This window comes from Paenibacillus sp. ALE3, from assembly GCF_054113405.1.
Window position 1 is genome coordinate 2256307 of sequence record NZ_CM134214.1, and the last position, 57671, is coordinate 2313977.

At 44.6% G+C, this 57671-nt stretch carries 51 protein-coding genes and 2 pseudogenes (2 of these 53 only partly in view); 40 read left to right on the forward strand and 13 right to left on the reverse strand.

The window, feature by feature from the left end; translation table 11 throughout:
• Both nikA and ACXHJ2_RS10160 read right to left on the reverse strand, forming a co-directional pair.
• On the reverse strand, nucleotides 1-383 hold the beginning of the coding sequence (nikA, locus tag ACXHJ2_RS10155; RefSeq protein ID WP_165080624.1) for a nickel ABC transporter substrate-binding protein. It extends 1153 nt beyond the left edge of the window; only the first 383 of its 1536 coding nucleotides appear in the window; it begins with the start codon at nucleotides 381-383; its stop codon lies beyond the left edge, outside the window.
• A gap of 203 nt (nucleotides 384-586) precedes the next feature.
• A complete protein-coding gene (locus ACXHJ2_RS10160) occupies nucleotides 587-2050 on the reverse strand; it encodes a DHA2 family efflux MFS transporter permease subunit (RefSeq protein WP_064964240.1) in 1464 nt (487 codons plus the stop codon).
• A gap of 137 nt (nucleotides 2051-2187) precedes the next feature.
• Here ACXHJ2_RS10160 and ACXHJ2_RS10165 point away from each other — a divergent pair, with 137 nt between their 5' ends.
• The 3 genes from ACXHJ2_RS10165 to ACXHJ2_RS10175 all read left to right on the forward strand — a co-directional run bounded on the left by ACXHJ2_RS10165 (nucleotide 2188) and on the right by ACXHJ2_RS10175 (nucleotide 3449).
• Nucleotides 2188-2757, forward strand: a complete 570-nt coding sequence (locus tag ACXHJ2_RS10165; protein WP_165080622.1) for a TetR/AcrR family transcriptional regulator — start codon at nucleotides 2188-2190, stop codon at nucleotides 2755-2757.
• Between the two features lie 196 nt (nucleotides 2758-2953).
• On the forward strand, nucleotides 2954-3205 hold the full coding sequence (locus ACXHJ2_RS10170; RefSeq protein WP_025364962.1) for a YolD-like family protein: 252 nt from the start codon (nucleotides 2954-2956) through the stop codon (nucleotides 3203-3205).
• A gap of 37 nt (nucleotides 3206-3242) precedes the next feature.
• Nucleotides 3243-3449, forward strand: a complete 207-nt coding sequence (locus ACXHJ2_RS10175; protein WP_013371344.1) for a hypothetical protein — start codon at nucleotides 3243-3245, stop codon at nucleotides 3447-3449.
• A gap of 126 nt (nucleotides 3450-3575) precedes the next feature.
• Here ACXHJ2_RS10175 and ACXHJ2_RS10180 read toward each other — a convergent pair whose 3' ends face one another.
• Nucleotides 3576-3905 carry a DUF3817 domain-containing protein gene (locus ACXHJ2_RS10180; protein ID WP_064964129.1) on the reverse strand — a complete coding sequence of 110 codons (330 nt, stop codon included), beginning with the start codon at nucleotides 3903-3905 and terminating at the stop codon, nucleotides 3576-3578.
• 414 nt (nucleotides 3906-4319) lie between these two features.
• On the opposite strand from ACXHJ2_RS10180, the gene ACXHJ2_RS10185 reads away from it, so the two are divergent.
• On the forward strand, nucleotides 4320-6359 hold the full coding sequence (locus ACXHJ2_RS10185; RefSeq protein ID WP_165080620.1) for a fibronectin type III domain-containing protein: 2040 nt from the start codon (nucleotides 4320-4322) through the stop codon (nucleotides 6357-6359).
• A 61-nt stretch (nucleotides 6360-6420) separates the two neighbouring features.
• Here the strand turns inward: ACXHJ2_RS10185 and ACXHJ2_RS10190 are convergent, their stop codons facing one another.
• From ACXHJ2_RS10190 to ACXHJ2_RS10210, 5 genes are read right to left on the reverse strand one after another with little or no spacing between them, the layout of a single operon-like run.
• Nucleotides 6421-7821 carry a HAMP domain-containing sensor histidine kinase gene (locus ACXHJ2_RS10190; RefSeq protein WP_165080618.1) on the reverse strand — a complete coding sequence of 467 codons (1401 nt, stop codon included), beginning with the start codon at nucleotides 7819-7821 and terminating at the stop codon, nucleotides 6421-6423.
• Nucleotides 7812-8471: a response regulator transcription factor gene (locus ACXHJ2_RS10195; protein WP_013371340.1), complete on the reverse strand. Its 660-nt coding sequence runs from the start codon at nucleotides 8469-8471 to the stop codon at nucleotides 7812-7814. Before ACXHJ2_RS10195 ends, ACXHJ2_RS10190 begins: the two co-directional genes overlap by 10 nt.
• 36 nt (nucleotides 8472-8507) lie before the next feature.
• Entirely contained in the window at nucleotides 8508-9266 is a 759-nt protein-coding gene (locus ACXHJ2_RS10200) for a lantibiotic immunity ABC transporter MutG family permease subunit (protein ID WP_165080616.1), read from the reverse strand.
• A gap of 1 nt (nucleotide 9267) precedes the next feature.
• On the reverse strand, nucleotides 9268-9999 hold the full coding sequence (locus ACXHJ2_RS10205) for a lantibiotic immunity ABC transporter MutE/EpiE family permease subunit (RefSeq protein WP_013371338.1): 732 nt from the start codon (nucleotides 9997-9999) through the stop codon (nucleotides 9268-9270).
• A 1-nt stretch (nucleotide 10000) separates the two neighbouring features.
• Complete coding sequence (locus ACXHJ2_RS10210; RefSeq protein ID WP_025678415.1) at nucleotides 10001-10708, reverse strand: lantibiotic protection ABC transporter ATP-binding protein; 708 nt, start codon at nucleotides 10706-10708, stop codon at nucleotides 10001-10003.
• 150 nt (nucleotides 10709-10858) lie between these two features.
• Here ACXHJ2_RS10210 and ACXHJ2_RS10215 point away from each other — a divergent pair, with 150 nt between their 5' ends.
• The gene (locus ACXHJ2_RS10215; protein ID WP_165080614.1) at nucleotides 10859-11986 is read left to right on the forward strand and encodes an NAD(P)/FAD-dependent oxidoreductase; all 1128 of its coding nucleotides are present in this window, start codon (nucleotides 10859-10861) and stop codon (nucleotides 11984-11986) included.
• Nucleotides 11987-12114: 128 nt separating this feature from the next.
• Here the strand turns inward: ACXHJ2_RS10215 and ACXHJ2_RS10220 are convergent.
• Nucleotides 12115-13277: pseudogene (locus ACXHJ2_RS10220) on the reverse strand (MFS transporter).
• Nucleotides 13278-13388: 111 nt separating this feature from the next.
• On the opposite strand from ACXHJ2_RS10220, the gene ACXHJ2_RS10225 reads away from it, so the two are divergent.
• On the forward strand, nucleotides 13389-13694 hold the full coding sequence (locus tag ACXHJ2_RS10225; protein WP_025678528.1) for an ArsR/SmtB family transcription factor: 306 nt from the start codon (nucleotides 13389-13391) through the stop codon (nucleotides 13692-13694).
• 110 nt (nucleotides 13695-13804) lie between these two features.
• On the opposite strand, the gene ACXHJ2_RS10230 is transcribed toward ACXHJ2_RS10225, so the two are convergent.
• A complete protein-coding gene (locus ACXHJ2_RS10230; protein ID WP_165080612.1) occupies nucleotides 13805-14671 on the reverse strand; it encodes a MurR/RpiR family transcriptional regulator in 867 nt (288 codons plus the stop codon).
• Between the two features lie 180 nt (nucleotides 14672-14851).
• Here ACXHJ2_RS10230 and ACXHJ2_RS10235 point away from each other — a divergent pair, with 180 nt between their 5' ends.
• Nucleotides 14852-15871, forward strand: a complete 1020-nt coding sequence (locus tag ACXHJ2_RS10235; protein ID WP_025678525.1) for a Gfo/Idh/MocA family oxidoreductase — start codon at nucleotides 14852-14854, stop codon at nucleotides 15869-15871.
• Between the two features lies 1 nt (nucleotide 15872).
• Nucleotides 15873-16868, forward strand: coding sequence for a Gfo/Idh/MocA family protein (locus ACXHJ2_RS10240; RefSeq protein WP_165080610.1), 996 nt, complete (start codon nucleotides 15873-15875; stop codon nucleotides 16866-16868).
• Between the two features lie 247 nt (nucleotides 16869-17115).
• On the opposite strand, the gene ACXHJ2_RS10245 is transcribed toward ACXHJ2_RS10240, so the two are convergent.
• Nucleotides 17116-17472: a hypothetical protein gene (locus ACXHJ2_RS10245; protein ID WP_014599796.1), complete on the reverse strand. Its 357-nt coding sequence runs from the start codon at nucleotides 17470-17472 to the stop codon at nucleotides 17116-17118.
• 63 nt (nucleotides 17473-17535) lie between these two features.
• A complete protein-coding gene (locus ACXHJ2_RS10250) occupies nucleotides 17536-17919 on the reverse strand; it encodes a hypothetical protein (protein WP_165080608.1) in 384 nt (127 codons plus the stop codon).
• 69 nt (nucleotides 17920-17988) lie between these two features.
• Between ACXHJ2_RS10250 and ACXHJ2_RS10255 the strand changes: the two genes are divergently transcribed.
• Nucleotides 17989-18282 (forward strand): SDR family oxidoreductase, encoded by a 294-nt coding sequence (locus tag ACXHJ2_RS10255; RefSeq protein ID WP_165080606.1) that lies wholly within the window; start codon nucleotides 17989-17991, stop codon nucleotides 18280-18282.
• A gap of 174 nt (nucleotides 18283-18456) precedes the next feature.
• On the opposite strand, the gene ACXHJ2_RS10260 is transcribed toward ACXHJ2_RS10255, so the two are convergent.
• Nucleotides 18457-20691, reverse strand: coding sequence for an alpha-galactosidase (locus tag ACXHJ2_RS10260; RefSeq protein ID WP_165080604.1), 2235 nt, complete (start codon nucleotides 20689-20691; stop codon nucleotides 18457-18459).
• Between the two features lie 500 nt (nucleotides 20692-21191).
• On the opposite strand from ACXHJ2_RS10260, the gene ACXHJ2_RS10265 reads away from it, so the two are divergent.
• From ACXHJ2_RS10265 to ACXHJ2_RS10415, 31 genes and pseudogenes are all read left to right on the forward strand, one after another.
• A complete protein-coding gene (locus tag ACXHJ2_RS10265; RefSeq protein ID WP_238791031.1) occupies nucleotides 21192-21344 on the forward strand; it encodes a hypothetical protein in 153 nt (50 codons plus the stop codon).
• The gene (locus tag ACXHJ2_RS10270; RefSeq protein WP_238791020.1) at nucleotides 21299-22042 is read left to right on the forward strand and encodes a GRP family sugar transporter; all 744 of its coding nucleotides are present in this window, start codon (nucleotides 21299-21301) and stop codon (nucleotides 22040-22042) included. The genes ACXHJ2_RS10265 and ACXHJ2_RS10270 overlap by 46 nt, the downstream gene beginning before the upstream one ends.
• A gap of 103 nt (nucleotides 22043-22145) precedes the next feature.
• Nucleotides 22146-23201, forward strand: a complete 1056-nt coding sequence (locus ACXHJ2_RS10275; RefSeq protein ID WP_014599791.1) for a LacI family DNA-binding transcriptional regulator — start codon at nucleotides 22146-22148, stop codon at nucleotides 23199-23201.
• Nucleotides 23202-23253: 52 nt separating this feature from the next.
• The gene (locus ACXHJ2_RS10280) at nucleotides 23254-24426 is read left to right on the forward strand and encodes a Gfo/Idh/MocA family protein (protein ID WP_165080602.1); all 1173 of its coding nucleotides are present in this window, start codon (nucleotides 23254-23256) and stop codon (nucleotides 24424-24426) included.
• A 36-nt stretch (nucleotides 24427-24462) separates the two neighbouring features.
• Nucleotides 24463-25191 (forward strand): ThuA domain-containing protein, encoded by a 729-nt coding sequence (locus ACXHJ2_RS10285; RefSeq protein WP_013371325.1) that lies wholly within the window; start codon nucleotides 24463-24465, stop codon nucleotides 25189-25191.
• Between the two features lie 75 nt (nucleotides 25192-25266).
• Nucleotides 25267-26373: a Gfo/Idh/MocA family protein gene (locus ACXHJ2_RS10290; protein WP_165080600.1), complete on the forward strand. Its 1107-nt coding sequence runs from the start codon at nucleotides 25267-25269 to the stop codon at nucleotides 26371-26373.
• 448 nt (nucleotides 26374-26821) lie between these two features.
• Nucleotides 26822-27193, forward strand: coding sequence for a hypothetical protein (locus ACXHJ2_RS10295; RefSeq protein ID WP_165080598.1), 372 nt, complete (start codon nucleotides 26822-26824; stop codon nucleotides 27191-27193).
• A 58-nt stretch (nucleotides 27194-27251) separates the two neighbouring features.
• Nucleotides 27252-28433, forward strand: coding sequence for a DUF4272 domain-containing protein (locus ACXHJ2_RS10300; protein WP_165080596.1), 1182 nt, complete (start codon nucleotides 27252-27254; stop codon nucleotides 28431-28433).
• Nucleotides 28434-28607: 174 nt separating this feature from the next.
• On the forward strand, nucleotides 28608-28847 hold the full coding sequence (locus ACXHJ2_RS10305; protein WP_342212798.1) for a hypothetical protein: 240 nt from the start codon (nucleotides 28608-28610) through the stop codon (nucleotides 28845-28847).
• A gap of 483 nt (nucleotides 28848-29330) precedes the next feature.
• Nucleotides 29331-31739, forward strand: a complete 2409-nt coding sequence (locus tag ACXHJ2_RS10310) for a cellulase family glycosylhydrolase (RefSeq protein WP_165080594.1) — start codon at nucleotides 29331-29333, stop codon at nucleotides 31737-31739.
• Nucleotides 31740-31889: 150 nt separating this feature from the next.
• A pseudogene (locus ACXHJ2_RS10315) lies at nucleotides 31890-32805 on the forward strand (IS3 family transposase).
• A 224-nt stretch (nucleotides 32806-33029) separates the two neighbouring features.
• Complete coding sequence (locus tag ACXHJ2_RS10320; protein ID WP_013371316.1) at nucleotides 33030-33479, forward strand: RrF2 family transcriptional regulator; 450 nt, start codon at nucleotides 33030-33032, stop codon at nucleotides 33477-33479.
• Between the two features lie 273 nt (nucleotides 33480-33752).
• On the forward strand, nucleotides 33753-34412 hold the full coding sequence (locus tag ACXHJ2_RS10325) for a nitroreductase family protein (RefSeq protein WP_013371315.1): 660 nt from the start codon (nucleotides 33753-33755) through the stop codon (nucleotides 34410-34412).
• 102 nt (nucleotides 34413-34514) lie between these two features.
• Entirely contained in the window at nucleotides 34515-34625 is a 111-nt protein-coding gene (locus ACXHJ2_RS10330; protein WP_014599788.1) for a DUF6254 family protein, read from the forward strand.
• 374 nt (nucleotides 34626-34999) lie between these two features.
• Nucleotides 35000-36529 carry a right-handed parallel beta-helix repeat-containing protein gene (locus ACXHJ2_RS10335; RefSeq protein ID WP_058830816.1) on the forward strand — a complete coding sequence of 510 codons (1530 nt, stop codon included), beginning with the start codon at nucleotides 35000-35002 and terminating at the stop codon, nucleotides 36527-36529.
• A 667-nt stretch (nucleotides 36530-37196) separates the two neighbouring features.
• Nucleotides 37197-38699 carry an alpha/beta hydrolase family protein gene (locus tag ACXHJ2_RS10340; RefSeq protein WP_165083972.1) on the forward strand — a complete coding sequence of 501 codons (1503 nt, stop codon included), beginning with the start codon at nucleotides 37197-37199 and terminating at the stop codon, nucleotides 38697-38699.
• 394 nt (nucleotides 38700-39093) lie between these two features.
• Nucleotides 39094-40806 carry a sensor histidine kinase gene (locus ACXHJ2_RS10345; RefSeq protein WP_165083970.1) on the forward strand — a complete coding sequence of 571 codons (1713 nt, stop codon included), beginning with the start codon at nucleotides 39094-39096 and terminating at the stop codon, nucleotides 40804-40806.
• Complete coding sequence (locus ACXHJ2_RS10350) at nucleotides 40803-42224, forward strand: response regulator transcription factor (protein ID WP_165083968.1); 1422 nt, start codon at nucleotides 40803-40805, stop codon at nucleotides 42222-42224. Before ACXHJ2_RS10345 ends, ACXHJ2_RS10350 begins: the two co-directional genes overlap by 4 nt.
• A 268-nt stretch (nucleotides 42225-42492) precedes the next feature.
• Nucleotides 42493-44229 (forward strand): type 2 periplasmic-binding domain-containing protein, encoded by a 1737-nt coding sequence (locus ACXHJ2_RS10355; RefSeq protein ID WP_165083967.1) that lies wholly within the window; start codon nucleotides 42493-42495, stop codon nucleotides 44227-44229.
• A 63-nt stretch (nucleotides 44230-44292) separates the two neighbouring features.
• Nucleotides 44293-45207, forward strand: a complete 915-nt coding sequence (locus ACXHJ2_RS10360) for an ABC transporter permease (protein WP_014599785.1) — start codon at nucleotides 44293-44295, stop codon at nucleotides 45205-45207.
• Nucleotides 45208-45220: 13 nt separating this feature from the next.
• Nucleotides 45221-46114 carry a carbohydrate ABC transporter permease gene (locus ACXHJ2_RS10365; protein ID WP_013371307.1) on the forward strand — a complete coding sequence of 298 codons (894 nt, stop codon included), beginning with the start codon at nucleotides 45221-45223 and terminating at the stop codon, nucleotides 46112-46114.
• A 223-nt stretch (nucleotides 46115-46337) separates the two neighbouring features.
• Nucleotides 46338-47090 carry an alpha/beta fold hydrolase gene (locus tag ACXHJ2_RS10370; RefSeq protein WP_165083965.1) on the forward strand — a complete coding sequence of 251 codons (753 nt, stop codon included), beginning with the start codon at nucleotides 46338-46340 and terminating at the stop codon, nucleotides 47088-47090.
• 600 nt (nucleotides 47091-47690) lie between these two features.
• Nucleotides 47691-50309 (forward strand): phosphoenolpyruvate synthase, encoded by a 2619-nt coding sequence (gene ppsA / locus ACXHJ2_RS10375; RefSeq protein WP_165083963.1) that lies wholly within the window; start codon nucleotides 47691-47693, stop codon nucleotides 50307-50309.
• A 164-nt stretch (nucleotides 50310-50473) separates the two neighbouring features.
• A complete protein-coding gene (locus tag ACXHJ2_RS10380) occupies nucleotides 50474-50707 on the forward strand; it encodes a hypothetical protein (RefSeq protein ID WP_013371305.1) in 234 nt (77 codons plus the stop codon).
• Between the two features lie 832 nt (nucleotides 50708-51539).
• On the forward strand, nucleotides 51540-52169 hold the full coding sequence (locus ACXHJ2_RS10385; protein WP_025675939.1) for a YkoP family protein: 630 nt from the start codon (nucleotides 51540-51542) through the stop codon (nucleotides 52167-52169).
• 142 nt (nucleotides 52170-52311) lie between these two features.
• Nucleotides 52312-52950, forward strand: coding sequence for a YqaA family protein (locus ACXHJ2_RS10390; RefSeq protein WP_238791135.1), 639 nt, complete (start codon nucleotides 52312-52314; stop codon nucleotides 52948-52950).
• Nucleotides 52928-53449, forward strand: coding sequence for a phosphatase PAP2 family protein (locus ACXHJ2_RS10395; protein ID WP_025675937.1), 522 nt, complete (start codon nucleotides 52928-52930; stop codon nucleotides 53447-53449). The genes ACXHJ2_RS10390 and ACXHJ2_RS10395 overlap by 23 nt, the downstream gene beginning before the upstream one ends.
• 24 nt (nucleotides 53450-53473) lie before the next feature.
• Entirely contained in the window at nucleotides 53474-54640 is a 1167-nt protein-coding gene (locus ACXHJ2_RS10400; RefSeq protein ID WP_165083961.1) for an MGDG synthase family glycosyltransferase, read from the forward strand.
• Nucleotides 54641-54670: 30 nt separating this feature from the next.
• Complete coding sequence (locus tag ACXHJ2_RS10405; RefSeq protein ID WP_013371300.1) at nucleotides 54671-55372, forward strand: polysaccharide deacetylase family protein; 702 nt, start codon at nucleotides 54671-54673, stop codon at nucleotides 55370-55372.
• Nucleotides 55373-55394: 22 nt separating this feature from the next.
• Nucleotides 55395-56528, forward strand: coding sequence for an MGDG synthase family glycosyltransferase (locus tag ACXHJ2_RS10410; RefSeq protein WP_165083959.1), 1134 nt, complete (start codon nucleotides 55395-55397; stop codon nucleotides 56526-56528).
• Between the two features lie 35 nt (nucleotides 56529-56563).
• Nucleotides 56564-57671: the 5' portion of an MFS transporter gene (locus tag ACXHJ2_RS10415; RefSeq protein ID WP_238791136.1), read on the forward strand. 80 nt of this gene lie beyond the right edge of the window; 1108 of the gene's 1188 nt are visible here — the first part of the coding sequence; the start codon lies at nucleotides 56564-56566; its stop codon lies off the right edge, out of view.

The following is a 57671-nucleotide window of genomic DNA, read 5'->3' on the forward strand; positions in this document are numbered from 1 at the left end:
TTGAGCTTTAGTGCTCTTTCCAAAGAGGCTTTGACAGCTGCGGCATCTACGGCTTTACCGCTATGGAATTTCACGCCTGGTCGGATGCTAAAGGTCCAGTGCTGCCCGTCCTTACTGTTCCATTTTTCTGCAAGCCAAGCTTCCAGCTTGAGATCCTTATTCACTTTGATCAGTGTTTCATTTACTCCAGCACGAACGGCTGTGTAATTGATATCTGCATGAGGATCAATAGAAGGGCTTTGCACGTTGAACAATAAGGTGACACTTTTATCTTGTGGTGCCGTAGAGGATGTGGATGAAGATGATGGAGATGTAGCACAGGCTGTCATCATCACCGCCATGACCGCAGGGATAAATAGTTTGAAATATGAACGTTTAAACAACAGGGAACCTCCTTAATAGTAATCGTAATTTTTACGCTTTACTCCGTGAGTCATATCGTAACCAAATGAGGAGGATTTGTAAATATGTAATTATATGAATACCTATCTAGATTCGTAAAAAAAGGCTGCTTAACCATAAATGAGATGGTTAGCAGCCTTTAGGTTTATTCAGGTATTACATTTGGAATGAAAATAATAATTAATTAGTGCATGGGTGCTTTAGCAGTGCCATGTTCAACATGAACTCTGCGGATGAAAAACGCAAGGATCAGACCGATCACGCTGATGACCATTGCAAAGAAAAATGAATTCTGAGATCCGATTACCATGGCATTAGCCATTTCATTTACGGATTGAGGCATGCTGGATTGGCTCAAATAGCTGTCCATGCCTTTGGAGAGAATACTTACCGCTACGGCAGTACCGATTGCACCAGCGACTTGCTGGAGCGTACTCATAATAGCCGTTCCATCTGGGTATAGATCCATAGGGAGCTGGTTTAGACCGTTAGTTTGGGCTGGCATCATAATCATAGAAATACCGATCATCAAGCAGCTATGCAGCACAATAATGAGTACGAGCGTGGATGTCGTTGTAATGCCGGACAGGAAAAACAACACAGCGGCCACGATCACAAGTCCTGGAATCACAAGCCATTTGGGACCGAATTTATCGAATAAGGAGCCCATAATAGGCGACAAGAGACCGTTGATAATCCCACCTGGCAGAAGCACCAAACCTGCTGTTAGAGCGGACAAGGCCAGCCCTTTTTGCAAAAAGAGTGGAAGAATCAGCATCGTAGAAAGGATCGTCATCATACATAAGAACACCATGATAACGCCGATCACAAACATTGGATATTTAAATACACGCAAATTCAGCATAGGTGCTTTCATTTTCAACTGTCGTACAGAGAACAGAATCAACGATATCACGCCGATGATCACAGGAAGCAAAACAACCAGGCTGGTCCAGCCTTCGCCACCTTCACCAGATTTACTGAAACCAAACACGACACCGCCGAAGCCAATGGAAGACAGGATAATAGATAAAAGATCAATCTTGGGCTTGGTCGGTTCTGAGACGTTCTGCATAAACAAAATACCGCAGATCAGCGATAGGACCAAGAAAGGAAGAGAGATCCAGAAGATCCAGTGCCAAGATAAATTCTGAAGTACCAGTCCTGCAATGGTAGGTCCTACCGCAGGTGCAAACATAATAACCAATCCGATGATTCCCATAGCCGCGCCTCTCTTTTCAGCTGGGAAGATAATTAAGATCGTGTTAAACATCAACGGCAATAACAGCGCTGTACCCATAGCCTGCAAAATGCGTGCGATCAATAACACTGAAAAGGTAGGGGCAAGCGCTGCAACGAGACAACCAGCTATTGAAAATAGCAACGATGTCACAAACAGCTGTCTTGTGGTAAAGGTTTGAAGCAGCAATCCCGATACAGGCACCAAAATACCAAGTGTCAGCAGATAAGCGGTAGTCAGCCATTGAGCTGTTGCAGTTGTAATATGCAAAATCTGCATCAAATCATTCAACGCAATGTTAAGTGCCGTTTCACTGAACATCCCAATAAAGCCACTAAGGAGCAGGGCAATCATAATAGGTAGCACCTTGAACGTTTTGGGTTCAGAGGGTGAGCTTGTTTGACTCATTGTACTCATGTTGTTTTTGTTCCTCCAATAAATTAATGGGTATTGAATTATAACGATCGGTCTATATATAATAAACATGCTATTATTTTTTTGTCAAAGTAAAAGTTTCAAATATTATATAATAAAGGATGCTGTATATGGCTGCTAAACCCGAATCATATGAGAATATCGTACAAACGGCGTCGAGGCTCTTTTTTTACCAGGGGTATCATGCTACCGGACTGAATCAGATTCTTGCGGAGAGTGGATCACCGAAGGGATCACTTTATTATTATTTTCCACATGGTAAAGAAGAGTTGGCTTTGGAGTGCATAAGAAGAGGGAATGAGTTTATTAAGCAAAAATTAAAACAGGCACTGAGTGGAAACGAAAATCCTGTAGTAGCCATTCAGGATTTTATTCGTCATACAGCTGAGGAGGCTGACCGTCTTGGCTTTGACAGCTTCATGCCGATTGGCTTCTGGGCTGCCGCGGAAACTTCCTGTATTAGTGAATCACTACGTCATGCCTGTGTGAATACGTTTACAGATTGGCAGCACATCTATATGGAACGCCTTCAGGAATCGGGCTTGGACGAGGAAAAGGCACACAGTCTGGCGGTACTGATCATCTCGATGCTCGAAGGGGCATTAATTTTAGCGGTTACACAACAGAGCAGTGCTCCTATTTATAATATCGTGGATTACATTCCACAGTTGGTCAAATGACTTAGTTGGTCGGTTTTCATGCGCCCCTAATGAGCTCTAACAAGCGACTTTAGAGAGTCGATGTTTTCATTTTTGAGAACTCGGCTTTTTGGTGCATCCTGGGACGTAATTTTACTCACATTACCAGCACCAAATGATGAAAAGTATGGTAAAATGGAATGAATTTGATTTTGCGCGAAAGGAAGAGTGATAGCAAGTGGCAAAAGCGAAGGTACCCAAACGGCCTACTCGGGATGAATTTGTACTGGAGGAAATCGGGAATCAGCTTGTAGAAGCACAACAAGAGCAATCCGAAGTTGTATTGACAGTATGGGGGCGCGAAGAAGCAACCCGCGGACAAATCGTTAAAATGGACCCGAGAACAGGCAAGGTTCATGTAGAGAGTAATGGAGAAACGGATAAAGTTCCTTTTATGGATATCATGAGTGTAAATTACCCGAGAGATTAGTTGTGATTACATAAATATAACAGAAAGGGATGAAAGAATGTCAAAGTTAGGCGTCTCCCTTACAATCGGTATTTTTATGATCATCTTTTCAATAATTTTCGGTTTTAAAGTATATATAGCTGTTTCTGCTGCTATGTTCGGACTTTTTGCTTATCTAGCTACAGTAGGATATCTCAAACGTAACAGCCAGGATGATCCGTCAAATGATGGCTATTATGAATTTTTGGAAAATGCCAGGAACTAATAATTATTATTTGTGAATAAAAAAACAACCGAGTGGTTTACAGCCATCGGTTGTTTTTTTATATTCTGCTGTATAAGTGGTAAGGAGAACACCGCATTGCTGCGTTGACCTAGGCCTGGTATGGGTTTATGTAGCTTTGATCGGGCTGGCATGACTGGCACGGGCTTCGGCTTTCTTAAGCACCTTACGATCGAAAATGAAGGGGCCGAACGGCAACAGCGAGGCAATTAAGGCTGCAAGCCCTTGCAGTAGCGTAATTTTACGCAAAATCAGCATGACAATAGTGGCAACCACATAAGCCACAAACAGTACCCCATGGATCATTCCCACCCAGCTTACCATTTGCGGCATTCCAGCTGCGTATTTAAGTGGCATGGCAATACACACAAGCAGCAGATAAGAAATCGCTTCAATATTACCAATGGCACCAAACGTCTTAAAAGCATTTTTGAACATAATACACCTCCTTTTTCTATTACTTAAAATTTAATATATCCTATAATGCAATGTTATTAAACGGTAGAAAGTTACGATATATCGAATATTTACAGCTAGCTTTTAATATTTCCTCTGAGACTAGGGTAACAAGGTTTGCTTTGTATGGCTTAGCGCAAGAAAAAAATGTCTAGTTAGCCAAGCTCGAAGGCTTTGTGTATATGGACATTTCGAGGTTAACATGTACCCAATTACTAAAGAATGCTAGTGTCAGGTCTAAACATTTGGTATGGAAATTCCGATAACAGTTAAATGAACGTCTGTACGTTATGGTATATATTTTAAAAGCTGGATTACAGCAGAAGGATTTGTGAGTTTACTTATTTATTTTGACAACATAAAATTTCAATACTGGTATCAAGGAGAGCATAAAACATGAATAAAAAACGTTTGCGTCAATGGATGGCTCCGTTCGCAACGGCTACGCTGATTTTGAATACGGGGTATGGCATTTTGGGACCCGATGCAGTGGCTAGCGCGTTGCCGACTGAAAGGCATAACTCAAATCTGACAGGTTTGAACATACCACAATCACATACCAAATTAGCGACCGTTCAAGGACGCCAAATACCGATCACTTCTAGCACGAAATTGACTACATTAACCGGTCAGAAGCCTAATATTAACCAAGTGATGAAATTAATGTCGACCCAATTGGTTACTGCGAATATTGCGCCAGCAGAGATAAGCAATCTGACAGCGATCCCTACAGAAACAACAAAAGTAAACTTGTCCTGGACTAATCCATCGGACATCAATTTTGACCACGTAAAAGTGGTTAATGTCACTAACGATGTATATGTTGATAACATTCGAAGTAACTCTTATATGATGAGTGGTTTACAGCCGAATACGACATATACCTTTCTCGTGAAAACGGTGAATAAGAGTGGCAACGAATCTCAAGGTAAGCCAATAACTGTAAAAACAGCCTCCACTGACGCCCCTATAGACAAGACACCCCCAGGAGAAGTGAGCGGGCTGACAGCAACGAATATAGGATATAATGGATTTACCATCAATTACATACTGCCTAAGGATGCTGACTTAAGCCAAGCGATTATTTATTTAAATGGTACAGAAATTCAGAAAACCACAGGCACGTCTTACACGTTTAATGTGTTAAATGCTGCTACTGCCTACAATGTAACGGTCAAAACGATAGACAAATCCGGAAACTTATCTCAAGGAGTTAGTATTCCGGTTACAACGTCTTCAGTCTCTACCGATATCGTGCCCGAGGTGACAGGTGCTTCAGTGACATCAGTTAATAACTATAGTGTTACTGTTTCTTGGACAAAACCTAGCGGAATTAGTACAGTCAGTCTATATAAGGATGGACAACTGGTAACTGATTCAACAGGATCATCCTATACATTTAACAATCTTTCGGCAAGCCAGACATACACGTTCACGATAAAATCCAAGCGGAGCACAGGTGCGTTATCCTCCGGTGTGAAGCTGACTGCCACAACGGACAGTACATCTTCCAATTCGTCAGAAGTGTCTAATCTTGAAGTCGATAGCAAAAGCGACACCTGGATCAAAATCACCTATGATATGCCGAGTCGAGCAGAGAGGGTAAAAATCTATGTTGATGGTGATTATAAGGGAAATACAACCTCAGAATCCTATAAAATAACGGATTTACGAGAAGGACGCTGGTATGAGATTAAAGTCATAACCGTAAATAGTAGTGGAAGGGAATCTAGTGGTGTAAAGATATCCGAACGCACAAATTCGGATGGTTACTATTCTTCGTCCTCTAGTTCATCGAACTATGAGAAAGCGAGAGATTTAATGCGGATTGCGGAGAACAGTCTAAATGCGTCCGACTGGCGTTCTGCCAGAGATGCGATAAGTGATCTGCCAACTGGTACACGTAAAAGCGATCTGCTAGATCGACTGGAGGCTATTCGCAATAGGGCATTAGGCACCAGTAGTTCATCGTCCGGGACGAGTTCAACTACAACGACTTCCGGCACTACGACGAGTTACACGAACAATGCGGTTGCTTCATATACAACATCGTTCACCCTGACACCAGGAGCTAAAACAGCTTATGTTGATGGTCGGGCTACAACGATAGCTCAGGCGCCAAAAATTATAAATGGGGTAACGATGGTCCCGTTACGCTTTATCAGTGAGCGGGTGGGTTACGATGTAAACTATGAAAAAGGGACTAAAAAGATCATTCTGAATCGTCCTACAGACGGCAAACAAATAGTACTTCAAGTCAAGAATTCCACCCTTGCTGTATATGAGTTAAACAACTCCCGAAATTATTCGACGAACATCACTGCTCCGGTTATTGTTAACGGCTATACGCTGGTTCCATTACGAGTCATCAGCGAGCTTTCGGGTTATCAGGTAAACTATAATAGTGTATCCAAACAAATTACGATTACCAAATAAATACTCTAACAAAAAGAGTTCTAAAGTAAAAAACTTTAGAACTCTTTTTGTTAGGAGTTTATCATGATGTCGATGATACACGGATTGGTATCTCAATGCTTACCTGTCCGCCGCCTGTCTGGGTGGAGTTGGTGATGAGCAGCTGTCCGCCATGTAGGTTCACAATGGATTTTGTTATATACAGACCCATGCCGTAATGTCCAGTTAATCTTCTGGACGAGTCGCCCATATAAAATTGCTCCGCTGCCTGTTTGAGGCCTTCAGGAGAGAAGCCTGGGCCTTCGTCTACGATGCTTAAACGAATACACTCTTCGGCAGACTCCGCAGTCAGCCGAATTTCGCTATATTCCGGCGCTTGCTCTACCGCATTAGAAGCAACATTCATGATGGCTCGCTCAAGCAGAACTGGGTCTACATACAACGTACTAGGGAGGTTGTATGTAGCAAATACGACAGATATTTTTCTGACAGCGGCCAGAGCCATTACCTGATCTTTTATCTTAGTTAGATAGAAGTCAGTATCTATCGTTTCCGCCTGCAGGGTGGCTACTGTTTCCGCTTTTGAAATTTCAATAAGAGTCTTAATATACTGCTCCATTTGCCTGGTGCTCTCCGCTATATAATCGGTATAGTTTTTTTGCTCCTCCGATTGATCGGTTTCGGACAGCAACTCTACGTTTCCGCGAACGATAGTGAGTGGTGTTTTGACATCGTGTGCCAGGGCGGATATTTGCTCACGACGGGATTTTTCGAGATTCCATTGTTTCTGAAGCGAAGTCTTTAACGTTTCTTTCATTTTATCCATAGAATGGAGCACCCGATCGATCTCCATCACACCACTGAGCTGAATTGAGAAGTCCAGGTCCTGTGCTTGAATTTGCTTTGTAGCCTGCTGCAATCCACTCATTTTGCGCGTCAGCTTTCGTCCGAAGGAGGAAGCGAGTAGGGCTCCTCCCCCCAGGAAGGCGATACAAAACACGGCAAAAAAGGACAATTCCGCGTTCGGCAGATATTGACGTAGAATAGGAAGTTCAAACTGTGCCGAGACAGAGTAGCGCATCACAGTAACTTCATTATTATGTGAAACTTTTACATAGTTATAGGGAAATTGATAGGCAGTATTGCTCTGCTGCGTAACACTCCAAGCGGCTTGAGCCTGCTTTTCAGAAAGATTTCCCTCAATGTGGCGGCCTTCCGAAGTGAATGACGCGTATCTATATAGTTTCTGCCGAGAATCCGGCTGTAGGGTCTTGCCAGCTTCAATGATTGCCTTATCCTCCCGTACCTGATTCTCAGCATAGTTCGCGGGAAGAATGGTTCCACAAGACATCAGGATATAGAAGATGAGGACCAGGAACAGCGCTAGCGCAATCGTCCCGATACAGAACATAACTAAATAACCCAGAAAAATGGTTCGCAGTTTGGTTGTTTTATGTGCTTGCTGTATTTTGGCTACTTCCATCGGTACCCGATCCCCCAAACTGTCTCCACTGGCGAAACCTCTACTTTGCCAAGCTTGGCTCGGATATTTTTGATATGCTCCACGATGGTGGCGGAGTCGCTGTCTCCATCAAAGCCGAAGACGGCTTCGTAAATCTGCTCTTTAGAGAACACTTGACCCCAGTTCAGAGCTAGAAACTTACATATCTCATATTCACTTTTGGTAAACGGGATTACAACATTTTGAACGGTGATTTCCTTACCCGATAGATTGAAATGAACTTCCCCGATGCAGAATACATTACGCCTTTCACGATTCTCTCGTCTGAGATGAGCGTTGATTCGAGCGCGCAGCTCTCCAGCCCCAAACGGCTTGACAATATAATCGTCGGCTCCTTCCCCAAGGCCCAACATTACATCGTTCTCCATGGATTTTGCTGTAAGGAACAGGATCGGACAGTCTACCTTGCTGCGAATTTCCCGACAGAGTGTGAATCCGTCCATGTTCGGCATCATCACGTCCAGCAGGATGAGGTCAAAGGCTCCAAGCTGCATGGTGAGAACCTGTGGGGAGGTGGAGACTACCGTGACAACATGGCCATCTTTCTGCAAAATATTTTGAAGTAGTGCCAAAACGGCGGGTTCATCATCAACGGCCAACAAGTTTGCCATGCTTTATTCACTTCCCTTGCTTTCTTTCTCTAATCTTTACTCGGATGAATTTTGTCCTTCCCAACGACAAATCCATAACCCTAATAATACCATGATGACTAAGGTCCCTACTACGCAATATTTGATTCCCAAATCAAGCTGTATAGTTTCAGGGATAGAATCTGCTGAGCTTACGCCGTATTGCACCCAGATCGTGATGAAGCGGGCAGCCCAAGCAGAGGGGATGAATATCCAATTATGATCACCCAGCCCAGTTAGAAGCAAAGCGGACAATAGACTCTCCATGATGCCCAGACCGATAGAAGCTCCTTTACCGAATCGCAAACTAACGAAAAAATGTAGAATATAAAGGAATAAACTCGACATAAACAGAATGCAGGCACCCAACACATAAAACTTCAAGCCATACGGGGACTCTTTCAACAGATATATATAGCCAGCTCCAAAGCCGCCTGAGGCAAGCAGCACACTACCAAATCCCAAGCACAGAAGCAGGCTAAGCTTGCTCAAAAAAGGTAACAGCTTCACCGGCGAGGTCAAGAGGTGTTGAAAATTTCCAGCGACTGACTCCTGCTCAACAGCAATGGAGCATACAATACCAATCATGGTAGGAAGAGTCACAGCCAGGACCTGCAAATAGCCGTCTATCTTCGAAATCGATGAGTATGGAGTGAAGGAATAATAGGCAAGAAAGATTGCTATGCCTAAGAGTGGCACAAGCAGCTGCACCAGCAATAAGGGCTGCCTTCTAAGTTTGAGCACATCAGATTTCAGATTGCGGAAGAAAGATATCATCTTACTTAGCCTCCCGTTTACGGAAAGACATGGCCGTCAGCACTGACAGAATCATGAATAGACATACTGTGATCAACAGGCCGGGAACAATTATGCCTCTATCCAAAAGTGGATCTCCTGAAGGAACGGAAAGCCCATTAGGCAGCACTTGAATGACGGCGCACATCAATCGCGCTGGAATAGCATAGGGTACCGCCCACCATACAGAAGACGTAGCGAACAAGACGGTGCAGGCTACGTTGCCCAGCATGTTGATGATTAGGGTGGCAAACATGCCTATTCGATCCGTTAGGAACAGGCAAAGTGGAACTTGCCACAAAAAGGTGATGAAGAGTAGCAGAGTTGCAGCGACGCTTTCTGCTAGTGTCACGGAAGTTGAGAATACGAATCCGCCAAGAGTTATCCCTATAAATAGGATAATAGAGGAAACCATTAAGAGCCTTACGCAAACCCCGATTTTACCGTACCATATCCGAGCCAAATCTACAGATATGCCAAGGACAGCACGGTATTTCAGCTTCTTGCCATCCTTTTGGATCACTCCTGAGCACATTAAGGTGAGGGCACCTGGTAGCAGCATGAAATACCACCAATTGTAGCTGGCGCTTTGGAGCATACGTCCCCCCATGAGCACGGTACACAGAGTAAGAGTAACGATGGGGGCAAGCCAGACCAACTTTTTCGTGAAGGTGCGCCTTAACTTTAGATGTTCAGCGGCTATGTATTGCTGCATCCTACTCACCTCCCTTTCGGTATTCCTGTGCAATCTGCATGAACAATGATTCCAGGTTTTGCCCTGGAGTGACCGCCTCTTGATAAGCTAATACGCCGCCGGCAATGATACCGACATGGTCAACGATTTGTTCGACTTCGGATAGGATATGACTAGAAAGAATTACAGTAATTCCTTGCTTCGGGAAGGAGCGAATTAGCTCACGTTGCTCCTGAATACCAATGGGGTCTAGTCCATTGGTTGGCTCATCTAAGATCAATAGCTTGGGATGATTGAGGAGAGCAATCGCAATGCCCAGCCGCTGTTTCATACCCATTGAGAACTGGCCGGAGCGCTTTTTCCCGGTATGGGTCAAATCAACAATGCTCAGCACTTCATCAATCCGCGAATCAGGTAGTCCAAGCAACGTTGTGCGAACCTTCAGGTTCTCTCTAGCTGTCAAATTCTCATAGAGTGGAGGAGCTTCGATCAGTGCGCCGATCTGAGCAAGATCTTTTCGGGACCAAGGTTTCCCTTGAAATAAAATTTCACCGGCTGTCGGGCGTAGCATACCGGTTAGCATTTTTAAGGTAGTTGATTTTCCTGCCCCATTTGGCCCGAGCAATCCATACACGGAATTCTCCTGAATAGACAACGCGACGTTGTTCACTGCCTGCTGTCGTCCAAAGGTTTTGCAGAGATTTTTAGTCTGTAAAATAATATTATCCATATCAGTTCATCCTTTTCATTCGTTCTGACAACTACTTTACAGATCAATTCTAAGAACTTTATAAGGATTGAAATATTAATGTTTCAAACTTTATGCATTCATGCAGTATTCGCTATAATGGATACAGTGATTTAGGAAAGGGATGTAATCATGAAGAAGGTTATCGTAATCGGGTCAGGAATTCTGGGGGCATCGACAGCATACCAGTTAGCAAAAATGGGCGCTGATGTCATTCTTGTAGACCGCAAAGATAAAGGACAGGCGACTGATGCAGCTGCTGGCATTATCTGTCCCTGGCTATCACAGCGACGCAATCAGGCTTGGTACCAGCTAGCCAAAGCGGGCGCACGTTTTTACCCCGAATTGATTGAAGAACTCAAAAGCGAGGGAGAAACAGAAACTGGCTATGCTCAAGTTGGGGCTCTCAGTATTCACGATGATTTGGAGAAAATCAAAAAAATGCAGGAACGGGCACACTTACGACATACAGATGCACCGGAAATCGGTGAAATTACGCAACTAAATGAAAAGGAAACCCATGAACAGTTTCCTTTATTAGAAGATCGATATCATTCTGTTCATATTAGCGGTGCCGCTCGTATAGATGGTCGTGCGCTACGTGACGCGTTGATCCGATCAGCCCAAAGAAATGGGGCAACCCTTATCCATGGGGATGCTGTGCTTCAATATAATTCCGACCATGTAACCGGAGTAACGGTCGATGGACATAGTTTTTCGTCTGACGTAGTCATTGTTTGTGCTGGTGCATGGGCCAATCAACTGATGCTGCCTTTGGGCATTCGCTTTAAAGTTAGTTTTCAAAAGGCACAAATCATGCATTTGCAGATCCCTGCCGGACAAGATACAGGCACCTGGCCTGTAATCATACCGCCTTCTGACCAGTATTTGTTGGCGTTTGATCAACAGAAGATCGTAATAGGTGCGACTCACGAAAATGAAATCGAAGGCTACGATACAAGAGTAACAGCAGGTGGAATGCAGGAAATCCTAAATAAAGGTTTAGAATTAGCACCTGGTTTGGCAAATAGCACTTTTCAGGAGGTAAGAGTCGGTTTCCGTCCTTTTACCCCCGGTTTTCTACCGGTGCTTGGAGCTGTGCCTGGCTGGAACGGCCTTATAGCTGCCAATGGGCTTGGAGCATCCGGGCTGACCATGGGTCCCTTTATTGGAAGCCAACTGGCAAAGTTAGCACTGGGGATGGCTTTGGATATCAACATCGATGAATATGATATTCGAAATGCTATTGATGAAGATTGATCCTTGAAGCTGGACAACAACAGTAGATATGCATAAGAAGCCGCCCTACTGGCGGCTTTTCTAATAATATAAGTTCTTTTCCTGGCCCAAAGATAGAGCTTATGTCGATTTTTTAAGGTTACTCGTTTCTATTTTAGTCTTAGACCTAGTAAAACCCCGCTACGTAGGAACAAGATTAGTGACACACCGAAACAAATCACAGAAAACAGGCTAACGGAAATAAAACCACCGCTGTGCGCGTATAGCATTCCTGCTGTGAAAGAGCCAACCATTGTTCCAAAATACATAGAAGAATTGGCAAGTGATGAAACTGTTCCGCGTGCTGTGGCAGATAAGGTTTGAAGCATACTCATCATAAGCGGGAAAATCATTCCAAGGATAAGGAAGATCAGAAAATATGTAATTTCGACATAGGTCACACTAGGTAAATAGGGCAGAAGCAAATAAAGCAGACTGATGAAAATTACGCCATAGATCAAAGAGTGCTTAGGCCCCACTTTGTTAACTAAGCTGCTCCCAAATAAGCTGCTGATCGTATTTCCTAAACCAAGGAATAATATCACCGTACCAATATTTGCAACATTGAGGCTGAATTTGTCGGACAGCCATGTGCCAATAAAAGAGAAGGCAGCAAAATTTCCGAGTTGGAACAGGAAGTAGGCCAGAAAAGCGACCTTAGGTGTTGACCCCTGCAGCAATGAACGGTATCTGTTCCTAATCGAGGGAGCCTTTTGCTTCTGTATAGAAGGAGGCAAGGCGGGCAAGAGAACAGCAGTCCAAATAACGATCAGGAAGGTGCAGCAACCAATCATAATAAAGGGGGTTTGCCACCCGGCGGTAGCGAGATAGCTGCCAATGGGCACGCCTAGCATTTGGGAAAAAGCTAATCCTGCGGTGACAACTCCCATGGCTTTTAACACTTTATGTGGTTGAACTAACTGAGGAATGGCTGCCCAAACTTGAGGTGAGGCAAAAGCGGCACTAATGCCAGCCAATAAGCGAAAAGCAAACATGGTCCAAAAATCAACGGCAAAGCCGCAAAGTAGAGTGAAGATACCAAAACCAAGTAAGCCGAACAGTAGTACTTTTTTTCGATTCCATGCATCTGACAACGGTCCTGCAATTAAGGCAAACAGAGCTACCCTAAAGCATAGGCTGAAACAATCCAGCCCGATTGTTCGATAGAAATGCCGAAGCTTTCACGAAGAATAGGTAGAAGAGGCGACACAATGAACGTATCTGTACCAATGAAAAACATGATCAAGAAAAACAAGGTGATAATTTTATTCAAAACGAAACCCTCCATTTGTTCTATAGTTCGAATATTCTCGAATAATAGAAATATAGCATTCCAATATGCTATAATGCAACTATAATTCTTTGTTAGGCAGGTGAACGGATCTTGAGAACGCTGTATCATCCCAACGTAATTGAAATTACTCTACCTACAGTTTTATATGCTCTAAGTGACCCCATTCGGCTTAATATCATCCAGATTTTAGCCGAAAAAGGGGAGCAATCCTGTAGCTCGATAGATATTTCAGCTCCAAAGTCAACCTTGTCTCATCATTTTAAGGTTCTTCGGGAATCAGGGGTCATTCATACGAGAATAGAGGGAACCCAACGCTTTATCTCTATCCGTTACGATGATTTGAATGAACGCTTTCCTAGCTTGCTGTCGGCCGTACTGATGGGCTTGAAGCAATAAAAGAAAAAGGTCTAGTTAGCATAAAACTAACTAGACCTTATTTGTCGAAGAACAACCATATATAATTATAAATTGCCGCTTATTTTGCAGTTAGAGAGAAGCTGATCCCTCTACACGTCATTCATCATGTCGTTGAGATGCGAATTCTCCAACGATTGTGTCAGGGTTTGCATATTTTTCAAGTAGTCGATTTTATAGATACAGGAGTAAATCACGTTTAATACATAGTCAAAGGCAATTTGCGACGAAAAAGTACCAATCTTGGCATGCTTTACTTCGTCATTAGGCACCTGGATACATATACTACTTCGTTTGGCCAACTCACTTTGATTGGTAGCTGTAATGGTGATAAAAGGGATATTCTCACGCGTAAAATGTCGTGCCGCTTTTAAAAAAATCGGTGACTTACCGTGGTAAGTTAAGAAAATAGCGCAATCTTCTGAAGTTAGATTAGCCGTATGGTAAGCCCATTCAGACAGCTCCGTGGCTATAACCACATACTTGTTGATTTTTACTAATTTATTCTGAAAACTTTTTGCTCGGATTTGTGAATCCCCTAACGCATATATAAAGATCCTATTTGCTTGATCCAGTAACTTGGCTGTTTGTGACAGTAAGTGATCATCCATGAATGTAAAGTTTTTTTCAATCGTTTCCTTCATTAATTCAGCAATTTCTTTCGCCACTTGAAGTGGGGTTTCATCAAACCCGAATGGATAGTTGGGGTCTACATTGGAAATATTCTGGGTATCTTGCTGGAATTCCCGAGCGAGTTTTATTATAAACTCCTTGAAGCCGGATAGCCCAAGTTTGTGAATTAATCGATTAATGGCGGAATGCGAAGTATACGTAGCTTTGGCAAGCTCCTGAATATTTAAGTGCAGGATCGATTCCTTGTGGACCAAAATGTAGGAAGCAATGCTTTTTTCGTTTGGTGTAAAGTTTTGCATTTCTGATAATTGCATCAGTATTTTCAACAGGTTCCCCCCGGTTCAATTGAAATAACGTTTGATAAAAGATACCCAATAAACATTTTGTTTAAAAACAAGCCGTCATGCTTACAAATATTCGGTTAAATGTACCGTTTTGATGGCAAATTATTTACGATCGACGTTCTTCTACTATAATAAATGAAAAAGAGCCTAGGGGGAATTAATATGCTTACCATCGGTTATATTGGGAATGGCAAAAGCACCAATCGGTATCATCTTCCTTTTTCATTGACCAGAGATCATTTGAAAGTAAAGACGATCTACGCCCGTAATCCAGATAAAGGGGAGTGGGAGAAAATCCCTGGCGTGCAGTATACAGATAATCTTGAATCTTTAATGAACGATAAGGAAATTCAGTTGATTGTTGTCTGTACACCTGTAGAATCCCACTACACTTATGCGAAAATGGCACTCGACCACGGAAAAAATGTACTTATTGAGAAACCCTTTATGTTAACGAAAGAAGAAGCAGTGTCCATCTTCCAATATGCCAAAGAGAAAAATCTGATTATACAGTGCTACCAAAACAGACGATACGATTCGGATTTTCTCACTACCAAGAAGGTCATTGAATCAGGAAAACTCGGTGATTTGTTGGAGGTGGAAATGCATTTTGATTATTACCGCCCTGAAACCCCCAACTCCACCTCTCATTTTTCCAAATATAACAGTTACCTCTATGGACATGGCGCTCATACCATTGACCAGGTTCTTTCCTATTTTGGGAAACCTGACACGATCCATTACGACGTGCGCCAATTGCTCGGTTCTGGAAGAATGAATGACTATTTTGATCTGGATTTTTATTATCCCTCACTCAAGGTATCCATTAAATCCAGCTTTTTTCGTTTAAAAGAGCGGCCGAGTTTTGTAGTATACGGCAAAAAAGGCGTTTTTATAAAACAGACAAAGGATCGTCAGGAGGAGCATCTTAAATTATACTATCTGCCTAAGGGACACGCCGATTTTGGCATCGACCAGCCTGAGCATTATGGCATTTTAACGTACCTGGATGATGATGGTCAGTACCATGAAGAAAAAGTGGTTTCTGAAAAAGGAGATTATGCCCGAGTGTATGACGATCTCTATCATTCGATCATACACGGCAAAGAAAAAGCGATTACAGATGAAGAAACCATAACTTCAATGGAAATACTTGAGAAGGGTATAGAGGAGTGTAACTAGAATGAAATTGGGAATTGTCGGAGCAGGAATGATCGTAGGGGATCTATTGAGCTTTATTCAGGAAATCCCGACGATCTTATTAAAGGCCATTTGTTCTAGACCTAGCCATGAGGAGAAATTACTAGCTTGGCAACATAGATATGGAATCTCTCAGATTTATACGGATTACAGCAAAATGCTGAGGAATAATGACGTAGATACTGTCTATATTGGTTTGCCTAATCATCTCCATTATTCATATGCCAAAGAAGCATTACTGAGTGGTAAACATGTCATATGTGAGAAGCCTTTTACATCCAATGTGCATGAATTTCTAGAGCTAAAAGAAATTGCTCAGCAAAGAAAACTGGGATTGGTGGAAGCTATTACGAATCAATATTTGAAAAATTATTTGTCCATAAAGGAGTATCTGCCTAAACTTGGCGAGATTAAAATAGTTGAATGCAACTATTCTCAATATTCATCCCGGTATGAGGCTTTTAAAGCGGGAGTAATCCAGCCTGCGTTTAATCCGGAAATGTCTGGCGGAGCCTTGATGGATATCAATTTATACAATATTCATTTTGTTGTTGGCCTCTTCGGGAGCCCTAAGAAGGTAGAATACCTGGCGAACATGGAACGTGGAATTGACACTTCAGGCATACTGCTGCTTGATTACGGCGATTTTAAGTGTGTTTGCATAGGTTCAAAAGACAGTACGGCACCCAATGCAGTGAACATTCAAGGCAATAAAGGCTATGTACACATGCCGAGTTCAGCTAATATATGCGATTATTTTGAATACACTCCTAATAAGGAAACGCCCATCCAGGTGGACCTGAAAGATCATTCGCATCGTATGTATGACGAATTCGTTGAATTCGAACGTATCATCCGAGAAAACGATTTGGAAAAAGTCTCGGATATGCTTGAACATAGCGAAAAGGTCATGAATGTCATTGAGAAGGCCAAACAGTCGGCCAATCTTGTGTTTGGTCCCGATAAACATAATCTTTAATGCTTGTACCTGAAATTGAAGAAGCAACTCGCTTGAGCTGCTTCTGACTCATGGATTTGAGAGTAGCAGATAGATACGTCTGCTACTCTTTTTTTGCCTAGATTCACAATTTCCGGTCCAAAAGCATGCCAATTTGCTCGGCCATCCTCTTCCCGAAGTTCATCTATTACTGGACAAGTACACTGGAGGGAAGGTAAAAGTGAGGGCTTAAACGTAAAAGGACCTGTTTTCGGGTGCCCTCAACCAACTATGATATTTTTCTCAAAATATTCGCACCAAATCCACTGCTTTGGTATGTTTTGACGAGATCACCAAGTCGTACAGAAAAGCCCAAGATACCGCTGCCCCTGTTCGTTCCACGGGGTACATCATACCATTGTCCGCTGACTTCCACCGCCCCGGTCGGATCATAAGTCACTTCCCCTTCCAACACATTGGTCCAATTATGACCACTGCCGTTGTCGCTTAATCCTGTCCACCAGATCCTATTGTTATTAAGGTGCCGAATGTAGTATATGCCTCCATCGTCGCCTTGCCAGGTTCCTGTCAAATCATACGCAGGTTGCCTCCAATGAGTTAGTGTAGGTACCTGATTGTAGTACATAGGTTGCACTCCTCTATTGAATTTATTATTCGTTACAGCATAAGTCCACAACAGCAGCTTGCTTTACCATCGTTGCCATGTAGTTGTGATAATTCCACCGGATACCTTGGTCAACTGGTCTTCACTACGGGTTAAGACCAAGGTACCGTTGTTCTTGTTCCTTCCACGCGGTACATCGGCCCAATTTCCTGAGATTACCACTCCCTCTGGTCCAATCTGACGAATTCCATGAAACACGTGTGTCCAGTTTTGCCCACTGCCGTTGTCGCTAAATCCTGCCCACCAGACATGGGGGTCATCATGCCGAATGTAGTACACGCTTCCATCGTTACCTCGCCAGATTCCCGTCATATCCGGTTCCTGCCGAGTCGCTTGTGCATTAACAAAAGACTCCCGATTGTGCATATGCCTGCAATGAGTTAGCGTAGGTACCAGATTGTAGTACACAAGTAGCACTCCTCTATTTTTTTTATTTGTTACAACATATGCCGACACAAAACAATTGAACCTAGGCAAATGCGATTTGAGATTAGAAATCTCAATGGTCTGATTCGAATAGTTAGGCGAGAGCAAATTGATGAATGGAGTATGATGATTGATATGAACAGCAGAGGGATTTTGTATGGAATTGCAGCTGATTTGCCTGCGATGCGGGAACACAAATCGGGACACATCATTAACTTGTCTTCTATTGCTGGACATAATGTCTACCCAGACAGTACTGTATATTGCGCGATTAGGCATGCAGTCAAGGCTGATGAGTATGAGATATACGGAGGAGTTGGAGAGAAGAACAGGCCTATGATCTAATTCTTCATAGCTGTGGAGATTGAATTGATGGGATACCTTTTTTTCAGAGAGTCGTACCAGGTAAAATCATCGAATTTATACGAAAATGATTTTACCCGGTATGACGTATTTAAGATCAATAGCACAATCATAGCGTTCTAACTAAAGTCTATCCCTTAATGAAACTTATATCAATCACGAGGAAGTCTCTTTAGTTAGAGTGAATAATTGAGATGAGAAATCATATTTCTCCGCAATATTAAAATCCTGGTCAGCCTTATAAGGCGGGGTGAGTATAAGTCCGATGTTCATTAACTCGCTACCTGTGAAACGTCGATCCAGTTCTTTCACGAAATATACTGCCATTTCGTCCAGTCCGATGAGCTTTAGCCGTGAATAAGCTGCATTGGGGCGTGAGAGTACCTGGTACCAGCCGACGAGAGCATGCTCACGTTCTGCATCAATGGTCATCCAAGCTGTCTCATTTTTTTCAAAGGGACTTAGCAGACGGTAAAACGTTCCCTGGGTAACTAATCGTTGCTGACGTTTATACAGTTGTATTTGCTTTTTGATTATATTGCACTCTTCCTCGGTCAAAGCCAATGGATCAAGTTCGTAACCGAATACACCGAAGTAGGCGACATTTGATCTGGTTTGCAGCGGTGCAGTTCTGCCTACCTGGTGGTTCGGAATGGTTGACACATGAGCACCCATGCTGCTAAGCGGATAGGCCATGGAAGTGCCATACTGAATCTTAAGACGTTCAATAGCTTCGCTATCGTCGCTCGTCCATGTTTGCGGAGCATAATAAAGCATCCCTGGATCAAATCGTCCTCCACCGGAAGCACAGGACTCAAACAAAACCTCAGGGTATTTGGTAATCAGTTTCTCATATAAAGCATACACGCCTAGGACGTAACGATGGAAAAACTCGCCCTGTCTTTCCTTGCCCAGAGATAATGAATAGGCTTCTGAAATGCAGCGATTCATATCCCATTTTACATATTCGATATGAGCAGAAGAGAGCACGTCATCCATTAACTTAAACAGGTAATCCACAACAGGCGGTTGGGAATAATCAAGAACATACTGATGTCGTCCATGCTTGCGTTTACGCCCGGGTGTTCCCACAACCCAATCCGGATGTTCCCTCATAATATGAGAGTCGGAGTTAACCATTTCCGGCTCAAACCAAAGACCGAATTTCATACCAAGCTCATTGATCTTCTTTGCCAAATTCGAGATTCCGTTCGGTAGCTTTTCACGATTTTCAAACCAGTCACCGAGTGAGGAGGTATCATTGTTTCTTTGACCGAACCAACCGTCATCCAAGACAAAGAGCTCAATCCCTAGTTCACTTGCTTTTTTAGCCATATCCACTATTTTCTTTTCGGTAAAATCAAAGTAGGTACCCTCCCAGTTATTGATCAATACAGGTCGTTCCCGTTCAGCCCAGCTACTACGAATTAAGTGTTTATTGTACAGGCGATGGAACGCCTGGCTCATGCCGTTCAAACCGCTCTGTGAGTAGACCATAACTGCTTCAGGTGAATAAAAACATTCTCCAGGCTTCAGAGTCCAGCAGAATTTGTCAGGATGAATACCGAGGCTCAGTCGGGTAGTTGAGTAGCTGTCCACTTCCGCCTGGGCAAGAAAGTTTCCGCTGTAGACGAGATTCACTGCATATATTTCTCCTTGGTGTTCCTGAGATCCCGGTTTGGCAAGCGCCAAGAATGGATTGTGAATATGACTACTAATTCCTCGTGTGCTCCCAATGGACTGAACACCTGGTCTGAGTGGTGTACGCTCCACATGTCGTTCCCTACCCCATGCCCCCGACAAATGAATAATTTCATATTCGGAGTCAGGAAGATCAAGGCTCACGCTCATAAGACGATTGACTCTTAGAATACTATTTCCGGAATTCGTTATGGATACGGATCGCGTGATTACAGGCAGTTCACTGAAGATGGTGTATGCAAGCACGGCAACCGCTCCTGTAAGGGAATCGGTCAGCGTGATCAGGAGTGTCTCTGCTTCATTTGCTTCCTTACAAAACGTAGCAGGGAGATGGGGGATTTTAGGTTTCCCCGTGATGACCTCGTAACGGTCAAAGATGAACTCCATGACATGAGAACCGTCCTCCTGTATGATCTCAACTGCTGGTTCTCTAAAGTCTCCACTTCCCGAAGAAGGGAATTCCTGCTTGATGCTTTCCAATGATGTTACCAAGTCACCATCAAACTCACCGACAGACACAGAGCGGTAGCTTCGTTCAATAAAACGGTCATACTGACCTAGGTACTCCATTTTTTTGCCATAATATAAATGCTCCAATTGCCCGTTCTCCATGACACGGAAAAGATAACTGCAGTATTTGTTCGTTAAGTGAAATGTACGTTCCTTTGGGTTAACTTGTATACTAGCCATGTACATAGCCCCTTTCAAAATATAACTGTCCTGTTGAAAGCGTTATTATCGAACTCAGCATAACAAAGCCAGGGGAAGAAAATACATTACTTTTTTTAAGCGTATTATGGGAAAAACATAGAATCTTTCAAACAAAATTTATAGTTAGGTTCAACCTTTTTCTAAGTATTTGTCATCCTTAACTTATGCTATACTGATAAATTAACAAACATAGATTCTATATTGGGCAAAGTACGGGGAGGGTGCGAATGGGCCAGAATACGTTTCAGGATGTAGATACACATCCCAGTTCAGAGCATGAAAATATATCGGATCTGATTCTATATAATTGTGAGACAAGTGCATATAGGGAACAATTTCTTTGGTTTTGCTATATTAATCTATAAAAATATTGGTATTTGGAAGCGGTTTTCTTTGCTATCGTAAAATTATTGGTTTTTTCCTGCATGGTATTTTTAACGATTGTAGGAAGAATACTTTTTACGGGAGGAGAACCGCACGTGGATTTCATAACTACCTTTATTACAGCTGTCGGCTGGGGAGTCATGCCGATATTGGCGTATATGACTAAAGCCAGTCCCCGAGAACAGCTGACAGGTACCGTGCTGTGCTGTTTGCCCTGTGCTTGTATATCATTCATCCAGCCTCATTAGCACCGATTTCTTTCGTGGTAAGTTTTATATCCGGTATTTTCTGGGCTGCTGGACAATTACTCCATTTTCGATCTTTCCAAAAAGTAAGCGTATCCATCGCCATTCCTGTAATTTGCGGTCTACAGTTGATAGGGACGACGTTATTTGCCGCACTGATCTTGGGTGAATGGATAACAGGTTACCAATATGGGATGGGTGTTGGTTCTCTTCTGTGTATTTTAGCGGGAGTTCTATTGACCAGCTATCAGGGCAAGTCTGCTGGGCTGTCTAAGCCTATGCCGTTACGAATTATCATGATGCTGGTTTGCTCCGGGTTAGCGTTAAGCAGTTATGTAGTTATCAATCAGTACTTTAATATATCTGGGCTGTCCGTCATTCTGCCGCAATCGCTCGGGATGTTATACTCGGCCCTGGTCATAAATTTGAAAGGCAAACATCGGCTACGCTTCTCTCCAGTGCTTCGCAATTTGTTTACAGGATTGGTTTGGAGCATTGCTAATCTAGCACTATTTATTTCCAACGGTCTGATCGGCATGGCGGCTAGTTTTCCGATCTCTCAAGCGATCATTGCAATTGCTTGTGTCGGCAGCATTTTAATATTTAAGGAAAAGAAAAGTCTTTATGAATGGTTAGCTATACTTGTGGGAATTACGGTGCTGATGATAGGAGTAGGAATGATTAGCCTGCTTAAGCCCTAGAGAGAATTTGTGGAGAAAAAAGCCTATATATCAATAGGGCACGCTTTTCGGGATTGACAGAGGTATAGCAGCATGAGAAAATGTACGCGCGTACATAAAATGATTGGAGGTGGGCAATATCGTTTCGCGCAAGGAAGTAGCAGAACTCGCTGGCGTGTCTGAAGCGACGGTGTCTCGGGTATTGAACGCGACCGGTCCTATCAAGGAAGATACGCGGAAACGGGTCCTGGACGTTGCCAATCAACTTGGATATGTTCCCAGTGCATTGGCCCGCAACTTTGCCCGAAGCAAAAGCGGCCATCTTGGTGTGGTTATGCCTTATGTCCCGAAGGCGCACCTGTTCTCTGCTTATTTTTTCTCCGAGATGCTGAGCGGTATCGGTAACAAGGCCAGAGACAGCGGGCTCGATCTACTACTATTATTCCGAAAACCGGGCGAACGGATGGACTACAGCAGTCTTTTCCGTCAGCAAAAGGTCGACAGTTGTATCATCCTTGGAGCAAGGGATGAGCACGATGAGGTGGAGGCTCTGAAGAGACTTCAGCAAGAGGGGCGACCGTTCTGTGTCATGAATCACCATTTTGAAGGGCAGTCGTTCTGTGAAGTGGATGCAGACCATGTAGAAGGAAGCCGGGCGGCTGTAAGTCATCTCATTGAGCAGGGATGCAAGCGGATAGCCTTTCTCAACGGTCCGGATATCTATTCCAACAGTACTGAGCGATTGAAGGGTTATCTCATCGCGCTTCAGGAGGCTGGTATTGAATATGACCATGAGCTGATTCTGGAAGGTAATTACAGTCGTCGAAGCGGGCTCGAAGCGTCGGCTACAATCGCAGACAAATTAGATGATATTGATGCCGTATTTGCGGCGAACGACCGGATGGCCCTCGGTGTAATGCAGGGTCTCCGTGAGCGCGGGCTGGCAGTTGAGCGGTTTCCAGCGTTTGTAGGCTATGATGACTCGGATGCAGCTGAGATGGCTGTTCCGCCACTAAGCAGTGTCCGTGTTCCATTTTATGAGATGGGGGAACTTGCAGCCTCGAAGCTTATACCCGATTCTCAGGATCTCACTCCGGCTCTGGAACTGACTGGGTGCGACTTAATCAGAGAACTCCTGTCCACAGAGCTGATTATTAGGGCGTCATCCATTCGTCAATAACATCATTCATCAATAATTCGTTGAAACTCATACCCATAAGGAGGATCACGACATGTCTAACCGTCTTCGTATTGGAATGGTTGGCTACAAATTTATGGGCAAGGCTCACAGCAACGCTTACCGTAGTCTACCCATGTTCTTCCCGGATGCCCCGCTGCAACCAGAGATGTCCGTTATCTGTGGACGTAACGAGCAGGGGGTTCAGGCAGCTGCCCGCCAGTTCGGCTGGAGCGAAAGTGTTACGAATTGGCGTGATCTAGTGAAACGTAGCGATATTGATCTTGTTGACATTAACGCCCCGAGTAATGCCCATAAGGAAATTGTCATTGAGGCTGCCCTCCATGGCAAGCATCTGTTTTGTGAGAAGCCGCTTGCGCTTTCATTGGCGGATTCCCGTGACATGCTGCAAGCAGCAGAGACAGCAGGGGTCAACCATATGATTGGCTTCAACTACCGCTTTTCTCCGGCTGTCCAGCTGGCGAAGCAGCTCGTCGAAAGCGGTCGCCTGGGCAAGATTTATCATTTTCGCGCCTTTTTCCTTCAAGACTGGATTATGGACCCGTCCTTCCCGCTGGTATGGCGGTTGCAAAAAGAAGTGGCCGGTTCTGGCTCTCATGGTGATCTTGGCGCCCATTTGATTGATCTCGCTCGGTTTCTGGTCGGCGAGTTCCACGAAGTCATCGGCATGAGCGAGACGTTCATCAAACAGCGTCCGCTGGCTACGGAGATGAGCGGATTGAGCTCCAAAAGGAGTACCGAGGCCAATGCACCGATGGGAGAAGTGACGGTTGATGATGCCACGTTGTTCTTAGCACGCTTTGCTGGAGGCGCACTGGGCAGCTTTGAGGCCACACGCTTTGCAGCCGGACATCGGAGCACAAATTCATTCGAAATCAACGGTAGTCTGGGCAGTGTGCGGTTTGATTTTGAGCGGATGAATGAGCTGGAAGTGTATTTCACACAGGATGAGGAAGGCGTTCAGGGCTTCCGCCGCGTGCTCGCCACCGATCCGGTACACAAGTATTCCGAAGCCTGGTGGCCTGCAGGACATACAATTGGATTCGAGCATACCTTCACCCACGAGATGCTTGAGATGTTGAGTGCCATCTCCGAAGGGCGGCAACCTTCGCCGAACTTCCACGACGGGGTCGCTTGTCAGGCTGTGCTTGAAGCAGTAGAACGATCTATAGAGGAACGCCGTTGGGTATCCATTGAAGAAATGTAGGTTAACAACACATTCCGAAAGGTGAGTGGATTACAGATGCGCAAGGCACTGATTGTATGGGGTGGATGGAACGGACATGAACCGGAGCAGGTGGCGGCCATTTTTGAACGCATTCTGAAGGAAGAAGGGTTTGAGGTGGAGGTGTCCAGTACCCTTGAAGCCTATCAGGATGCGGAGAAACTGCTTGGCCTGGACCTGATCGTTCCCATGTGGACCATGGGACAGATTGAGCAGGAACTGATCAATAATGTCTCAGCAGCGGTTCAAAGCGGCGTAGGTCTGGCAGGCTGTCACGGTGGCATGTGTGATGCCTTTCGAAACAACGTGGACTGGCAATTCATGACAGGTGGGCAATGGGTTGCACATCCCGGCAATGATGGGGTGGAGTACATGGTAAACATAAAGCGTGGATCGAGCCCGCTGCTGGACCATATTGAGGATTTTCAGGTCATAAGCGAGCAGTACTACCTCCATGTAGACCCTGCGGTTGAGGTGCTGGCAACCACACGCTTCCCGGTCGTTCCGGGACCTCATTCGGCCAATGGGCCAGTGGATATGCCCGTTGTATGGACAAAGCGGTGGGGAAACGGCCGCGTGTTCTACAATTCGCTAGGTCATCACGCAGATATCATAGAAATTCCTCAAGTGACCGAGATGATGCGCAGCGGATTCCTGTGGACTGCGGCAGGCAAACAGGCGGCGACCAGCCGAGGTAGCTCGCTGGCAGAGGCATACACGGGTATGGCAGACAACCAGCAACAGTAGCGTGAACAGGATAGTATCCGATGTAATAAAAGAATGCCATTATCCATTTTTTCTGAAGGAGAAGGGAGTCCAGGCATGAAAAAAATGAAAGTGGGCATTATCGGTTGCGGTAAAATTAGCGGAATTTATATGGAAAATTGCCATCGTTTCGACATTCTGGAGCTGTTCGCAGTAGCGGATCTGGACCAAAGTCGGGCAGAGGAGCAGGCGATAGCGTTCAACGTTCCGAACGTATATTCGGTAGATGAGATTTTGGCTGATCCGCAGATCGAACTCATCATTAATTTGACCATTCCGGCCGTTCACGCCGAAGTGTGTCTCAGAGCACTTGAGGCTGGCAAGCATGTCTATGTGGAGAAGCCACTTGCTGTCACCCGAGAGCAGGGCCAGGCAGTCTTGGATCTTGCTCATCAAAAGGGACTACTTGTTGGCTGCGCACCGGAGACCTTCTTCGGCTCCGGTATACAGACATCATTGAAGTTGATTGAAGACGGAGTCATTGGGAATCCGGTAGCTGCTACGGCTTTCATGATGAGCCGTGGACATGAACATTGGCATCCTGATCCTGAATTTTATTATGCAGCTGGTGGTGGTCCGATGTTTGATATGGGACCTTATTATTTGACGGCTCTGGTGCAATTGCTGGGACCGATTGCCGCCATTTCGGGCATGACCAGCAAAGCGATGGATCAGCGAACGATTACGAGCGAGAAAAAGAGAGGCCAGACTATCCCAGTCGATATTCCGACCCATGTGGCTGGATTGTTGCGCTTCAAGCAGGGAGCTGTCGGTACGCTGATTACCAGCTTTGACATTTTTGGAGGTAGCACTCTGCCACCGATCGAGGTGTATGGTACGCATGGCACGTTGCAGGTACCTGACCCGAACACATTCGGAGGGCCAGTTCGCTTCAGGCTGCTAGGCGAGCACAATTGGACAGAGGTACCGCTGCTGCCAGGTTATCAGGAAAATACACGGGGTATCGGAGTTGCTGATATGGCCTATGCTATCCGCAACGGACGACCTCACCGCGCCAGCGGGGAACTGGCCTACCATGTGCTGGAAGCGATGTGGGCGTTCCATGATTCTTCCGATCAGCAGACCTTTTATACGATGCAGAGTACATGTCAGCGCCCGGCGGCTTTAACAGAAAACCTGCCCTTATATACGTTAGATGTATAAAACAAGTACCAGCCTGAAGCTGACCTGCAGCATACAAGAATTATAAGACTGGAGGGGCTGTCCCAAAAGTCGGTCTGGGGATTTGCGCATTCTGCTTTGATATTAATTACTATAAAAAAGAAGGCTCCAGCTCTGCTTTGACTGCGGCTTTGGGGTCTTCTTAGTTAACTTTTGAAACATCATGCTACATAATTTTGCGCCTTGAACAAGATCTTAATGCTATAAAAATAACATTACTACTGCGAGGAATGCGCTAGAATGGACCTTTTAGCTTGATTAGTTCTATAGTGTCGTTCTAATATAAAAGAAACATCAGCTTGACATCTATGTACTCTTAATACTACGGTGATGTGAATGTATTTTTAATTTTTCAAAAATAGGTTTATAGATTGCTAAATTTTGAGCGAAAAAAATCAGACCAATTGAAATTTTTGAGGAGGGTGAAAATATGTGTAGATATGCAATGTACGGTCCATACAAAGATATCTTTGCCTGCTTTGCTTGTAGGAAGGTATATAAGCAAACATCCCGCTTTGAGATTCCAAAGGAAAAATATGAGGGGATTGTCCATGTATGTCCGCAATGCCAGACGTCCATGCATGACATGGGGCATGATTTTCAGGCCCCGAAGCAAACGGATATCAAGCAGTGGAAAAAGGTAGAGCTTTTGTACCAAAACGGATACTCTTACCATTCCTGCGGATGTGACGGTCCTGGGTACAGACCTTCCCAGCTACAAGATGTTCCTGGATTCCTGAAGGAACAGCGAAGGTTTGAGAATGAGGGAGAGGCATTACTGCATCGGCTTTTGCAGAGTTAATTGAATCGAGCAAGTAACAAACATGGACTATTCGTAGTGTTGCCATAAGGAGGTCATCATGAGAAATTGTGCGCTATACAGCTCCACCTTTGATCTGGATCAGGTTGAGAGACTATTAGAGTCGATTTATCCCAATAACAAGATACACGTGAATGAAAGCAAAACTAGATTTGAGGTCAAAAGCAAGGGCTGGTTTAATAAGAAAGTCAAAGGCTTTAACATAATGACCAGCAAAACGAATCCGGAGGAGTTTGCCTCCATGCTTAACGGAATGATAAATTTTTTCAGTCAGATTCCTGCTGAAAACGAACATTTGCAGCAAAAGTTGCTGATCAAGATGAGTACGCTAAATATGGTGATTGGTGTGGAGACCGAGGAGGATATATCTGAAGCCTTTTTTGCCGAATTACTTGATATCATAAATTCGTTGGACGGGCTGATGTTCTGGGGTGGCGGTAATTTGCTTGCACCTGATGGAAGTCTGTTATTAGATGTCAATGGGCGTTCGGAAGTGGAAGATTATACAGTTACTGCTCATGTCAGTTATTTGCACGGAGAGGACCCAATTACCGAATCCGGGATGGAGCGGAAGCTGCGGTCGGAAAAGAAATTGGTCGATCAAGGCTTTACGCAAATGCCGCCGATCCCAGGCAGGCTAGGAGATGAAGCCGCAGACAGCATCCGTTCTCTCAAGGAAGTGGCTGGCCGTGCCGTTGCTTTGTGTATTGTAGCACTGAAAGGCGAGTGTATCGGTGCGGGTGAAAGCAAGGATGATACGAAACGGATGATAAATCAAGTGACTGATCAGTATGGCGCGGACCGTTTCTTTTCACCGGAAGAAAAGAGGTTCTTATCCAATGATGATGTCGATGAGTCGGAGGGCATCCAGTTCTCATGGCGTTATGAAGGCTTTTGGACTCTGTTATGGGCTTTGGGCCATCTTGAGAAGCTAGGTGACCCAACTGGGATTTGCGACGTGCCGTTGTCTGTTTCAAAGCTGCAGCAATTCGACTCATTTGAGGCTTTTCTGTCAAGCTCAAGGCCGCGCAGCAGCAAGGAAATTTTAGATGAAGCCGATTTAATTTGTCGTTACGATTGGATGTGTGTGGATAGCCGCATTCATAAACAGCCAGCCCCTGGAAATCTGGATGATGGTGTAGTGTATGAACGTCATCGTGTGCTTAAATGGCTCACCAGTTACATGGGACAGGATTGGGATGATGTGCGCACAGATACATAATAGGAAGTCTAGAAACATCAATCCTCTACCAATTAAGTAGAGGATTATTTGGTGTGGGGCACTTTACTTAAAATTCATGACGTTGACCGTAAATTCGCAATTCACTGATCTCAAACATCGTACTTTGCAGCTCAATCATGGGAAGCTGGTCGAAACGCAGCACAGGGATGGTATATGGCCCATCTATGTACTCGGCCTTTTCCCGGTACTTCTTTAATGAATCCACTCGGCAGGGAAACAGCGATTCAGAAGTGTATATGGACTGAAGACGGCTGGCTGCGCCTGAGTCATGGCGGCAAGTTACCGACTCTGGGGACAGAAGCTCCGAACATGCCGAGCCATCCTTTTCCAGCCGAAGAACCTAGAGACCACTTCATCATCAATCTATCATTTACGGCGATTATTTTTTCATAGAGGCTATGTTCAAGCTCAAGGGTAGCGATTTATATTTCTGGTAAACAAGATTACAATCCTGAGAATAACGAGTTGAATCGACAATTATACAAATATAACAATACTAGACAAGACAACTGCTGGGAGAAAGTTGTCTTGTTTTGCACTTTTAGGACCCATGCTATGGAGTTAGGAAAACAGATTTTAAAACTTTTTAATCATCAAGGAATAGTACTGGAAAACAAAAATATATATGCTTTAGGTCGCTTTGATAAAATCTCATCACTGGGAATGATACAGAAAATCTATTAAAGCGAAATAATTGAAGTTGTAAAAGAAAGCGGTTACTTTAGGGTTGTTCTACGTTTGTTTGTTTTGGTCCCAATTATGATCGGAAAGGAGAAGACTTTACCGTGCCTCAGGGATGGAGAATGGAATTGAAATCTATGAGAATGCAGGGGTAACCAATTAGCTATTTATGATGGTAAATAGGAGGCTTTGGGAATGAAAAAAACCATAACATGCTTGATTTTGTTTGGACTGCTGATGAGTATGTTGCCGTTCAAAAATGTGAGCGCTTTCGAAAATGCTAGGCTTACCCAATCGGCAACCGCAAGCTCCGTCGAAGATTCAAGTAAAGCGGCTGATTTTGCGATTGATGGTGACCCGCAAACTAGATGGTCCTCACAATATTCAGATCCGCAGTGGATAAGTGTAGATCTTGGTAGCACCACCAAAATCAATGGCGTTACGCTCAACTGGGAAGCCGCTTATGCGAAGTCCTACCAAGTTCAGACATCGACGGATGATGATCATTGGACTACCGTCTATTCCACCACGACTGGAGATGGAGGAATCGATAAGATATCTTTCGAAGCAACAGACGCTAGATATGTAAAAATGAACGGTATCGAAAGAGCTACCAGCTACGGATATTCCCTTTGGGAATTTGAAGTGCATTCAGCTGATGAACCGGAGGATAACTTACCTCCAACAGCTCCCTCCAACCTGACTAGTTCCTCGGTATCAGATACAACAGTAAGCTTGCAGTGGACGGAATCTACAGATAATGTAGGTGTTTCCAGCTACGACATCTACAAAGGATCAGACCTCGTAGGATCCAGTGCGTCGACATCCTTCATCGTTACCGGTCTAACAGCCAACATGGCGTACAGCTTTTATGTGAAAGCCAGAGATACCGCAGGTAATGTGTCAGATGCAAGCAATGTGATTGATGTTACCACCAGCGCAGCTGACACAAATATTGTCTCAGGTGAAACTTATAAACTAACGGCACAGCATAGCGGAAAAAATCTGGAAGCAGGAGACTCAACTGCCGATGGAGCGAAGGTGCAGCAGTGGACGAACAACGGTAGCGCTCGGCAAAGATGGAAAGTCATTGACGTTGGAGATGGATATTATAAATTGATTGTGCAATCCAGCGGTAAAGCATTAACAGTGGCCGGAGGCTCTTCAGAAGATGGGGCTAGTGTACAGCAATGGACAGACAGCGATTTAACTAATCAAAAATGGAAAATGATTGACGTCGGCGGTGGATATTATAAGCTGCTTGTACAATCTAGCGGTAAAGCGCTGGATGTAATCGGAGGTTATACTAATGACGGGGCAAATGTGCAGCAATGGACGGATAACGGAAATGATCAGCAGAAATGGAAGTTTACGCTTGTTGACTCAACCCCTGATACAACGGCACCAACAGCACCAGCAAACCTGAAAAGCTACTCCAAAACAAACACTTCGGTAAGCCTTGTATGGACAGCATCAACAGACGATGTCGATGTTACCAGCTACGATGTGTACAATGGAACAACTTTGGTCGATTCAACCCCTACGACAAGTTATACGGTGACAGGGCTTAGCGCCAATACAACATACAGCTTCACTGTCAAAGCCAGGGATGCAGCAGGAAATATTTCAACAGCAAGCAATGTCCTAAAGGTTACGACGAATTCTACAACGGAGAATACAGGTTTTTATATTAATGGAACAACGCTTTACGATGCCAAGGGGAATCCGTTTGTTATGAGGGGAATCAATCACGCTTATACCTGGTATAAGGGGCAAGAGTCTGTAGCGATCCCTGCCATTGCAAAAACGGGAGCGAACACTGTCAGAATCGTACTGTCGGATGGTCAGCAATGGACAAAAGATGATCTGTCTGCGATACAAAATTTAATCACTTTATCAGAGCAAAACAAATTGGTCGTTGTTCTAGAAGTACATGATGGCACAGGGTCTGACAGCGCTGCTGTATTGGATAATATCGCTAATTACTGGATTGAAATGAAAAGTGCACTCATTGGAAAAGAAAGCACCGTCATCCTCAATATCGCGAACGAATGGTATGGAACATGGGATGGCGGAGGCTGGGCGCAAGGTTATAAGTCTGTTATACCTAAGCTCAGAAATGCTGGCATCAAAAATACAATCATTGTTGATGGTGCAGGATGGGGACAGTATCCGCAATCTATTTTTGACTACGGAAAAGAAGTCTTTAATGCAGATCCGCTTAAAAATACGATGTTCTCCATTCATATGTACGAATATGCCGGAGGTAATGCCGCCACAGTAAAGAGCAATATGGATAATGTACTGAATAAAAACCTAGCTCTGCTGATTGGAGAATTCGGGATCAAGCATACGAGCGGTGATGTGGATGAGGCTACCATTATGAGTTACGCTGAGCAAAAGGGAGTAGGTTATCTTGCATGGTCTTGGAAAGGAAACAGTCCGGGTCTTGATTATCTGGATATGACTACTGACTGGCAAGGATCAAGCTTAACGGAACAAGGTCGTATTATCATTGAAGGTCCCAATGGTATTAGGGCGACATCAAAATTAAGCTCGGTTTATAGCGATTCAGCCAACAAACAGTCATCCAGTAAACCATGAGTATTTAACGTTAGTCAACAATGTTCAGTACGAAAACAAGCTTTTTCTGTACACAAAGCCGCCAAGTTGGTATTATCCCCTTCTAGTAGACAAGAGAGAAAAGACATCTGTTAAGATGGACTTAATCTTGTTGAACGGAGGGGATTTTTCATGGCTAAAAAGGGACAATCATTCCGGCAATACTCCTTAGATGTAAAGATGGAGGCAGTCCGGTTGGTGAACGAAGAACATATGAGTATTCGTGAAGTGACGAAACAATTGGACATTCGCAATAAATCCCAAGTGCAAAGCTGGGTGATGAAATATCGAGCGGGGGAGAACCTCCAGCCAACGACCACAAGGCAGGGACGACCCAAAACGAAATTTTCCATATGTTGTCGATCCACCGGATCCATCCCTATTTTGGTTATCTGCGGATGACCGTTGCTTTACGTAGAGAAGGTATCTTGGTCAATCACAAAAAGATGTACCGCCTAATGAAGAAATTAGGGATCCGTTCCGTCATTCGAAAGAAGCGGCGCTTTTTTGGCAAACAGGCATCTGTGGTAAATGCCAACCGATTAGATCGACAATTTCAGGCAGATTCTCCTTTATCCAAGCTGGTTACCGATATTACATACATACGAGCTGGAGAGCGGTTTGTATATCTCTCTGTCATTCAAGATCTGTTTAACAATGAAATCGTGGCTTGGCGTCTTTCGGAACGAAATGACCTTGCTCTAGTTAGCGAGACGCTAGACGTTCTAAGTAAGAACGTGAACATGGAGGGTGTCATTCTCCATTCAGACCAGGGTTTTCAGTATACCTCCAACCCGTTTAACCGCAAACTTAAGCGGCTTGGCATGCTTGGAGCCATTCAAGGCGTGGAAATTGCCTAGACAATGCCTGTATAGAATCCTTCTTCTCCCATCTTAAAACAGAGAAGATTTATTTAACGAAACCCGGAACCCTAGCGGAGGTAGAACAACACGTACGGGAGTACATTTCTTTTTATAATGAAAATAGATTTCAGAAAAAGTTAAACAACCGTTCCCCGATTGAATACCGAGAAACGGTTGCTGCTTAAAGATGTCTTTTTAGTTCTGTCTACTTGACAGGGGTATGACCAAATTGCGTGAAGCCGCAGATCATGTGTTAAGCTTTCCATCTTTCAAAGAAGCTGTTGCACAGAAGTCAATACCATATTTAAATATATAAATTGGATGTAAGCTCGTCTATTGCAGCATATTAGGGAATTCGGTACAATTTACTCATACTACTTAAGAGTAAGCTGGAAGGAGAGAGTAAAGGTTGAAGCAGGAGTATTGTACACCGACTCAGCACCCAAAGTGGTTTGGACTGGCTGTTCAAGCGCTTGTTATATTGTCGCAGGAGGACAAAAGCATAGCTTGTCCAAGTATTGAACTCGCCAAATATCTTCAGTCGGAGCCTTCTTTGCTGCGCCGCATACTTTCCGTTCTCGCCAAGGAAGGGCTTATCGGAACCCGGGAAGGCCGTGACGGCGGGTACCACCTTAGGAAACCGGCAGAGTCTATACGACTAGTTGATGTGTACGATGTATTCCGTTCAGACAGCAGGCTTTCCTTTGGTATTACCGAGACAGCTGGCACGCATCCGCTCGGTAAATGTATGAAATCTACGCTTGAGGATATTACCCAAGAAATGGACGATAGCATACGTGGAGTATTAAGCAAGTACACGATTGCTGATCTCGCCAATCAACTGGAAGCCAAGCTTTAGATGAACCTGGAAAAAAGACGGTTGACAGCGGCTTGCTTAGATTTTATACTGTGCAATATAAACAACAGTTAAACGCAAGCCGCGCGCAACGTTAATTTTTAAGGTTATACTGTGTGATAATGAACACAGTTATACCTGTGCGCATAAGCGGAAATATTGTTGGAATTTTTTCAAGGCACTTCGTTTTAATAGATTTCAAACTTTGACTAATCGCTTAGTCTGGATTTAACTGTGCTGAATAAAAAACAGTATTTATTTAAAGGAGGATTCATAATGTCAACTTCAACTCATACTGGTCAGAGCTCCGCCTTGTTCGCCGATGTCATCCGCGAGCGCCGCTCTGTGCGTCATTACGACAAATCGGTTCGTCTGTCTCACGAGGAGATTAAGGATCTTCTGAAAGAAGCGACGCTTGCGCCTTCTTCGAGTAACGTTCAGCCCTGGCGCTTCTTGGTTATTGAGACAGAGGAATTGAAAGCAAAACTGCAGCCAATCGCCTACAATCAATCCCAGGTTACTGAGGCTGCAGCGGTGATCGTTGTGCTTGGTGATACGGAAGGATATAAGAAGCTCGATGAAGTTTTCGGCGAAGCAGTAAAACACGGCTATATAGCAGAAGATACCGCCAAATCGTTCGTGGAAAGATCGATTCATACGTATGCTTCATTGCCAGAGGAAACACTTCATAAAGTCATTCATATTGATGGTGGTATTGTATCCCAGCAGCTTATGCTGGTTGCACGTGCTCACGGCTACGATACCGTCGCGATGGGCGGCTATAATGCGGCCGAGCTTAAGCAATCGTTCGGTATTAGTGACCGATACATTCCAATCATGCTGATTGCGCTCGGTAAAGCGGCACAACCGGGTCATCAGACAACTCGGCTGCCGATAGACGATATCACATTCTTTAACGAGATGCCCGTTAACTAAAAACAAAACCCAACGAATTTAATTTTATGAATGAACAGAGTCGAGAAATGACAACTTAAGGAAGTAGTATATATTCACAATTTCCAAAGGAGGATATCTGTTATGGCTCACCAGAAGAGAAGGAAAGAAGCTGCATGGAAGTCACGAAAGCAAGAACAGCATCCCCATGGTAAAATCAAATCGCTCAAGGAATTGTCCAGCGAACAAGATTGAGGAGTATACTACTTGGAAGAGAAGGGCTGTCGATGAAATTTATCGGCAGTCTTCTCATGGTGTGTGATCATAATGGCCCTTCATACAGGCAACATCCAACAGTTTTATTTCAGAGTGTTCAGTGTTATTGGAGACATTGAGTTAGCCGTTCAACCCTGAAAATATACATAATATTTTCAGGGTTGCTTTTATTTAGTTTTCTTTGTCAAGGCGAAGAATTACTGCAATTCACCAATGCGTGTGGGGCGCTATCGACTCTTGCACGGAAAGCCTGGCCCATGGACGGTAGAGGAGGTTCTTCGCTTGTAAGAAGCCGTAAAGTGATGATAACGTTAGTTTGACGAAAGCTGAATTAGGATGGGAGTTGAAATTTCTTGAAGAAATTCGGTAAAATTTTGCTTATAGGTTTAAGCTTGGGGTTGGGCCTTGCAATCGGTAATGTGCAGACTCCTGCCGCCTCTGCCGCTGGTACCGAATATTATGTGGCGACAAGTGGTAGCGATTCCAACGCGGGAACAAGCGACGCGCCGTGGAAAACGCTCCAGCATGCGGCCGACACAGTCCCTCCGGGCAGCAAGGTCTATGTCCGAGGTGGTGTTTATAAGGAGAAACTGAAAATCACCCGCTCTGGCTCCGCCTCGCAAGGCCCAACCGTGTTCGCAAGCTATGGCACGGAAACCGCCATTGTTGACGGTACTGGCCTATCTGTCAGTGGGAACGAAGGGTTAATCGAATTGGCCGATGTCGATTACGTCACCATCCAAGGGTTTGAAATCCGCAATTTTACCACTGCTTCCAAGAACGCAGTGCCTACAGGCATTTACGTTCACGGTGCAGGGGGTTTCATTAATCTGTCTGATAACAAAATCCACGACATAAAAAACACGGCCACCCCAACTGGAAAAGACCGGCTAGGCCGGGACGCTCACGGCATCGCTGTTTATGGCACGAAAGCTCCTGCATCGATTCACAACCTTACAATCAACGGCAATGAACTATACAATCTCGTGCTCGGCTCCAGCGAATCGCTTGTTTTAAACGGGAATGTGAACGGCTTTGCAGTGACCAGCAACCTCATTCACGATAACGACAACATTGGAATCGATCTGATCGGCTTTGAAGGAACCGCGCCGAATACTGCTTACGATCAGGTGCGGAACGGGGTGGTAAAAGGCAATCGAGTGTACAATAATTCGGTTCGAAATAACCCATCCTACAAGAGCGATGACAACTCGGCCGGCGGCATTTATGTGGATGGGGGGAAGGACAACATTATCGAGCAGAATTACAGCTATAACAATGACATCGGCGTCGAAATTGCCTCCGAGCATGCCGGCAAAACCACCAGCAATATTACGGTCCGCAGTAACGTGATATATAACAACCGGTTGACCGGCATCGCTATGGGCGGCTACGATGACGAGCGTGGCTCAACGGTAAACAGCAAGATCGTGAACAATACGCTGTACAAGAACGATACATTGGACGACGGAAGCGGCCAGCTTTTGGTTCAGTATGATACACGAAACAACGTGATCAAGAACAATATTTTCGTAGCCAGTTCGACTGATGTGTTGATCTACAATGGATATACTCAAAATTCGGGCAATGTTGTTGATTATAATTTATATTTTGCACCTGGTGGCAGTTCGGGGGCCAACTGGACCTGGAAAGATAAAGAATATACAGGATTCCCCACGTACAAATCGGGAACGGGCAAAGATGCGCGTTCTCTGTTTGCCGATCCTAAATTCGTGAATGCCACGAATGGCGACTTCCATTTGCAGTCTTCGTCACCAGCGATCAATTCCGGATCAACGGATAACGACATCATCGGAACCGAGGATATCGACGGGGAACCCCGTATGAAAGGGAAGGCCGTGAATATCGGTGCAGATGAGTGAAGCAAAACTAGAGTTTTTGTCGGGTTATGCAAAATCTGATTCTCTTGGAGTCCTGTGCGTGCTGATACTCCGTTGATGCAAGTGACGGATTGAGGCGGCTCAAATGAATAGCTGAATTTATTCCAAAAGCCCTCTAGATGCGAGGGCTTTTGTCTTTATATATAGCATTCACAATTTGTGTATTTGCAATTTTCGTAGTTCTTGATACACCATAATGATAATTATTATCATTTAATTCGAGGGTCACATTATGATCACCGATTGCTTGTTGCTATGGAGAGGCATCCTAGGCGCAACATTATTTTTCTATAGAGAAAGGTTGATAGCATTGACTACAAATAAACAATTAGACCGCTTCAGCTCGATACCCGTTTTCTCCATATATGATTGAATGATTGAAGTAGCTGCAGCAGCTGCAGCAGCTTAAGATCGTCTTCTACAATCAGGATACTAAACATAGGACTTGGCTCCTTTTCTGATTAAAAAAACACCAGCATGCCTTCTCCGAAGAGCGATTAGAACTTACTGTTTTTACAAGTCCTCCAATACCGCAAGATCGAATTACAAAATTGTAAGGTAGATGTAAGGCAAATCGATAGCTTATGCCAGCCTGGCAGGATAAGATTGGAACAAACGAAAATAGAAATTTTTTAAAAGGAGAATCGAGATGAGGCTGTTTGAACTGTTGCTATTATTGTCAAACATCGGCTTGTTTTCATTAACCTTCCTATTAAAAAAAGGACGGCGTAGAATTCCAGTATTCGTTACAAGCGGGATTGCCACACTTTTACTGGTCATTCATTGGACGGTGGAAGGATACAGAGTTCAGCTATTTTTCCCATATTGCATAACGATCATTTTTTTAGCCATTTCAGGTTATAGCTATTTTAAAAAAAACGGTCCAAAAAAAATCCCACGATTCATGTTGGGTTCAGCTTATACCGCTATAGCGATAATGCTGGTCGTAACAGCGGGTCTTATGTATGCTTTTCCTGTATTTAAACTACCTGAACCGACAGGCGAATTTAAGGTAGGAACGCAAACTTTTCATTTCGTGGATACAAATAGGGAAGAGATTTTCGACGAATCCAGAGATGGTAAGAGAGAATTGATGGTTCAGGTCTGGTATCCGGCTCAAGCTAGCACTGGCAAGTATGCTCCCTTTATTCCCGATACCCAGATTTTACGTTATATGGCCGCGAACTATGGTCTTCCCGGGTTTACGTTTCAACACCTGAGGTACGTATCCAGTCATACTTATTCGGGGGCCGAAGTTTCTTCGGCACAGACTTCATACCCGCTGATCCTTGCGAATCCCGGCAACGGCTCTTCCAGGTTCCTCCACACCTCGCAAGCCGAATATCTCGCAAGTCACGGATATATGGTGGCAGTGATCGACCACACCTACAATACATTTGCAACCGAGTTTCCGGACGGTCGAATCACAACCAGCACAACCAACGACTTATTCTCGCCCGACCATGATTACCAGACGAGCAGAGAAAATCGCGACAAGTTGGGACAAGTTTTAACCGGCGATGTGGCGTTTGCGCTGGACCAATTCGAGCTCATCCAATCGGGGAAGATTCCAAGTCATTTAAAAGGAAGGTTTGATCTCGGTCATGTCGGGGTGTTCGGTCATTCCATCGGTGGAGCGACGGCCTATGACGCTTCTTACGATCCGCGAATCGCAGTCGGGATAGACCTTGATGGAGGGCTTTATCGACTGCGTGACAGAGAGGGTCTGCGAAAGCCGTTTTTGTTCATCAACTCGGAAAGCTATTTCGAAAAATTAAAAATGGTAATGGATAATCGGGTCTACACGGATGCAGAGCTTAACCGTATGGGATCAACAAGAGAGTGGGAGGATCAAGTAACGGAAGATAAAAAGTTGGAGCTTGAACGGATGCGTGAAACGGTCGACGAAGGGGGACAAGTCCTCTATATCGAAAATACGGAGCATTTGAATTTCGCTGACGTACAGTTCATTTCTCCGATTTTCAAAATGCTGGGCATTACAGGAAAGATTGCGCCCGAAAGAGCGAACTCCGTTATCAATGTCTATATGCTAGATTTCTTCGATAGGTATCTGAAAAATCAAGGCGGAAACTTAATGAAAGGACCGGATAGCCGCTTTCCGGAGGTGAAGTTCGTAACCTCGCTATTATAAATTACGGAACAGGCTACCGATTTTGATATGCTCCCCTTCAAGTAGACAGGTTTAATAAATAAACCGCTAATTGAAGGGGAGTTTTTCTTTGTCTAAAAAGAACGAATACAATGCGATGCGATGTATGCAAAGAGGAAGGGAGAATAAGTTCTATGAATTCCATGAAAGCGTTTGACATATTGGAATATCATTCTATAATTATGAACAGAATTGGACCTCACCGAGATGGAAAAATTCAGATTATTCCAGTCTGAATCGGATGAAGATGTTGTCTATTCTCAAATAGGTCGCTGTCTATGAGGAATACGATAATTGATAGAGCTGTTGTTCAATAAACAGTAAGCTCCATAATCAGGGGCTTGCTCTTTTATTTACCTAAGGAGAATGGGGCGGAATGACACTTAAAAAAAGAATCTTTTTATTGTTTTTTCTCAGCGCGTTTATTCCCTTTATTAGTATATTTGCAATTTCTTATTATACCATTGATTCCATTTTTGTAAATAAAATCAATGATGGAATTAGGAGCAATCTACAGCAGGTAACTTCATCACTGGAAAATTCAATTACCAATCTGAATCATGTTACTCAGCAATTATCATATAGCGGTACTTTAGGCAAAAAACTGGATGAAGTCTTGCAACCTTCCTCCAATATAATTGAATTGATTGAGGCTAGAGATGAATTAAAGAATGAGTTAAATGTTGTAACGTTTACTAATCCGAATATAGGCTTGACCTTATATTATTTCCAGAAAGAAGGCGCTACACAGTTCGCTAACTTTCCCATCAAAGATCGTTTTGCCCCTGAGTCTTTGCCTGTGCTTTTCAAATCTTATGGCATTTCGTACTATGGTCCCCATATCAGTATGAACCGATTTAATGACCAGCTCGTTTTATCTGCTATGCGAAAGGTACAACTGCCTCAAAGGGACGATGTATATATTTACGTCGAATCCGGCTTTCGTCTTACACAGAATATACTAGGTTACAACCAATACCAAGGAGCTTTATCGCATTTGATACTGAATGGTGAAGGTCAAATTGTTTACAGTGAAATTCCGGAAACGATGAAAGTGGGGGAGAATTTCTTCAACTTATCAAAAAGTACTGCAAAAGACGGAATATCCCGTGACTACCATTGGTTTAAGGAGGACTCCGCTCAGAATTGGAGCGTCATCTCGGTAATTTCGCAGGCTAAGTATCAACAGGAGAAAAACCAGTGGTTGCTTCAAATATTACTGGTCGCTTTATTTTTTCTCGGCTTTACTGTATTTCTTGCTTGGCTTCTGTGGAAGATGGTCTACAAGCCACTCGGTCTGTTCCATTCGGAAATTAACGGAATGTCTCAGAATCCACAAAAGGCAGGCAGCCAGACTCGCACTCATATTCCCGAGTTCGATTTTCTATTGGGAGAATTCTCAAATATGCAGCATCAAATCGGTGACCTGTTCAAGGAAGTGCAGCAGAAAGAGAAGATCCGTGCAGATTTGGAAGTGGAAAAATTGTTATATCAGATCAATCCTCACTTTCTGATGAATACGCTAGATACTGTACATTGGCTGGCCGTCATGAATGGACAAGGGGAGATTGACAAGTTGGTGCAATCCTTGAACAAGCTGTTGTATTACAATTTGGGTAAATTAGGGCAAGTATCGACGATGGAAGAGGAAATTGATGCGCTAAGGCAGTATCTAGTCCTGCAGCAAATTCGATATGACTTTGAATTTGACGTGCGTATTTCAGCGGATGACCATGTGCTTCAAATACCTGTGCCTCGTTTTATTCTGCAACCGTTGGTTGAAAATTCTCTCTATCATGGACTGAGTGACGAAGGTTTTATTCAGATTGAAGTTACACTCACCAAAACGCTGAATATTCTGATACAGGATAATGGAGCCGGCATGACCGAGGAAGCGATTCAAAAACTCTTGAACAATCGTATAGCAGAACATAAAAAAGTAGGGATGGGCATCGGACTCAATTATGTTCACCGCATGTTGAGGGCACAGTACGGAGATCAAGCACAACTGGTGATCGAAAGTGAATTGGGTACAGGGACAATTATTCTGCTCATACTTCCTATCAAAGGAGAAGATGTTCGGGGATGATTAAAGTATTGATTGTGGATGACGACAAATTGGTACGAAAAGGCATAAGCTCCGCGATGCCGTGGAATGAGTTCAATATGGAAGTTGTAGGAGAAGCAAGTAACGGGTTGAAAGCACTGGATTTTCTGAAATCCCAACCGGTCGATCTGATGTTGACGGATCTCGCGATGCCGGTGATGTCAGGTATTGAGCTGATGCGAGCTGCAAGGCAGCTCTATCCAGAACTTCATATTGTCGTATTAACACTGCATCAAGATTTCGATTATATCCAGGAAGCGCTCAGGCTGGGAGCCATCGACTATATAGCCAAGGTTCAGCTCGAGAAGGAGCAATTCGAACACGTGCTGCATCGAATACATATCCGGATTGACGAGCTGGCGAATAAAAAACGAAAGCTGCCGCTGCTTAGTGAGACTAATGTCCATTACCGCCATGTGTATGCACTTGTTTCACTGGATCGCAAGTTAGGACAGAGCTGGCCGATTGAACCGACATCCAGTGTAGATGAGATCCGATGGGAGGTTGAACGGAACAGTTGGATGTGGGCGGCACCCGTGGACGTAGAGGATCAACTGTTCCACAAACTGAAGGAATACCGGGACCAAGTTCCCCAAGGCGCCTTGCTAGTTATGTCCGATGTACAAGAGCGAACGTGGTCGCAAATCCAAAACTGGATTATGAATTATACAGAAACGTCCTTATTCTATGCATACGACCCTTATGATCCTGTCATTGCCGTTTCGATGAATATGGAGGACTCATTTCCAATAGAACCGCAGGATGAAGACATGGATCGAATTAAGCAAAGCTGGTTTCTATCACCATGGACACATAACGACAGTTACTACAACCAACTGATTGAACAGTTCAAATCACTAAGATTGCATAAAAGCCAGCTGATGGGATTGCTATACTCGATAGTTATGGAATGGAATCACTTTTTTGCCGAGACTACGCTTGGTAGAATCTCAATGATCCATTCTTTTCTATCGTGGTACGAGGTAGAAGCTTGGATCAAGCAGACCTCTGTGGACATTCGTAAGGCAGATGAACAGACCTCGTATTCACAGGAGATTGTAGACGCCGTCAAAAAATCAATTATGATCATGCAAAATGATTTGGACCAAGCCTTTACTGCTTCAAGTTTGTCCCAGCAACTGAACATCAGCCGAAGCTATTTCAGTCAATGCTTCAAGGATCTGATGGGGAAAACCTTTAATGAGTACTCCCGTTTTATACGAATAGAGAAGTCTAAAGAGTACTTATTGAATACAAATAATCAGATTTTCTGGATTGCTGAGCGAGTGGGTTATACGGATGAAAAATATTTCAGCCGAATTTTCCGCGAGTTGACAGGCCTGCTTCCAAGTGAATATCGACAGCTGGGCAGAGGGGATAAAAAGCGTACTCTTTTATAATTCAGTCAAGCCGACAGATTCCTGATAGGAGCTGCCGGTTTTTGTGCTTTACTTTGGTTAGTAAGTAAAGATAGACAAATGTATGTCGGCAGGTAGGATAAATGCTTACAAGCCAAGTATGACTTCACTGCCTGACGTGAAACCGCATACATTTTTCTATCCAAACAGACGTTTATTCCCTATCTCGTTTTGTCTTCATCGAGTTTTATAATGAAAGCGTAAACAACAATGATAGAGAAATATTCACAACGAAGGGGAATCGAATGAGATGACAACTAAATGGTCCGTAAAAAGCAAATTGTTGACGAGACGTCTGGCCGTACTATCGATATCTGCCCTAATGATTTCAACCCTTGCAGCCTGTGGGGCTTCATCCAACCCTCCCACTGCGAAGGAAGCGGGCAAATATGAGGTAACACCCGGAGACCCATTCAGTGCCTATAAAGACGAAATAACCGTCACGATGGGTCGTGTGACTACGGCCAACCCGAAGCTGCCGGCTGGAGATTCGTATGAGAACAATGCGTATACTCGACTGGTCAAAAAAGCGTTTAACGCTCAGATTAAAGACCAATTTGAAGCCAACGGAGAAGATTACAGCCGTCAGGTTTCGCTCGCCATCGCCTCTGGAGAACTGCCTGACATGATGCGTGTCGATTCCAAGGATGAACTCAAAGAACTGGTTGATAATGATCTGATTGAAGATATGACGGAAATTTACAAACAGTATGCCACAGATAATATCAAGAATATTTACGACTCTTATGAGGGCCGGGCGTTAGACAATGCGACGATAGATGGACGTTTAATGGCGCTTCCAGCTACTTCCCTAGATTCCGCACCAACCATGGTCTGGGTTCGTCAGGATTGGCTGGATCTACTGGGAATCCAGCTTGATGCAGACGGAGATGGTACCATCAAGCTGGACGATGTGGAGAAAACGGCCGAGGAATTCTTGAAAAGAGATCCGGGTCAAACCGGGAAACCGGTAGGTATTCCCTTTGTGAACACCCTGAATACAACTGACTATAATGGTTCTGCCTATACCATGCTTGGAGTTGCCTCAACGAAGGGTTCATTCCCTCAGTATTGGATGAAGGGTAAAGACGGCAGCATTGTTTATGGCTCAACAACAGAGGAAACCAAGCAGATGCTAGGCGTCATGGCAGATTGGTTCAAGAGAGGCATCATCGATCCGCAATTTGGAACACGCACATTTGATGATATTACGGCACTGTACACCAACGGCCAATGCGGTATTGCTTTTGGACCATGGCATATTCCCGACTGGGGTCTGGGCAACGTGAAGCAGAAGGATAAGAATGCGAAATTCACGGCTTACACTTTGGAAGATGCAGATGGAAAGGTAAACGTGGCACACGCCAACCCAGCTAATCAGTTTATCGTTGTAAGAAAAGGATACGAACACCCGGAACTCGCCGTTAAAATCGCAAACCTTTTCTACGATAAACTGGCAAATGATAAAAATGTGGGAACAACTATGCCAGAAGCTGCCAAGTATCAAGAGAACGGCGTAGACGGTTCTACCAGACCGTTTAATATTGAAGTCAACTCGGCGACCTCGTTACTGGATGACTACTCTGATATCGTTCGAGGGATTAAAGGAGAGATAAGTTTGGATCAGGTCCGGACAACAGAATCAAAGAACAATATTAAAAGTATCCAGACTTACTTAAGTAATATGGATACGGATAACGTAACAGCCTGGTCGAAATATCACTCGCGTATCAACGGAGTGGGACTCATTGACAAACTGACACGGGAAAACAAATTTGTATGGATGACACCCGCTTTCTCCGGAACTACACCAAGCATGAAACAGACCTGGGCTAATCTGACCAAGATGGAGCAGGAATCTTTTATCAAAATCGTGACAGGTGCAGAACCTCTGAATTACTTCGATACATTCGTTAGCAATTGGAAGAAGCAAGGCGGTGACCAGGTAATTCAGGAAATTAAAGACGAGGTTGCATCCAAAAAATAAACAATCTTAAACTGCTAACAGGGCTGCGTATTGCAGCCCTGCTTTTAGGAAAGGGGTCCATCCATGAAACAGGGAAACGATAAAGCAAAAATCCGGTTCGGCACGGGTGCCATATATCATCTGATGATGCTTCCGGGTATTTTATTTTTGCTGGTATTCAGCTATGTTCCGATGGTCGGTGTCATTACGGCGTTTCAGGATTATATACCAGCCAAGGGAATGTTAGGCTCCAAATTTGTAGGGCTGAAGCACTTTATTTATATGTTTAAGCTGCCGGACATCGCACAGGTTTTTAGTAATACGTTGGTGATTGCCATTGCCAAGATTCTATTGGGAACACTGATGGCTATCATTTTTTCCATTTTGTTAAATGAGATCCGCATCAAATTCGTTAAAAAATCCGTGCAGACAATCGTTTATCTGCCACACTTTCTATCCTGGGTAGTTCTAGCATCCGTGGTTGTTAACATGTTCAGTTTGGATGGGATTGTGAATCAAATTTTGGCTTTTTTCGGTCTGGAGAATATTAATTTTCTCGGCAGCAACACCTGGTTCCAGCCGCTGATTATTGGGACAGACGTGTGGAAGGAATTCGGTTACAGTTCCATCGTCTATTTGGCTGCAATTACTTCGATTGATCCGGGTCTGTATGAAGCGGCAGGAATGGATGGAGCCAGCTGGTGGAGAAAAGTATGGCATATTACGTTGCCAGGCATGCTGCCTATTATCCTGCTCATGGGAGTGATGAGTCTGACCAATATTTTGAGTGCCGGCTTCGATCAAATTTATAATCTGTATAACCCAGTTGTCTATGAATCGGGAGATATTCTGGATACTTATGTATATCGGATTGGACTCGTTGGGCGACAGTATAGCTTCGGTACGGCTGTTGGCCTGTTCAAGTCAGTGATTGGTATTGTTTTGCTATTGTCCGCCAACCAATTAGCCAAAAAATACACCGACCGAAAAATATTTTAAGGAGGCGAAGCCTGTGTCGTATTCTGTAAGCCAAAAAAATCGAATTGGCGGGTTAGTCATCTATGCCATCGTCATATTGCTGGCATTGATCTGCCTACTTCCATTATGGAATATCGTTGCGATTTCATTTAGCAGCAGTGAGGCCGTGTCAGCTAATGCTGTAGGTCTCGTACCGGTCAATTTTACAACCGCAGCGTATACGAAAATTATCGATGATGCTCAGTTCTGGCGTTCCTTTGGCATATCTGTTCTACGTGTTGTGCTTACACTTCTTCTCAACATGATTCTAATTGTTCTAATGGCATACCCGCTCTCCAAGTCAAAAAGAGAATTTAAGGGCAGAAACATTTATATGAACGTCATGATTTTTGCCATGCTGTTCAGCGGTGGGATGATCCCGAGTTATCTATTGATCAAAAACCTCGATATGCTCAATACAATTTGGTCGCTTGTTCTACCAGGAGCTGTCCCTATATTCAGTGTCATCCTTGTCATGAACTTCTTCTCTGCTGTACCTAAGGCCCTAGAGGAAGCAGCATTCATCGATGGGGCGAGTCCGTTGCAGGTCCTGTTCAAAGTGTATGTTCCCGTGTCCATCCCTGCGCTGGCGACGGTAGCACTATTCAGTATCGTGGGAACGTGGAATGATTTCTTCAGCGGTTTGATCTATATGACTCAAGTCAGCAATTATCCGCTCATGACGTATATTCAGTCCCTTAACGTGAATATTGCGGAACTTCTTCAATCCGGCACCAACTCAGCACAACTCAGCAACTTGACCGAAATTTCAAACAAAAATCTAAATGCGGCAAAAATCGTAGTCGCTGTCATCCCGCTACTGCTGATTTATCCGTTACTTCAAAAATATTTTGTGACTGGAATTGTTGTAGGATCGGTAAAAGAGTAATTGTATGCTGTGACTTGATTAAGATAAAAGAAACTATCCCTGTATGGAAGGGTTATAATGAACAATGGAAAATAAAAAAATTGGTGGAAAGAAAACGTTGTATACCAAAATGAGATATTGTTTTTATTTCCGAAGTGGATATCGTTTTTAATATAGACTGTATGTTCAGTCATGATTAAAATATTACTCGAGAAAATATTACCACATGGGGGAGGGTAACAAGGTGGAACTTTTTTACGAAATCGAAGGGAATGGAGTCCCTATAGTCATGATTCACTCGGGAGGTGTCGACTCAAGGGTATGGAGATATATGGTGCCTGAACTAGCAAAATCATTCCAGATCATTACCTTCGATGGTCGAGGAACCGGCCACTCGCCTGCTATGCAAGAGCCGACTTCACTTGTGGAGGATTTACGCAAACTTCTCGAACATCTCGGACTGGATCTTGTCACACTTGTTGGCCATTCCATCGGTGGGCAAGTCGCGACTGACTTTGCGTTATCATATCCATCTATGGTTGAGCGGCTAGTGGTGATTGCCCCTTCATTAACGGGATTTGCATATTCGCAAGAATTCACCAATTATATGGCATCAGTGAATGCGGCCGCTCCCGATATTTCAAAACTTGTAGAGTTGTCCTTAGCCGCACCGATCTATCGGGCTACGATGGCCAGCCCCCATCGGAGTTTTCTGACTGAAATGCATACTCACTACATGACAAGGGTATTCACCGAGTGGAGAAGCTTTGAGGTCCTTTGGCCAGAGCCGCCTTCGATTGAACGTTTAGAAAAAATTGCAGCGAGTATGTTATTTATACAAGGAACAATAGAATGGCCGGATATGTATAATATTGCCGAGCACTTCAAGCGTGTACCTGCAATTAGGTTTGCCGAAATCAAAGGGGCCGATCATATGCTTGTTCTTACTCATGCGGAGGAACTAGCTAATAACATCCGACAGTTTTGTCACAGGTGAGAACCGTGCCTGAATTGGTTGGGTATCTCTTGAATCAAAGTATTATAATGGGGTAATAAGAAGTTTTGAACCTTAAAGAGCAACCCGGAAGAAACATCTTAGTGCTTGAAAGCGGCGGGTGAGTGGAAAGCGTTTGTTTACGGATATGGAACAGTCTAGCGCCTTATTTTCTGCTGACAAAACAATAATAGATCCAAGAGACAGAGGGACGATAGATCATCAAGAATGACTAACCAAACTAACATAATGGTTCAACTGAACACAAAAAGAGATGACCCTGATAAATTCGAGGATCATCTCTTTTTATATAAAATAATTGAACACAAAAAATAGCTATGATATAATCGATAGCGTTATTGACAAATCATATAAACAACCTAAAAATATTATCCCTATTATTATAGTACATCTAGAACTTTGATTTGTCAATGCTTTTTTTACCCCCCCAGAAAATAGAAAGGAAGGTGGAATGTGCAATCAGGCTGCGTACATATCAAGCGGTATTGAGAAGAAGTACGCGGCGACTTACTTCGGCGGTGACTGGGCATGATCATGATTGTTCGCTTTTTTCTCTATATTAATGGTTAGGAGAGATGTTGAATGAATTCACTGGTTCTCGATTTTCAAGAAATGGATAACACTCAGCTTTTGCTGGTTGGTAGAAAAGGATTGCACTTAGGGGCATTAACCAAAATGGAAGGAATACAAGTGCCAGAAGGGTTTTGTGTTACAACATTGGGATATCAAAAAGCCATCGAACAAAACGAAATAGTTCATGCTTTTCTGGATCAGCTAGCTACGCTTAAAGTAGAAGATCGAGAACAAATTGATGATATCAGCAAGAAGATTCGACAGGCCATTATGGAAGTAGCCATTCCTTCTGATGTTGTGAAAGCAGTTGCTCATTATCTCTCCCAGTTTGGTGATGAATATGCTTATGCCGTACGTTCTAGTGCGACTGCTGAGGATTTGCCGCATGCTTCTTTTGCTGGTCAACAAGATACCTATTTAAATATTATCGGCAAAGAATCCATCCTGGAGCATATCCGCAAATGTTGGGCTTCTTTATTTACGGAACGCGCGGTAATTTACCGAATGCAGAATGGATTTGATCACAGCCAAGTTTATTTATCTGTCATCGTTCAAAGGATGGTGTTCCCACAGGTTTCAGGGATTTTATTTACCGCTGATCCCATCAATGGCAACCGAAAGCTGCTCTCTATCGATGCTAGTTTCGGGCTCGGAGAAGCGCTGGTCTCCGGCTTGGTATCTGCTGATTGTTATCAAGTAAAGAATGGGGTAATCGTCAGCAAGAGGATCGAAACCAAAAAATTGGCTATTTATGGACGAGAAGAAGGCGGAATAGAGACCAAGCAACTCAATCCTGATCAGCAAAAGACGCAAACCCTTACGGATCAACAAATTTTACAACTGGAGCGTATTGGAAGACAAATTGAAAAACATTTCGGATGTCCCCAAGACATCGAATGGTGTTTGGCTGATGATACATTTTATATTGTCCAGAGCCGACCGATCACCACTTTATATCCCATTCCTGAAGCAACTGACCAGGAGAACCACGTGTACGTATCTGTTGGGCATCAGCAAATGATGACGGATCCTATTAAACCACTGGGGATATCTGTTTGGAGGTTAACAGGTTCCGCTCCTATGTTTAAAGCTGGTGGTGGAAGGCTGTTTGTAGATATTACGAAGGGCCTGGCTTCACCGGATGGAAGGCAAAATTTATTGGATGTTTTAGGGCACTCCGATCCGCTCATAAAAGACGCGCTTATTACCATCATAGAGCGGGGAGATTTCATAAAATTGGACCCATCTGACAAAAGCGAACCGGGACCCGTTAAAAGCCATAAGGGTATGTCGTCTGCGGATATTCTGGCAGAAGCAGGAAACGACCCGGCAATTGTTGCCGATTTGATTAAGAGTAGTGAGACATCGTTATCAGCGTTAAAACATAACATCCAAACGAAATCAGGATTGGATGTATTAGATTGTATCCTGGAAGATATGCAGCAACGGAGGCAGCGTGCGTCAGATCTGAAAAACTTGAGTGTGATTATGTCCGCCATCCATGCTTCAGCATGGATCAATGAAAAAATGGATGAATGGTTAGGTGAAAAAAACGTAGCAGACACACTTTCCTTATCTGTACCTAACAACGTCACTTCTGAAATGGGTATGGAGCTATTGGATGTTGCAGATGTGATTCGTCCCTACCCGAAAATAATTGAGTATTTACAACAGGTAAAGGATGATAACTTTTTAGAAGAACTGGTTCAATTCGAAGGTGGACAGCAGGTGCGTGATGTTATTACTGCTTATCTCGACAAATATGGAATGCGATGTGCCGGGGAGATCGATATTACAAGAACACGCTGGAGTGAAAAACCAAATATATTGGTACCTATGATCCTCAGTAACATCAAAAACCTTGAGCCTGGCGCCAGTAAACGAAAATTTGAGCAAGGGCGACAGGAGGCAATGAAAAAAGAACAGGATTTATTAGCCCGATTGAAACAATTACCGGATGGTGAACAAAAAGCCGAAGAGACAAAACAAATGATCGACCAGATCCGGAATTTCATCGGTTATCGTGAATATCCGAAATACGACATTGTTAGTCGCTACTTCATTTATAAACAGGCTTTACTAAAGGAAGCGGAACGACTCGTACAAGCCAACGTTCTTCATGAAAAAGAAGATATTTACTATCTCGCTTTTGAAGAATTGCAGGAAACCATACGCACAAATAAACTGGATTACCAGGTCATCGACAAACGCAAAGATGAGTATAGATTATATGAAAAACTAACTCCGCCACGTGTTATCACGTCTGATGGCGAAATCATTACGGGTCAGTACAAACGAGAAAATATCCCCGCTAAAGCTATTGTAGGCCTCGCTGTTTCTTCGGGTGTTGTAGAGGGGCGGGCACGTGTGCTCCTGAATATAGAAGGGGCTGATCTGGAAGATGGTGATATACTAGTCACCGCCTTTACTGATCCCAGCTGGACTCCATTGTTTTTATCCATAAAAGGGTTGGTTACGGAGGTGGGCGGACTGATGACCCACGGAGCTGTTATCGCACGTGAATATGGCTTGCCAGCCGTTGTCGGAGTGGAGAATGCGACCAAACTGATAAAAGATGGGCAACGAATTCGCGTGCATGGAACAGAAGGGTATATCGAATTTTTGTAATGAATAAATAAGGGGAAACGATAGCGGCGGGAAGGAGCTCACCCAACAAATTGGGCCGACGCATGAGAAACTTCATCGTTATGGTTCCCTTTATGAAGTATATTCATGCTGGCAATGGACGACGCTTAGGTTAAATATTATCTTATGCGGGAGGTCATCGCTTCTTGAAATTTGAACTAGGACGTTGCTTACTGAGTGAACGATTGATGGAATCTGGAAAGTCAGCAGAATGGCTGGCAAAAGACTTGCTTTTTAAACCGGAACGAGTTTACGACTTTATTGAAAACAAGAGAGTGATGCCTCTCAAAATTGCCATATCGATCGCCGATTCCATCGGTTGTGATGTTCGTACATTGTATGAATTAATTCCGAATGATAATGAAGTGAAGGGAGATTAATGGAATAAGTGGCAGGTTCCATTAAGGCGACAAATGTAATCCATTAAACTATAACGGCAAACGCTAACTTAATAAAAAAAAGGAGCTGGTCAACGTGATCGGCTCCTTTTTTAACGGGCAGAATTTCCTTAGAAAGTGAGTGAATAAATTCCATTATTATAATCAGAACCTTTTTCTCATTATCGAGAACACGAATTGCGCACACCTTCTTATATTTTTTTGCAAATCAATTTTCGAATGATTCAGACCTAGTCATATAAGACAGTTGACAGTTTGTCATGCGGTATATGTGACAGGCCCAAGTACGATGTCATCAAAGCTTGGCGGTTTTATCACTGTTCGCTTTAACAATATCTGAGGTAAGGTGAGGGGGTAAAGCAGAACAACATTCTAAAATAATGAAGCGATTGGGTTATGAAATCATTCACCATTCGAAAAGGAGTGAAATATGGCAGATTTTCAATACCATTCCGACCTATTTGCCACTCTGATACTTACCTCATCAAAGTTTAAGTGTTTCTTATTGGCTTACTATTTTTGGTCGCACTTATATATAAAAACTTGAGCGAGCAGCGATGTGGATCAAATTGTGTGACGGACCCCCAACCCGATACAAAAATTAACTTTTTTTTAAGAGTTTCTTTACGTTTAATTAAGATTTGTTTTTCATACTTAATCATATACAGTAGGCAACCGGATGTATCCGGCCCTGCCAGTACTTCAGCCCGTATGTTCTCTTGGTTAAATACTCTATCATAAAGTTAACAGAGATAAGTTTGACAATTTCAATGGAATTTGTCGATTAAAATAAAAATGAAGGATGGTTGGATCAATGTTGCTTCGTTTACGCAAATCTTCAATGCAGGCAGTCTGGATGGTGTGGGAAAGAGGGTTCGATTGGATTTCACGCTTTCGCGGATCGCATACATCGCACTTTGGAATTTGCAAAGTCATGATTAAGAAACACCGAGGGGAGAGCATCGTCTGTGCGGACTCCACCATCATCGATAGAGGCGATCTGGTCGGGGAACTCCATCTCAATAATGAAAAGATTCTGATGCTGATCAAATCCGAAGACTCAGACCGCGCGGCGCTCATGACGGCCCGGCTTACACGGAAATCCATGCAGCAGATCAGCGAGGCATTCGCAAGTCAGCCGGAGTTCAGAGAGGTGAAGGCGTTAGTCGCCATTACGCTGCTTCATCGTGGTTTGATACATGGTCTTGGTTTCGAACAACAACCTATGAAATCCGATCTGTTCCAATGCATTACAACGGCTTATCTACGATTGTTGTTATCCGTCATGCACCCTGAAGGCAAGAAGCGGATTGGCCGCAAGACCGAACAATTGATACCGATGATGCTGATTCACTCCCGCAGCTCGCTGAGGAACCGATTTATGACGATGAAGAGACAGTCCGTTTCAAAGGAGTTATGTCTACCCAAATCAAGATCCAATTAATTAAAAACAAAAGAAACTAGGAGCGTGGTGGGTAAGTTCCTGGAGGGCGGTATGGAGTTGAAACACAGCGACTGGAAACCCATACCACCAAAGAGGTAACCTATTTTTCATCATGCTCTGTAACAAAGGCGGGAAGGCATTCATGGATGAAATTATGGAATTTTTACAGAACTTCGGAGCGACGGGACTTTTTATTCACGCTATGCTCGATGCGATTATCTTCCCTATCCCGGCGTTCTTCCTGCAGCTTTCTTTAAGCGCGGTGCAACCGGAGTCGGCTTTATGGCTCGCTACGGTTGGCTTTGCCGGAAGCCTGCTTGGGACACCGATCGGTTATGGGATCGGCAAGCTGTCGGGAAAGCATGTTTTAGGCAGTGTAATGAAGAAAAAATGGCTGGATTCGGCAAGCGACTTATTTGCCCGCCGTGGCGAGGCCGCAATCCTGATCGGATCGTTCACTCCGATTCCGTTTAAAATATTTACGATTTTATCCGGATGCATGAATTATACGTTATGGAAGCTGCTCAGCTATGCGGCCATTGGCCGGGCGGTGAAGTTTTATGTAGTCGGTTTTCTCTTCTATATATATGGCCGCGCGGCAGAGAATATGGTGAACCAAGTTCTCACGATTATGCTGGTGGGCGTTGGTATAGCGATTGCGGCAATATGGTTCTTAATACGGAAGCTGTCTGAGCGGAGGAAGATAAGGGGTGAACATCAATATATGAAAAAAACAGGGAATGGAGGCGGAAAGAAGGATGCAGTGGATAAGGCGAATTGATCAAACGATGTTCTTCTGGTGCAACCATCGGCTGAGTAGTCGGGCCCTGGACCGATTGTTCGGATGGATTACCCATTTGGGCGGAGCTTTATTTACCATCATTTGCGCAGTGTCCTTGGCATGGTTCGCCGAGGGGGAGTTCAGCAGAATCGGGCTGCAAAGCTTGATCGCACTGGCCGTTAGCCATATCGTTGCTGTTCTGATCAAGAGAAAGGTGCGTAGAGATCGGCCTTTCCGCAAGCTGGAGCAGGTAAAGGTAGGCAAATTCCCGTTGAAGGATTATTCCTTCCCATCCGGCCATACAACCGCTATTTTCGCCCTGGTTACACCTTTTATGTTGGCCTCATCGCCGGCAATTATGCTTGTCTTGATTGGTCTGGCCTTATTGGTGGCCATATCCCGGGTTTATTGGGGCTATCACTATCCAATCGATTGTGTGGCTGGTGGGATGGTCGGATTCCTAACGGCGGTGCTGGTTATTTTGTTCATACATAGTTAAATTTCACGAAGGAGACGATTGTTGATGAATAGCATAAAACGGGAAAAGCTGCTGATTTTGTCCGGCGCGCTCGGGGATGGACATATGCAGGCGGCCAAGGCGATTTTGGAGGCATCGGTGTTGTACAAACAGGGAGTAGAGGTGGTCGACTTTATGCAATGGATCCATCCCCGCATGCATGTGGTTGAACGGTATTGCTTCCTGCAATGGGTGAAGCATTTTCCCTCCTCATACGGATATATGTATCAGAAGACCCGGACGGACAGTACACTTACTTTCTTCCTGAAGCATTTTCTCACAACCAGCCTACAGCGGCTGCTCAAACTTCTGAATGAGGAACAGCCGACGTTGATTGTCAGTACGTTCCCGCTGGCATCAGCCGCCATTTCCTTGCTTAAGGAAAAAGGGATGACGGATCTGCCTGCGGCAACAGTCATTACCGACCATTCCGATCACAGCTATTGGATACATCCGTTTACGGATCTGTATCTGGTCGGCTCCGAAGGTGTGCGTGCAGCTCTGCAGAGAAAAGGCGTTGCTGACCACAAAATTGCTGTAACGGGCATCCCTGTTCGCCCATCCTACAGTCAGACCGACAATAAAGACCGGCTGCGCGAGAAGCTGGACTTGCCTCTTGACGCCTTTGTCGTGCTGGTGATGGGCGGTGGCTGTGGGATTATCGATAAATCCTTCATCGAGCAAATGCAATCTGACTCTTTTCCCCCTAACGTACAATTTGTGATCGTATGCGGACGCAATGTGAAGTTGCTGAACCGTTTGCATGAAGCGCTGGGAGACAGGGATAACGTCATGCTGACAGGCTTCCTGGAGGGAATCCATGAATGGATGGCGTCCGCAGACGTATTGGTTACCAAGCCAGGCGGACTGACGACCTCCGAAGCGCTGGCGCTTCAGCTTCCCATGCTGCTGCTGGAGCCACGAATGGGGCAGGAAAAGGATAATGCTAGTTATTTGATTCAAGCGGGAGTAGCGTATCTATGTCAGATTGACAATTTGGAGGATCAGCTTCAGCGGCTGGTTCAACAGCCTTCCCTATTGGAAGAAATGAGGGAGAATGCAGGGCTGTGCAGACAGCAGGATTCCGCCAGACATGCGGTCATGCAAATTCTGAGCATGCAGAGCGATACCCAGGAAGAAAAATGGGTTTGCTCCTTGCAGCAATATGCTTAAGCTTAATTTTCACTAAGGGGGATAAAGACGTTGCTTGTTAAATATTTGTTGATTGGGCTCATAGGCTTCATCAGTCTGTATATGCTAATTCCCAGTTTCCTGCCAAGAATAGTCAGATTGGGAGCCTTTCGTAAGGGAACGACCAAGAACCAGGTAGCGTTCACATTCGACGATGGGCCGCATCCGAGGTATACACCGGAATTATTGGATTTATTGCAGGATTATCAAGTGAAGGCCACATTCTTCGTGCTTGGCTCGCAGGCGGAACTGCACCCGGATCTAATCAGAAGAATGGATCGTGAAGGTCATCAGATTGGAATCCACAATTACGCTCACACCTCCAATTGGCTGATGCTTCCCTGGACGGTGCGGCGTGATCATATGAAACGGACCGCAGATATTATTGAATCTATAATTGGAAAAAGGCCGAATCACTATCGTCCGCCATGGGGGCTCATGAACGCTTTCGATTTCTTTCATCCCAAATCGTACCGCATCGTACTCTGGTCCTTGAAGGCGGGGGATTGGCGCAGCAGGAGCTGCCGCAAGAAGCTGAAGGCAACGCTGCTGAACGGAATTACGGACGGATCTGTTATTTTACTGCATGACAGCGGAGATACGCCGGGAGCGGACCGTCACGCGCCATATTTTATGCTTCAGGCTCTGGAGGAAGTACTACATCAATTACAGGGACGCAACTTGCAATTCGTTCGTCTGGATGAAATGGCTTGACAAGTGAAATGAGGTGACAATAGTGGGACAGGAACCACAAATTTTAATTTTAACGGCCGATTACGGAGAAGGTCATCATCAGGTGTCCAAGGTGTTGCAGCAAAGCTTGATTCGCAATGGTTATAGCCAGGTGGCGGTTGTCGACTTGTTCCGGGAAGCTTATCCTGTGCTGAACAAAATAATCCGCTTTCTATACCGGCAAAGCCCGCATGCAGACAGCCTAGGCATTCCCTATTACGGATGGATCTACCATCTGACCAACCGGCTTCCCATGAAGGGAAAGATTGCGGCCTGGATGAACAGTCTTGGCGGCGACAGGCTCAAGAAAATCATCTTCCAGTACCAGCCGGAAGTCATCATTTATACATTCCCATTCGGCAGCTTGCCAAGCAGCGAGGCATTATCTGCGATCCGTCCCCGGACTGCTGTTGTCATAACAGACTTTGACGTTCACCGAAGATGGCTGTTCGCCATGCCGGATCACTATTTTGTCCCTGCCAGCGACGTGAAAGAGGCCATGGTCAGGCAGGGCGTCCCCGAGAGTCGTATTACCGTGACCGGAATTCCGGTCAGGGAGTCATTTTATGATGCGGCAATGATCGGTTCCAGCTCCGTTAAAGAGGCAGATGAGCATGTGATTCTGCTTATGGCCAACGTCTGCGGCACATTACAATCGCTATCGAGGCTCATCGGGAAGCTGCTACTCTTGTCAGGCGTCCGCATTCAAGTGATTTGTGGCCGGCAGAAAAGATGGAGACGGAGACTTGCGGAGAGCTGGGCGGATGATGCAAGAGTGGATGTATTCGGCTTCACCTATCAATTGCATGTTTTGATGAGCAGTGCCTGCTGCGTCATCACGAAAGCGGGAGGCGTTACACTATCCGAGGCGATTCAGGCCGGGGTTCCGATTTTCATCCTAAATCCGTTTCTGGGGCAGGAGAAGGAAAATGCCTTGTATTTGCAGCGCAAAGGAGCGGCAGCCGTGGCCTTTACGATTCATGATCTGGTGTTGCAGATACGAGCGATGATCTCCTCTGAGCCGATCAAGCAGTCAATGATGAACGGGCTGCTCGCAGCAAGGCAGAAAACGTCTGCGGACCATATTGTTCGGCATTTGTTTCCTGAGGCAAGCCCCTTAAGAAGGGGTGGAATATGATGAGCGGGAGGAGCGCGTTCAAGCTTTCTACTCTGATGCTGTTCACAGTGCTTTTTTGCACAGAGTTTGTCCGAAGCGCTTTCTTGTTCTCGTTCCTGCCGAACTTTGCCGTCAACGAATCGGGGCAAACCGTTGCTTTGGTCGGTCTTGCCGTCTCGCTTCATTATACAGCCGATACGCTGATTAAATGTGTGGCTGGATATTTGCTGGACAGGTTTTCGCTGCGCTGGCTGCTGCCCGCCACTTTCGTCCTGATGCTGTCCGGACTAGCCGCTGTGTTCGTTAGTCCATATGCCTGGGGGCTCGTTGCCGGTTCCGTGATGCTTGGGATGGGGGCGTCGCCTATATGGCTCATTTGTCTGGAGAAAATCCGGCTGACGGAGCGGGCAGCCCAGATTGGGGCGATATACACCGTGTGGCTGGCCTGCATCGGTCTGGGGCCGATCACAATCAATCTCACCTTCGATTATGGCTTCGTACCTGCCTTCCGGCTGATGGCTGCGCTGCTCGCCGTCGGCTGCATTGCATCGTTCGGGATTAACAGAACAACCCCCTTGCACCTCCAGAACGTCAGCTTTGCCGAACAAGCGACAGGACTGCGAAGAAGACTCGTTCAGCTGAAATGGCTGCTGCCAGGCATGGTCCTGCAGATGACCGCCGCGGGACTGCTGCTGCCGATACTGCCCGGTTTTGCCGCTGACCATCTCGGTCTGAGCCAGCCGCAATATTCGATAATGCTCATATTCGGCGGGGCCGGTGCGATGCTGTTTCTGGTCCCGATGGGGAAGCTGGCCGATCGATGGGGGCACAAGCAGATGCTGTTCGCCGGTTTCGTATCGCTTACGGTCATATTGGCTCTGTTAATCGTATCCATGCCGCCGCCTGCATTAACGATGCTGTTTGCCTTTATGCTGGGATTGTCTTACTCAGCCGTGCTTCCGGCCTGGAATGCGGTGCTGTCGTACCTTGTTCCGGAGGATCAGAAGGGGACCGGGTGGGGAGTACTCTCAGGGATTGAAGGGCTCGGTATTATGATTGGTCCGGTCATCGGGGGATGGATAGCCAGCCAGTATACGAATGAAACTGCCATTAGCATCAGCGCTGCTTTACTGGCTGTTCTTGCACTTTTTTATTTAATTTTGC

Bases quoted from the DNA above. Each gene is read 5' to 3' on its own strand.
- ACXHJ2_RS10160 (WP_064964240.1), bottom strand. From the start codon at position 2,050: ATGAGTCAAACAAGCTCACCCTCTGAACCCAAAACGTTCAAGGTGCTA.
- ACXHJ2_RS10165 (WP_165080622.1), top strand. From the start codon at position 2,188: ATGGCTGCTAAACCCGAATCATATGAGAATATCGTACAAACGGCGTCG.
- ACXHJ2_RS10175 (WP_013371344.1), top strand. From the start codon at position 3,243: ATGTCAAAGTTAGGCGTCTCCCTTACAATCGGTATTTTTATGATCATC.
- ACXHJ2_RS10180 (WP_064964129.1), bottom strand. From the start codon at position 3,905: ATGTTCAAAAATGCTTTTAAGACGTTTGGTGCCATTGGTAATATTGAA.
- ACXHJ2_RS10185 (WP_165080620.1), top strand. From the start codon at position 4,320: ATGAATAAAAAACGTTTGCGTCAATGGATGGCTCCGTTCGCAACGGCT.
- ACXHJ2_RS10190 (WP_165080618.1), bottom strand. From the start codon at position 7,821: ATGGAAGTAGCCAAAATACAGCAAGCACATAAAACAACCAAACTGCGA.
- ACXHJ2_RS10195 (WP_013371340.1), bottom strand. From the start codon at position 8,471: ATGGCAAACTTGTTGGCCGTTGATGATGAACCCGCCGTTTTGGCACTA.
- ACXHJ2_RS10200 (WP_165080616.1), bottom strand. From the start codon at position 9,266: ATGATATCTTTCTTCCGCAATCTGAAATCTGATGTGCTCAAACTTAGA.
- ACXHJ2_RS10205 (WP_013371338.1), bottom strand. From the start codon at position 9,999: ATGCAGCAATACATAGCCGCTGAACATCTAAAGTTAAGGCGCACCTTC.
- ACXHJ2_RS10210 (WP_025678415.1), bottom strand. From the start codon at position 10,708: ATGGATAATATTATTTTACAGACTAAAAATCTCTGCAAAACCTTTGGA.
- ACXHJ2_RS10215 (WP_165080614.1), top strand. From the start codon at position 10,859: ATGAAGAAGGTTATCGTAATCGGGTCAGGAATTCTGGGGGCATCGACA.
- ACXHJ2_RS10235 (WP_025678525.1), top strand. From the start codon at position 14,852: ATGCTTACCATCGGTTATATTGGGAATGGCAAAAGCACCAATCGGTAT.
- ACXHJ2_RS10240 (WP_165080610.1), top strand. From the start codon at position 15,873: ATGAAATTGGGAATTGTCGGAGCAGGAATGATCGTAGGGGATCTATTG.
- ACXHJ2_RS10245 (WP_014599796.1), bottom strand. From the start codon at position 17,472: ATGTACTACAATCAGGTACCTACACTAACTCATTGGAGGCAACCTGCG.
- ACXHJ2_RS10255 (WP_165080606.1), top strand. From the start codon at position 17,989: ATGCGATTTGAGATTAGAAATCTCAATGGTCTGATTCGAATAGTTAGG.
- ACXHJ2_RS10260 (WP_165080604.1), bottom strand. From the start codon at position 20,691: ATGGCTAGTATACAAGTTAACCCAAAGGAACGTACATTTCACTTAACG.
- ACXHJ2_RS10280 (WP_165080602.1), top strand. From the start codon at position 23,254: ATGTCTAACCGTCTTCGTATTGGAATGGTTGGCTACAAATTTATGGGC.
- ACXHJ2_RS10285 (WP_013371325.1), top strand. From the start codon at position 24,463: ATGCGCAAGGCACTGATTGTATGGGGTGGATGGAACGGACATGAACCG.
- ACXHJ2_RS10290 (WP_165080600.1), top strand. From the start codon at position 25,267: ATGAAAAAAATGAAAGTGGGCATTATCGGTTGCGGTAAAATTAGCGGA.
- ACXHJ2_RS10295 (WP_165080598.1), top strand. From the start codon at position 26,822: ATGTGTAGATATGCAATGTACGGTCCATACAAAGATATCTTTGCCTGC.
- ACXHJ2_RS10300 (WP_165080596.1), top strand. From the start codon at position 27,252: ATGAGAAATTGTGCGCTATACAGCTCCACCTTTGATCTGGATCAGGTT.
- ACXHJ2_RS10305 (WP_342212798.1), top strand. From the start codon at position 28,608: ATGGCCCATCTATGTACTCGGCCTTTTCCCGGTACTTCTTTAATGAAT.
- ACXHJ2_RS10310 (WP_165080594.1), top strand. From the start codon at position 29,331: ATGAAAAAAACCATAACATGCTTGATTTTGTTTGGACTGCTGATGAGT.
- ACXHJ2_RS10325 (WP_013371315.1), top strand. From the start codon at position 33,753: ATGTCAACTTCAACTCATACTGGTCAGAGCTCCGCCTTGTTCGCCGAT.
- ACXHJ2_RS10330 (WP_014599788.1), top strand. From the start codon at position 34,515: ATGGCTCACCAGAAGAGAAGGAAAGAAGCTGCATGGAAGTCACGAAAG.
- ACXHJ2_RS10340 (WP_165083972.1), top strand. From the start codon at position 37,197: ATGAGGCTGTTTGAACTGTTGCTATTATTGTCAAACATCGGCTTGTTT.
- ACXHJ2_RS10345 (WP_165083970.1), top strand. From the start codon at position 39,094: ATGACACTTAAAAAAAGAATCTTTTTATTGTTTTTTCTCAGCGCGTTT.
- ACXHJ2_RS10350 (WP_165083968.1), top strand. From the start codon at position 40,803: ATGATTAAAGTATTGATTGTGGATGACGACAAATTGGTACGAAAAGGC.
- ACXHJ2_RS10355 (WP_165083967.1), top strand. From the start codon at position 42,493: ATGACAACTAAATGGTCCGTAAAAAGCAAATTGTTGACGAGACGTCTG.
- ACXHJ2_RS10360 (WP_014599785.1), top strand. From the start codon at position 44,293: ATGAAACAGGGAAACGATAAAGCAAAAATCCGGTTCGGCACGGGTGCC.
- ppsA (WP_165083963.1), top strand. From the start codon at position 47,691: ATGAATTCACTGGTTCTCGATTTTCAAGAAATGGATAACACTCAGCTT.
- ACXHJ2_RS10385 (WP_025675939.1), top strand. From the start codon at position 51,540: ATGTTGCTTCGTTTACGCAAATCTTCAATGCAGGCAGTCTGGATGGTG.
- ACXHJ2_RS10390 (WP_238791135.1), top strand. From the start codon at position 52,312: ATGGATGAAATTATGGAATTTTTACAGAACTTCGGAGCGACGGGACTT.
- ACXHJ2_RS10395 (WP_025675937.1), top strand. From the start codon at position 52,928: ATGCAGTGGATAAGGCGAATTGATCAAACGATGTTCTTCTGGTGCAAC.
- ACXHJ2_RS10400 (WP_165083961.1), top strand. From the start codon at position 53,474: ATGAATAGCATAAAACGGGAAAAGCTGCTGATTTTGTCCGGCGCGCTC.